Below are 57,671 nucleotides of genomic sequence, written 5' to 3' on the forward strand. Positions count from 1 at the left end.
TAAGGGCTGGCCTCCAAACCCAGCCCAAAGCTTGAATCACATCCAGGCCGCTTTGGGAATCCACCCTCGATTCAAGCTATTCACAGTGCGCTCTAAGGCGCCCAGGATGAGATCCAATCGCGTGCTGCGGCCCCCAGCGTGTCATCGTGAACGGCAGGTTTTTCGAGGTTCAGTCGTTCCCAGATACTGGCTGGAACGGCCGCCTTTGGCTGGCGTCCGCTAAAAGGCGGGGCACTTTAGGAGACGATGCGATCAAGCGCGGCGGCAGGCAAAAACGACGGCTTTCCGCAGATCGCAATCTTCTTTCCCTTATGCGTGCGCGGTATCGAACACTGGCGCAAAGCCGCCGAAAATCGCGGTCGGCCCATTCCACGTCGGCTTGTTGCTGGCCATTCGTGGATCGCTCATCAGTGCGGCCCACGCAGCGTCGCGGGTCGCTTTATCGGGCCATTCGATCCAACCGAACACAACCGTCTCATCTTCCGCCAGGTCGACTGCCCGACGAAAATCCGTCACCTTGCCCGCCGGCACGTCGGCACCCCACCCGTCAACGATACGAAGCGCGCCCTTTTCCTTGAACAGCGCGCCGTGGCCCTCAGCGAAGGCGGCGAAGTCTTCGCGCTTATCGCTCGGCACTGCGGCGACCATGCCGTCCACGAATCCGAATGCGCCGCCGTCGCCACTGTCGTAGACGACTTCGAACCCGCCGAAGACCATCCGCTTTCCGTCGAACGGCATCGGGCTTTCGGGCATCTTCATGCGCTCGTCTTTCATGATCCCTTCATGGGCGCTATCGAATGCCGCCTTGTCGTCGTAGAAGATCCACGAGAACACGACACTCTCACCGTCTTCCAGCGCGACTGCGCGCTTCATGTCGGTGCGCTTGCCGTCGGGCACGTCCACAGCCCAGGTCTCGACGATTCGGCGTGCGCCGTGATCCTGAAAGATCGGCGCAGCTTCTGCCGCCATCTTTGCGTAGCCTGCCTTGTCGTGCGACGGGATCAGAAATCCTTGAACATAGGTCATGCCAATGTTTCCTCCTTTGCGTTCGCGGCTTCGTACGTGCGAGCGGATCGCCCGTGGCATTGTTTTGTACGGAACACGCCCCGACGCGCACGACGCAGCGACAGTGTTTACGACGACAAAGGTCCACCAAAGCAGCACGGGTCGACCAGTTCCATTCAGGACTCAGGATAACCAGTACTGAAGCAGAATGCGATCATATTTCAGCCGAGAACAGCAGGTAAACCGTCCGAATGGGTCAGGAGGGGGGCGTCGCGATTTCTTTGGGCACACGGACCTAAGACCATGCTGAAACAAGCAGCCTCACGCTTCAAATCCCCGCTATCGGGGCCGCCGCGCTCTAACCTGTGCGGCGTTGATGCCGTCCTCTGCCGCCAGTTTGCGCCAGCGATCGAAACGGACGGTGGTCAGCGAGCCCATCGCGATCGCCGCCCGGATCGCGCAACCCGGTTCGACCCCATGTGCACAGTCTGAAAATCGGCAATCTTGCGCCACCAGTGCAAAGTCGTCGAAAACCTCGGCTATGCCGGTAGCTGAGTCGAACAGCTGCAATTCGCGCATGCCGGGCGTATCAAGCAACCAGCCGCCGCCGTCGAGCCGATGCATTTCGCGCACAGTTGTCGTGTGACGCCCCGTGTCGTCACCTGTGCGGATCGCCTGCGTGGCAATGCTGTTCGAACCCCGCAAGGTATTGACAAGTGTCGATTTTCCGACGCCCGAGGAACCGAGAAGGGCGACGGTTTCACCCTTGGCGCACCATCCCGCAAGGCAGGCCACACTGGCGAGATCGCGCCCGTCGATGGCTTCGACGAGCAACCCCGGCTCGATCCCGCGCGCCGCTGCCGCGAAAACCTCCGGGGTGTCCGTCAGGTCGGTCTTTGTAAGAACAACGACCGGATTCACACCCACCTCGCGCGCCAGCACCAGATAGCGCTCCAGCCGCGCTACGCTGAAATCCTGGTTGCAAGAGGCAACGATGAACAACGTGTCGACATTGGCGGCAATCATTTGCTCCTTGCGGCGGTCACCCGGCGCGCGCCGCTTAAACAGATTCATCCGGTGAAGTACGCGCACGGGCTGTAGCGTGCCGTCGACAAGCAGCCAGTCGCCGACCGTCGGATGACTGTCCGCCGAACCGGCGCCGGGAATATTAGGTGCGATGAAGCCCCGCCCGCCCGCCCCTGCCACCGCGATCTTGCCACGATGGACCGCCATCACGCGGAGGGGATGGCATCGCCGGGCTTCGTCCTCCGAGACCTGCTCGCTGAAATAGGTCTTCCAGCCAAGTTCTTCCAAAGTCTCATTGGTAGGTTTCATAAGGCGGCAGCTATCAGCGCCGCGTCGTCCCGTCCACAATGGTTGCAATTGAGGGGCACTGCCTCCGGGGCGGTGTCCGACCGCGTGAGTGGCAGCTTTTCCCACCTTCCGTCACTGGACGGTTCGCACGTAAACGACCGACCTTCGTCGGCAGGCGCGGTTGGCGGAACGTCCGACATGGACGTGCGAGCGATCTGGCCGCCGTTCACCCCCGCGGAGTCATGCATCCCTTTCACACATATCGTGGGATCGGCGTCAACTGGGCCGTCTGGTCGGGCAGGTCGATCATGGCCTCATCCACGTAACACCAGCCCCAACCCTCTGGCGGGTCATAGCCCTCGATGATCGGGTGATGTGTCGCGTGGAAATGGGCGGTGGCGTGGCGCAGGGGTGATTGGTCGCAGCACCCGACATGACCGCAGGTTCGGCACAGGCGCAAATGAACCCATGGGCTGCCGACCTTCAGGCATTCTTCGCAGCCGCGCGCACTGGGCGTGACGTCGTTGATCGTCATGCTATGGCGACAGCCTATCATATTTCCTCCTTTGCCGAGCGTGCGGAAATCATAGCATGAATCTGGGCGACCACCGCTGCGCCCTCGCCGACGGCCGCGGCGACGCGCTTGGTCGATCCCGCACGGACATCGCCAATTGCGAAAACGCCCGGCCGACTCGTTTCCAGCGATAGAGGTCCCGTCCCGGTGATAACGAAACCCCTGGCATCGGTTTGCGCACACCCCTCCAGCCAATCGGCGTTAGGATCGGCGCCGATGAACAGGAACAGGTGGCGGAGCGGGCAGCGATGCTGTGCGCCGTCTTTGAGGTCGCGAAACGTCGCTGCGGTGAGCCCGGTTGCGCGATCGCCTTCCAGCGCGACGACTTCGGAACCGACATGGATTTCGACATTGGGAAGTGCTGTGATGCGGTCGATCAGATAGCGCGACATCGTCTCTGACAGGTCGCGCCGGACGAAGAGGTGCAGGCGCTTCACCTGGGGGGCGAGGAACACGATCGCCTGGCCCGCCGAATTTCCGCCGCCGACGAGCGCTATTTCTTCGCCCGCGCAGAGCCGGGCCTCGATCGGCGATGCCCAGTAAGAAACGCCGGCCCCTTCAAATTCCCCGAGGTTTGGTATGTCGGGCCGACGGTAGCGTGCTCCCGATGCGATTACGAGCGCCTGCGCCTGAATGCGACGATCGCCCGACAGATTCAGTGCGAGCGTGTCCAACTTGCAGTCGAGCCTTTCCACCTTGACCGGAACGACGATTTCCGCCCCAAATTTCAGGGCCTGGCTGAAGGCGCGACCCGCCAGCGCCTGCCCCGAAATGCCGGTCGGAAAGCCCAGATAATTCTCGATCCGCGCGGAGGCCCCCGCCTGACCACCCATTGCGCGTTCATCGAGGACAATCACGGACAGGCCTTCGGAAGCGGCATAGACCGCGGCAGCCAGCCCGGCCGGTCCAGCGCCCACGATGGCAACGTCATATACGGCATCCTGATCCAGAACAGGCGTTATGCCCAGGCAGCCTGCCAGTTCCTCGTCCCTTGGCCGCCTTAACAGTGTCCCGCTCGGGCAGACCACGAGGGGGAGCTCATCGGGCAGAACGCCAATCCGCTCGACCAAAGCCCGTCCTTCATCGTCGGTGGATGCGTCGAGGACGAGGTTGGGATAGCCGTTACGGGTCAGGAAGCCCTGAAGCCGGACAATGTCTGCACTGCCGGGCACGCCGATCAAGATGGTGCCGGCCCCGCCTTCCTCGATCAAACCGACGCGGCGCAGGATCAACGCCCGCATCACGATCTCACCCACGTCCGCCGATCCGACCATCAACGCTCTCAGATGGGCTGGGTCGAAGGGTAGCGCAGTACAGCCTCCGGTACCGGCTCGCCCGGCCGCGAGGGAGGCACGTCCGGCAAGCTGGTTCACTTCGCCGCTCAATTGTCCGGGACCATGGCTCGTAACGGGTGCCTCATGGTTGAGCCCATCGCGCCGTACCACCTCTATCGTGCCTTCCAGCACCAGCCAGGCCGGCGCGCCCTCTTCACCAATGGCATAGAGCGTCTCCCCCGGAGCAAATCGCCGGGCAGTGCCACTGGCGAAGCGGCGCGCCATCTCGATCTGAACTGCGGTGAGAACCGGAAACATCTGATGTGCGCGGGTTCCCAGAGTGCTCATGCGGTGATCCAGTCTTTTGTCCGGCGGAAACAATCCTGGCAGAGTAGCCGACCCCCGTGACCGCGACCACACAAGACGCGAAAGCACGTGGCGGTTCAGCGTGCCGCAAGGCCGCGTCGCAAGCGCCCGCTTGCAGACATTGCGCTCCGCGATGATTCGGCCCAGCTTTTTCTCATCGACGATCTGAGAGAGGAATCCGATGACACATCAGGGCTCTTGTTTCTGCGGGGCGGTGACAATCCAGACGAGCGAGGAGCCCGAAGGCATGGGCTACTGCCATTGCAGCTCGTGTCGATCCTGGTCGGGCGGGCCCATCAACGCTTTTACTTTGTGGAAGCCCGATGCCGTGCGCGTAACGTCAGGAGAAGATGATCTCGCGACGTTCATTAAGAACCCGATGAGCGAGCGCAAATATTGCGCGAGGTGTGGCGGCCATCTGATGACCAACCATCCCGGCCTCGGTTTGATCGATGTGTTTGCTGCGACGCTACCGACTCTCGCATTCGTACCCGGCGTGCACATCAACTATGCCGAGACGGTCCTGCCGATGAAGGACGGCCTCCCCAAGCTGAAGGATTTTCCGGCGGAGTTCGGTGGTTCGGGTGAAGCGGTGGCGGAGTAAGACGACCACCACCCCGGCTCCTTAAACCATAACTATGCGGAAGCAGAGCGTAGTAGCTTGGCCCAAGTCGCCACGGCCGTCCACCAATGATCGCAAGCCGATCCGTCGCGGGAATGCTGATCAGCCGGAGCGGCCGGGATTCTCCGAAGTCGTCATTCGTCACTGGGATGCCGAACGATGTACGTTGGTCGAGCGTCGTCGGCTCAGCGAAAATACAGCATCTCAAAGACACCCCTCCGCGAGCTCCTCCAGCATCTCGATTGTCTATTTCTTCTTGTTCGAACGATTGGCGTACAGCAAGGCTGCTGCGATCGCCGCCGACCCGATGCCGATCGCCGCGCCGACGGTGGCGATCTTGCGCACATTGACCCCGCCGGGTGCTGCATCGGAACCGTCCGCGGGCTTCGTCGCTATGGCCTCCGGTGCGGGCGGCGTGTTCGTCATGTTGTTCTCCATAATCCTGATCTTGTTGAATATGCTGCGGCGAGCAAAATTGTTCCGCGCAGCAATCTATCGCCATATTTCGCAGCTTACCATTATGTTTCAGCCGGCATGAACGTCGCCCGAACGATAATCGGCCCGGCGCTCACTCGGCCGCCAGTAGCCGCTCGGCCGCGCCGAGATCGACCGAGACCAGCCGGCTGATACCGCGCTCGATCATCGTCACCCCGAACAGCCGGTGCATCCGGCTCATCGTTACGGCATTGTGGGTGACGACCAGATAGCGGGTCTCGGTCTCCTGCGTCATCACTTCGAGCAGATCGCAGAAGCGTTCGATGTTGGCGTCATCAAGCGGGGCATCGACCTCGTCGAGCACGCAGATCGGCGCCGGGTTGGTGAGGAACAGGCCGAAGATCAAAGCGACCGCGGTGAGCGCTTGTTCACCGCCCGACAGAAGGGTGAGCGAACCGAGTTTCTTGCCCGGCGGCTGCGCCATGATCTCGAGCCCCGCCTCCAGCGGATCGTCGCTGTCGATCAACGCGAGATGCGCCTCGCCGCCGGCGAACAACGTGGTGAAGAGCCGACGGAAATGGCGATCGACAGCCTCGAACGCGGTCAGCAGCCGCGCACGGCCCTCGCGGTTGAGGCTGCCGATCGATCCGCGCAGCCGGTTGATCGCCTGCTGCAGTTCGTCGCGTTCGGCGACGCTGGTGAGCTGGGTCTTCTCGAGTTCCTGCAATTCGCTCTCGGCGACGAGGTTGACCGGTCCCAGCCGTTCGCGATCAGCGTTCAGCCGTTCGAGCCGCGACGATTCGGCGCCGGCTTCGCCGACATCCTCCTTCGCGAAGCCAACCCGCTCAGGCAGCAGCACAGCGGGGCATTCGAAGCGCTCGCCCGAGATCCGCCCCATCTCGACCCGGCGCAATTCCTGATTTTCGTGGCGCGCCTGCGCGCCGGCACGATGTTCGCGTGCCGCCGCTAGTTTCTCGCCGGCCTGGGCAAGCGCGGCATCGCTGGTGCGTTGATGAGTCTCCGCCGCCAGCTCGGCCGCGCGGGTTTCCGCCGCTTCCGCATCGGCGCGCGCCGCATCGGCGCCGACACTCTCGATCAGCGCGGCCAGTTCGTCGGGAAGCCCGACGATGCGCGCGCTTTCGCTTTCGATCGCCAGGTGGCGCTGATCCATCTCGGCGATACGGCTCGCGGCATCGCCGGCGCGCGCGCGCCAGCTCTTCGCCTCGGCGCGCGCCGCCTGCTGGCGCTGCGCATCGGCGGAGGCCGCCTGGGTGATCGCCATCGCCTGCCCGCGTGCCTCGAACAAGGTCGCCCGTGCCGCTTCGTTGACGTTGCGGAGCCGTTCGACCTCGGCGCGCGCCGCCTCGCCATCGGGAAGTGCCAGCATCGCCGCCATCGCCGCCGACAGGCCATCGCCCGCTTCGCGCGCCTCGGCCGCCGCCCGCGCCTCGCGCTCGACATAGGCATCGCGTTGCGCGGCAAGCCGTTCGATCGCGACCACCGCCTGATCCTCATCACGCATCGCCCCGCGCAACGCCGGCTCGGCCTTGCCCAGCGCCGCCCGCCCGGCATCGACCGCCGCCCGCGCCTGCGCCACCGCCGCATTGGCGGCCGCAAGATCGCGCAAGGCGGTGTCGAGCGTGGCACGGGCGGCGGGCAGCAGCGCCTGCAGTTCGGCCAGCCGGTTGACCCGCACCAGCCGCTCGGCTGCGGCCGCGCCGACATTGGTGGCGACAAATCCGTCCCAGCGCCGCATCTGGCCATCGCGCGTGACGATCCGTTGCCCGGCGCGCAGCGCGGCACCATCGTCGCGATCGACCACGCCGATCTGCACCAGTCGCCGCGCCAGTTCCGGGGGGCCGGCGACATGATCGGCGAGCCGAACGACACCAGGCGGAAGCGGCGGATCGTCGAGCGCTTCCGCCCCGCTCCACCGGAGCGGGCCGCTGCCGCCGATCGCCGCATCAAGATCATCGCCAAGCGCCGCCGCCAGCGCATGTTCATAGCCAGAATCGACGCGAACACGATCGATCGCTTTGGTGGCATCGGTCGCCCGGCGCAGCGCCTTTTCAAGCGATGCCGTCTCGGACTCGAGCGTGGCCAGTGCGGCACGCGCCGTGCCGCCCGCGGCCTCGGCCTCCTCGCGCCGTATGGCGGCGGTCGACCGCATTTCCTCAGCCCGGGCGATCTCGGACTGCGCTTCGGCAATCGCCTTTTCGGCCGTGGCCCTGGCGGCAATAGCGGCCGCGCGGCGCGCCAAAAGCGGCGCATCGTCGCCCAGTCCCGCGCGCTCGCGGGCAACCCGTTCGGTTTCGGCCCGCGCCCGTTCGGCGCGCGCGCGCGTCGCCGAGACATTGGCCTGCGCCACCCGCAGATCGGCCTGTTCGGCCGCGAAAGCCGCCTGCGCCTTCGCGACCGCCAGTTCTGCCTCGCGCAAGGCGGTCTCGGCCTGCCGCACCGTCGTGTCGATTGCGGTCTGCCGCACGCCGGCATCGGCAATCCGCCGGCCAAGCTCGCGTTCCTCTTCGGTCAGTGCCGCCAGCGCCGCGGCGGCATCGACCGCCAGCCGGTCCTCGCGTGCGCGATCGCGCGCCAGCGTGTCGCGCTGCGCACCGAGTTCGGCGATCCGGCGGCGGGCCCCGTCCAGCTCCGCCTTCAGCGTGGCCAGGCGATGGCCGAGCCCCGATGCGCGATCGCGGGCAGACTGGGCCGCCGATCGCGCATCGGCGACCGACTGCGCCGCCTGCATCTGATGCGCGGCGGCCGCGCGCTGCGCCTCTGCCGCCACGTTCACGGCCGCGTCCGCCGCCTCGGCGTCCTTTTTGGCGACCGCGGCGGCGGCGGCGGCATCCCGCCAGCGCGAGAAGATCAGCCGAGCCTCGGCTATCCGGATCTGATCGCTGAGCGCGCGATAGCGTTCGGCCGCACGCGCCTGACGCCGGAGCGACACGGTCCGCGATTCCATATCCGCGAGCAGATCATCGAGCCGGCCGAGATTGACCTCGGTCGCGCGCAATTTCTGCTCGGCATCCTTGCGGCGCACATGCAGCCCGGCGATGCCCGCCGCTTCCTCGAGCATCTGGCGCCGCTCGGCGGGCTTGGCGGCGATGACGGCCGCGATGCGCCCCTGGCTGACGAGCGCGGGCGAATGCGCGCCGGTCGCCGCATCGGCGAACATCAGGCCGACATCCTTGGCGCGGACGTCGCGGCCGTTCATCCGATAAGCGGAGCCGGCGCCGCGTTCGATCCGGCGGGTGACCTCGATCTCGCGATCCTGATCGGGCGGGGCATCGGGGCGTTCGGTGAAGAGCGTGACTTCGGCAAAATCGCGCGCGGCGCGCGTCGTGGTGCCCGCGAAGATCACGTCTTCCATCCCGCCGCCGCGCAGCGACTTGGGCGAGCTTTCGCCCATCACCCAGCGGATCGCCTCGAGCAGGTTCGATTTGCCGCAGCCATTGGGCCCGACGACGCCGGTCAGCCCCGGCTCGATGATCAGTTCCGCCGGTTCGACGAAACTCTTGAAGCCCGACAGGCGCAGTTTGCGGATGCGCATGGGCGGCTCAGCCTGCCGAGCCGCCCGCGATCATATCAGCGCACCCGTTCACGCAGCTTGGCCTCGAGGCCCGACCAATCATAGACTTCCGCCTGCTTGTCCCCGTTCAGGAAGAAGTTGGGCGTGCCATCGACCTTGTCGGTATCGGCGCCATAGGAGCGGAGCTTCAGCAACTGATCGAGCGCGCTCTTGTCGCTCAGGCAGGCATAGATCTTGTCTTCCGGCACGCCATGCGACTTGAAGAAGTCGACAAGGCCGCTGAGCTGGACGAGCTGCTTGAACTGATCGACCTGCGGCAGGGTGCCGATCGCCTGCAGCTTCTTCTCATCGATCGAATTGAACTGGCCGACCCACTTTTCCTGCGAGCCATAGACCGCCTCGACCAGCGGGAAGAACGGCTCCGCCCCCTGGCAGCGCACGACCATCGTCACCGCCACATCGAGCGGGTTGAGCACGAAATTGCGATATTCCCAGCTGATCTTGCCGGTCTTCACATATTTCTCGCGCAGCGTCTCAGCCCCGGTCCGCGTGAAATCGCGGCAGTGCGGGCAGGTGAGCGACGCATATTCGACCAGCTTCACCGGCGCATCGGGATTGCCCATGCGAAAGCCGCCCTCGGACGTTTTGGCAACCGTCTCGGTCCAGTCCTTGCCCGAATAAGCCGGTTCGGTGCTGACCGCGGCGGTTGCGTTGGGAACCGCGTTGGCATCGGACTCGCTCTTCTTGCAAGCAGCCGTCGCAAGCGCGAGGCCGATCACCGCCAAGCCCAGATAGTTGTTCATAATCCAACATTCTCCTGACAGCCGCAAAGGCCGGATTGCGAGACTGATAAGGCTTTGCCCGCGCGCGGCAAAGGGCGATCTTGGGCGGCTCCACCATTCTCATCCTCCCCCGCCAGGGGGAGGATAGAAAAAAATATCCAACTCAAGGTTTTAGATTGGCTTTCAGCTTGGCCTCGAGATCGGCCCAACTGGTGAGGCTGCCGAGCGGCATGCCATTGATTGCGAACGCAGGCGTGCCCGGTATCTTGTCGCGATTCCATGCATTGTCGGCCATCTGACCGAGCTGCTTCTGGGCAGCGTTATCCGCGAGGCAGGCGGCGTAGGCCCGAGGGATCATGCCGCGTTTCGCAAAGAAGCTGTCGAAGCCGGCGGCATGGGCAACGAATGCCATCTTATCCGCGGCGGACTTGGCCTCGAAATCGGGGCTGGCGCTGGCGGCCATCCCCTTCGACTCCCATTCGCTCTGGGTCGCGAACAACGCTTCGATTGCATTGAGATAATCGCTGCGCGGCCCACAGCGGCTGAGCAGCGACGCCACGAAATCATAGCCATCGCGCACCGCGTGCCGCACTTCGAAACTGACCAATCCCCGGGCGATATAATCGCGCTTGAGCGGCTCCATCGATTCACCGGACATCACGGCACAATGCGGGCAGGTCAGCGACAGATATTCGACAAGCTTCACCCTGGCCGCCGGATTGCCGATCACGATCGCGCCTTCCGCAGTCTGGCCTGCTACGTGCAACCAGTCCTGCCGCGCGGCGGGCTTCGCCAGCGGATGCTTCGTCGCGGCAGCGGCCGGCATTGCGGCGGCGGCAATCAAAAATGCCAACCCGCCAGCCCGTATCATGGCCGATATCACTAGTCCTTGTCTCCCTTGGGCAGGATTGGTGCGCCCTGCGTGCCGGACAGCGCGCCGGCGAGCGAGGCCAGGCAGGCCCGCAATTCGGGATCACCGATCGTCCGCAGGCTTTCACCCAGATCGATCGGCGCCATCTTGATCGAGGGTGGAGCGACCCGCGGCGCCGGCGCAGGAGCACGTGCCGCCTCCGCCCGAATCGCGATGCGGGCGACCGCGGGATAGCCGAAGAATCGATTGACCCGTTCGATGATCATCGGGGAAACATGCTGCATCATCGTGCCGTGCGCGCCATCGACCCGCAGCGTGAGCGTGCCTTCGGCCTGCCGCCCCTGCGGGAAGCGAATCGATTCGGGGGAGGAAACGCTCGCATAGCGATCCCCAACGATTTCAGCCCAGCGGCTGACCACCGCGCTCTGGACGAAACCGAAGCGGCGAAAGGCCGCACGGCCGACCTCGGGCACCATATCGGCAACCGCGCGCGCGGCACCGCCGCGCGGCCGTTCGTGCACCGCCGGCTTTTGCTTCTTTGCCGCACGCGGCTTCGTCTTACCCGTTTCGCTCATCGCGCGCTTCATGCCATAGGCGGCCCATGCCCGTCGATAACCCTGCGATGATCCCGCAAATTTTGCTCGGCTGGTATGATCGCCATCGCCGTCATCTGCCGTGGCGCGCAGGGCCAGGCGATCCCGCACCCGATCCTTATGCGGTGTGGATGTCCGAAATCATGCTCCAGCAGACGACCGTCGCGGCGGTTAAGCCCTATTTCGCGGCATTCATGGCACGGTGGCCGACGGTCGAGGCGCTGGCGGCGGCCGACGACGCCGATGTTATGACCGCATGGGCGGGCCTTGGCTATTATGCGCGCGCGCGCAATCTGATCGCCTGCGCGCGGACGGTGGCCCATGACCATGAAGGCCGCTTTCCCGACGACGAGGCGGGCCTGCGCGCCCTGCCCGGCCTGGGCGACTATACCGCCGCCGCGGTTGCGGCGATCGCGTTCGGGCGGCGGGCCGTCGTGGTCGATGCGAATGTCGCGCGGGTGACGGCGCGGCTGTTCGCACTGGAGACGCCATTGCCAGCGGGCAAAGCCGAACTGTACCGTCTCGCCGACAGCATCACGCCCGATGATCGGGCCGGCGATTTCGCACAGGCGATGATGGATCTGGGCTCGGGCGTCTGCACAACGCGATCGCCGCAATGCCTGATCTGCCCGCTGGCCGAGTCCTGCATCGGCCGCAGACTCGGAACGCCCGAATCCTTTCCGTTGAAGGCGCCGAAGACTCCCAAGCCACATCGCTTCGGAACCGCCTTCTGGATCGAACGTGGCGACCATGTCCTGCTGGTTCGGCGCCCCGACAAAGGTCTTCTGGGCGGCATGCGTGCTTTGCCGAGCAACGACTGGGCGACGACCGATCCGGCGCTGTGCGGTGCGCCGATCGCGGCGGTATGGCGCGATCTGGGAACCGTCCCCCATGTCTTCACCCATTTTTCGCTCGACCTTCGCGTGATGGGAACGACCGCGACAGGCGATACGGTGCCGGATGGCGAATGGTGGCCGATCGCCGGAATCGGCGAGGCCGGCTTGCCGACCCTCTTCGCACGCGCGGCGTCACGCGCTATCGCAGCCTCCGGATTGATACAGGAGTCAGGATGACACGCTTCGCTGCCCCAGGGTTCACCGGCTCTCTGCTGATCCGTGTCGATCATGAACGCAACAATCCGGCCTGGTTCGACGAACAGGCGTCGAAGCTCAGCGCGCGCCTGATGCGGCTGGACGGCCTGATCCCGCGTGCCGAGGAAGATGGCACATTGAGCTGGGGATCGCTGGCCGAGGCCCCGCCCGAAGTGGAACTGGCACTGCTCGGGCTGATCGATGACAAACCCCGTTTCGTCGCGCTGACCGATACACGCGAGGATCCGAGCCACCGCAGTTTTGCGGTGAATGTCGTGCTCAACCAGTTGCAACCCGCGGAGGCCGCCACCTATGCGGTCGGACGCGGCCTGGTCGATTGGCACAGCCGCCATCGCTTTTGCGCGCGGTGCGGACGGGCGACACGTGCTCATCTTTCGGGCTGGGCACGATTATGCGATCGCGAGCAGGGCGGCTGCGGCACCGAACATTTTCCGCGTACCGATCCCGTGGTGATCATGCTGGCCGAACATGGCGATCATGTGCTGGTCGGCCGGCAGCATAGCTGGCCGGCGCGGCGTTTCTCGGCGCTTGCCGGTTTCCTCGAGGTCGGCGAATCGATCGAGGAAGCGGTTGCCCGCGAGCTTAACGAGGAAGCCGGCGTGGTGACGCAGGCGGTGCGCTATATCTGCAGCCAGCCCTGGCCCTTCCCGTCACAGCTGATGATCGCCTGTATCGCTTCGGTCGCCAGCAAGGAGATCGTGCTCGACGGCAACGAGCTCGAAGGCGCTCTATGGGTCGATCGCGGCGAAGTGGCGGCGGCGTTGCGCGAGGATGCCGATGCGACCTTCCTCGCCCCGCCGCCCTTTGCCATCGCCCATAGCCTGCTCAGCCGCTGGGCCGAAGGCGCGTAACCCCTGCGATCTTTCCCGAGCAAGCTCGGGAGGTTCTATATCATCCCCGCGCGCGAGCCCGCGGATAGGTACCCAGCAGGCGCACCCATTTGGTGTGAAACTCCAGCTCCTCGAGCGCCCGACGGACGTTCGCATCGTCGGGATGCCCTTCGATATCGGCGTAGAATTCGGTCGCGGCAAAACGCGAACCGCGCTGGTAGCTTTCGAGCTTCGTCATATTGACGCCGTTGGTCGCGAAACCGCCGAGCGCCTTGTACAAGGCTGCAGGGACGTTCTTCACCTCAAAGATGAAGGTCGTCATCATCGGCCCCGCCCCCGGCAACACCGCCCCCGCAGCACGGGCGAGAACGACGAAGCGGGTGATATTGTCTTCCGAATCGGCGAGATCATCCTGCACGATCCGCAGCCCATACAGTTCGGCGGCCATCCTCGGTGCAAGCGCCGCGACCTCGGGCTGCCCCATTTCGGCGACCAAAGCCGCGGCGCCGGCGGTATCGGCATAGGCGATCGGCCGGATGCCTCGTTCGCGCAGCCAGTGCCGGCACTGCCCCAACGCCTGCGGGTGACTCATCGCCTCGCGGATCGGCATATCGCCCGGCAGCGCCATCAGCGCATAGCGGATCGTCAGAAAATGTTCGCCGGTGATCTTCAGCCCCGACTCGGGGAGCAGGAAATGCATGTCGGCGACGCGACCGTTCAGCGAATTTTCGATCGGGATGATCGCACAGTCGGCCAGACCATCGCGCACCGCATCGAGCGCATCTTCGAAACTGAAGCAGGGCAAGGGCAGGCAATCAGGAAAGGCTTCGAGCGCGGCGCGATGCGAATTGGCGCCCGGCGCGCCCTGAAAAGCCACGGCGCGGGCGGGTTCGGCCGCCGCGGCGGCAGCCATTTCGGCGACGAGCGCCTGTGCGGGGACGGGAAAATTCTGCATGATGGGGGCCAGCGCTTAGGCGGATGAGCCAACTATCGCAACCTGCTTCGCCCTTATTCGATCGAGCCGCTTGCGATAGCCGACAACCGATTCTAAAGGGAGCGCGCTTTTCTGCGCGGTGGCGCGCGGCTGAATGGAGTTTCGAGGGGCACATGGACGATCGCGCAAACACGATTGCCGGCTGGGCGCTGGCAGGCGGCATCGCCGCACTTGGCCTTTCGATCCTGAGTGGGGAATATTTCAAAGCCGAGCGGCCCGAAAAAATGGGCTATACGGTTGAAGGCGTCGAGGACGACAGCGCGGCCGGTCCGGCTGCGGCGGAGAAACCGATCGCCTTCTATCTGGCGAGTGCCGATCCGGCCAAGGGCGCCGACGTGTTCAAGAAGTGCGGCGCCTGCCACAATGCCGATAAGGGCGGCCCGAACGCGCTCGGCCCGAATCTCTATGGCGTGCTGGGTGAAGGTGTCGGCCAGGGCGCCGGCGGCTTCGCTTTCTCCGACGCGCTCAAGGCGGTCGGCGGCAAGTGGGACTTCGACAAGCTCAACGCCTGGCTGACCAGCCCGAAGAAGTTCGCACCCGGCACCAAGATGACCTTCGCCGGCCTTTCCAAGCCCGAAGATCGCGCCAATGTGATCGCCTATCTCAACAAGCAGAGCGATTCACCGCAGCCGATGCCGGCGGCGCCCGCCGCGGATGCTGCTCCTGCGGCTCCGGCGGCTGGCAAGGACGCGGCTGAACCTGCAAAGAAGTAAGGCTTCGGCCTTCGGCGATATGAAAAACCCCGGCTGAGCCGGGGTTTTTTTGGCGTTTACGCGACGGCTTGCTTCTGGTGCGAAGCATCGGTTAGCGGATATCACGCCGTTTGGCAGGAAGGACCTGCGAGATTTTCAGAAATGGCCCATCCGAGAAATGGCAATAGCCGAGCACCATCATAGCACCGGGCCACTCAGTCGCGCAGGAAGCGTAGGTCCCGATTATCTTAAACGGCTTCGGCCTGCGAGGTGTCTTAATCAGGGTTCGCTCGTCCGCATAGATGCCAACCCTCCGGCCTGTTAAGCCGGCTGTCACGGTCGCCTTCCGGACATTTGCGTCCGCCGTGCTTACGAAGATGGCTCTGCCCGCCCAATAAGCGGTGATCGACACGCACTCGCCCTTAGCTATTCCATTCCCAAGTGCCGCGTCCATGAAAGCCACTGGCTTGGCATTGCTGGAGTTACACTTTGCAGGATCGCCCCATGCCCCTGTTATAATCTGGTCGCTCAGGTCTTCGCCTTTGCCAGAAGGCGTCTGCGCTGGAAGCGCAGTTCCTGAGCCCAACGCGATTCCTATGAGCAGAAGGCCAACGGTGTTGAGCATCATCAAACGCTATACCTAGTGCGGAACGTCCGCAATCGGTGCGCGAGAGCATCGCGTATTAGGCCAAAAACGGGGCGCAAACGAGCTTGGAGCCTTTGCTAAACGATGCCGCTGAACTCTACCTTGGGGTAGCGGGGGTGTTTGCAAGGTATATAAACGCTTTTTTTGCTCTTGCGCCTGATGGTCACGCCGCCTTTGGCGGCGGATCGCGGTGAAGGTGGACGCGATCGCGCGTCGCATAATAATGGTTGAGCTTGTCCCACGCCTCCTCCGCCGTCTCGACGAAGCGGAACAGGTTGAGGTCGTGCTGCGCGATCACGCCTTCCTCAACCAGCGCGTCGAAATTGACGACCCGTTCCCAGAATTCACGGCCGAACAGGAAGATCGGCAGCTGCGCCATCTTGCCGGTCTGCACGAGCGTCAGCAGCTCGAACAGCTCATCGAACGTGCCGAAGCCGCCGGGGAAGGCCGCGACCGCGCGGGCGCGCAGCAGGAAGTGCATCTTGCGCAGCGCGAAATAATGGAAGTGGAAGCTCAGATGCGGCGTCACAAAAGCATTGGGCGTCTGTTCGAACGGCAGCACGATGTTGAGCCCGATCGACTCCTGGCCGACGTCGGCGGCGCCCCGGTTCGCGGCTTCCATGATCGACGGCCCACCGCCCGAGCAGACGACGAACTGCCTTTTCCCATCCTGATCGAGGCCACACTGGCTGGAGATCCGCGCGAGCTTGCGAGCTTCGTCATAATAACGGCTCTTGACGAGCTGGCGCTCCGCGATCAGCCGCTGGCGATCGGTGCCGGCTGCCGCGACCAAGGCCTCCGCCTTCGTGCGCTCGGGAATCCGGGCCGATCCGTAGAAGACGAAGGTCGAGCCGATATTGGCCTCCTCCAGCATCAGTTCGGCCTTCATCAGCTCAAGCTGAAAGCGCACCGGACGCAGATCGTCGCGCAGAAGGAAATCGGTATCCTGAAAGGCCAGTTTATAACTGGCATCCACCGTTTGCGGTGTTGCGGTGGCCGTCTTGGCGACCGCGGCATCCTCCTTCGCGCGAGGAAACATACGCTTGGGAACTTTCCGGTCAGCCATAGCCGCTTCACTACCTCGAAACTGTTACCGCCGCGTGGACGCACGGCGCAAAAAAACGGTGATATTACTTGCAATATGGACCCATGCCCATGTCAAAGTGCAGGTGATCGGCGTGGAAGGCATTCGCATCGGGCCCAAGCACGACCGAGAAGCGCGCACATGCGGCGCTGTGCAGCGCCCGCAGGAAATTGCGAACCCGCTCGTCATCGCCATTCCACCCGTCCTTAACGGTGATCCGGCGGCCGTTGCGCAACACGAACGCACCGATATCGACCGCATTGGCGCGGCCATGCTCGGACAATTCGTTGCCGGCCTGACCATTTTTGGGCCGACAGGCGAACGTGCCGAAGCTTTCGATCTTCGTAACGTCAGTGCCCAGCCAGCGTGCGGCGGCGCTCCGAACGTCCTGCCGCACCCAGCGCGCGAACGGCACCGCCAGGCCGCATTTGAGCGCCCCCAAATTGGTGACAGGAATGCCGATCGCGACCAGCTTGACCGACGATGTCGCCGAGCAGCCGCCGGGGAATTGCCGATCGGGCAGCGACTCATAGCGCGAGCCTTCGGCACCCAGCGTCGCCAGACAGGCGCGCAACCGCTCGGGTGTTTCTGCCGGCGGCACATAATGCGGACGGGGGCGATGGGCGGTCTTCGACGGGCCGACGCAGCCCGCAAGCGCGATCGACGAAATCAGGACGGCGAGTGCGGCACGACGCATGGCGCCACCCTGATCGCTCGCGAATCCCCGGTCAACCGCGCACGAAAATATGCCCCGGCATGCGCCGAGGCATCTTCATCGCTTCGGCGGTGCGAACCTTAGCTCGCGACGGCGTTACCGCTGCCGCTCGCCTGGCCCTTCGCCTTGCCGCTCGCCTGGCCATTGGCCTGCTGTTTGGCGACCTTCTTGACGTCCGCCTTGCCCATGCCCGACACGAGCGCGTTGCCCGAACCCGAGAAATTGGCGGCCGGCAGGGTTGCGGTCGAATCGCCGACCTTCATCACCACCGACTGGACGGTGCCATTCGCAGTCGTGCGGACATCCTGCACCGTGCCGATCACCTTGCCGCGCGCATCCTGGACAGGCATGCCGGGCGACAGGCCGAAGCTGCCGGCGCCATTGGCCGCCGACGAGCCCGCCAGCGCCAGCGAGGTCAGGCCGCCCGAGCCGTTGGCGGCGGCGTTGCCAGCAAACGAGCCGCCGCCCGAAGCCGTGCCGGATGCGCCATTCACGGCACCGCCTGCAGCCGAACGCGCCGTTCCGGCCGTTCCGGCCACTGTCGAACGCGCTGCGGACGTGGTGCCCTGCACCGTCTGGCGCACCGTATCGGTGCCGACCAGCTGGGCGTTGGCGCTACCGCCAGCCGAACCCGAACCGCTCCCGGCCAGGCTGTTGCCGGCCGCACCGGCCGTCCCGGCGAGATTGCCGGCGGCGTTGCCGCTGGCCGAAGCCTTGCCGCTCTTGCGATCGACGTGATGCGAGGCCGAACCGGAGGCCGCGCCATTTAGCGAGCCGGTGGTCGATCCGATCGAGCTGCCGATATTGCCAGCCCCGCCCATCATCCCGCCCGCACCGCCGGTGATGCCGCCGAGGCCACCACCAATACCGCCGACGAGACCGCCACCCAGGCCGCCACCGCCGCCCAGAAGCTGCGCCGACGCCGGTGACAATGCGATCGCGAGCGCAATCACGGGCGTACCAAAGAGAAACTTTTTCATCGCTCTTATCCTTCCATGCTTACGGCGATCTTTCAGCCGCACATGGGGACAACGAGAGCGGTCAGGATTTCATCCCGATTGTGACGAAAAAATTTCGATAGACTTGGATTAACGAAACAAATGCCGAAAATCCGCCATTGTCGCACGACTTCATTGTGAAGCGATCGCGCAGGTGCCGCAGATGATGCCCCGGCCATAGAGACCGGCCCCGCCACCGCGCGACGGGCGAACCGCCTCTCCGGCGAGTGCCGCGACCGCGGCCGCGCGTGTCCGTCGCGCTTCGGGCGACAACATGGCCAAGCGGGCCGCCACGAACGGCGCGGCGAAGGATGTTCCGCGCACAGTGCCGAGACCGCCACCGGGGCGGGCCGCCATCAGATTCGCGCCGGGCGCGGCGAAATCGAGATGGGACGCGCGGCCGGCCTCGATCAGCGCCCTGCCCTTGCCATCCACCCCGGTCACCGCGATCACCTGGGGGTAAGAGGCCGGAAAGGCCGGCGGCGCGGCCGGGCCGTCATTGCCGACGGCGGCGACCATCAACACGCCCTTCGCAGCAGCAACCGAGACCGCGCGGGCGAGCAACGGATTGTCGGGGCCAGTCAGGCTGACATTGATCACCGCAACGCCGCTCTGGAGCAGCCAGCCCATCGCCTGCGCGATCGCCAGCGCATTGCCGCCACGCGGATCCCTTCCGTAAATGTCGGCCGCATAGAGGCTCGCGCCGGGCGCTACGCCGTGCATCGCACCATGGCCGATCATGATCGACGCAATCGCGGTCGCATGAGCGCTCGCAAAAGGCGCACCTTTGGTGAATCCGCGTTGCGCGACCGGCGGCAGGGTCGGGTGCGGGGCGACGCCCCCGTCGATCAGCCCGATCGCCACCGCTCGACCTTCGCCGGCGGCGGCGCCCGCTTCGACCGTCGCGCGGCTGACACTGCCGCTCGGTTCGTAAAGCGGGTTGGACTGGATGACGGCACCAGGGGCCAGCTTCGCCAACCTGCGCTCGGCCGTCCGCAGCGACATGGAGGCGGGCACCCGCAGACGTACCGTTCGGATATCGAGGCCGTCTAGTCGCACATCGTCGATGATAGCAAAGCCCTCGGACGTCGCCGAAGCGATCGCCTTCGGATCAGGCTCGAGCAGGATCAGCTCGCCGCGCACCGCCACATTGCCGCGACTGTCAAATTCCAGATCGGCGGGATACCGGCGAACCAGATCGACAATCCGCGACAGCCGATCCTGCGCGAGACCTGCCACCGCGCCGACGGCCTGCTCCGTAATGCCACCAACGACACCACCGACATCGCGGCGGAGTTGATCGACCTGGCCCACCACCCCGCCAACCTGTGGCAGCAACTGCGCCGATGCCGCCGCCGCCAGCATCGCCGCCGCCATTGCCAATGCTGATCGCAAGCGCCGCATTCTTCTCCTGTCCTTTGCCATAGCTTGGCGATCAACAATTTTCGTGTCGATCGCTTCATGTGGGATTAAACGAGCAAGGGCATTCGTTTCATCCCTGTCGGCAGAGGATCGCGTGACGTGAAAGGCGAAGATTGAGCCCGTTCGAACGCGATCTGCTGGACCTGTTGCCGCGCCTGCGCCGTTTTGCCCGGTCGCTGGCGCGCGATGCGACCGATGCCGACGATCTGTGCCAGATGGCGCTTGAACGCGCGCTGAAGGCAGAAGGACAATGGCAGCCCGGGACAAGACTGGATTCGTGGATGTACAGGATCATGCGCAATTGCTGGATCGACGAAAGCCGCGCCCGGAAGCGACGCTCCGAAACCTTCGTCGCCGAGGAAGCCGGCGCGACTGTCGGCGATGATGATGCGCGACGGATCGAAGCGCGGGTCGACCTCGGAAATGTCGACAAGGCGATGGCGGCGCTTCCCGACGAACAGCGCGAAGTGATCGCACTGATCCTGGTCGAGGGGCTCGCCTATAAGGAAGCAGCGGAGGTGCTGGACCTGCCGATGGGTACCGTCACCTCACGGTTGGCGCGCGGGCGGCAGGCGCTGATGACGATGCTGGGAGAGGCGGCATGAACGAGCAGGCAACCGAAGAGCGGATCATCGCTTATGTCGATGGCGAACTCGGGCCGATCGAGGCCTTGCGGTTCGAACGGGCGATGGAGGAGGATCCCGGCCTCGCCGAGCAGGTGGCGAAGCACCGCGCCTTGCGCGCGCGGATCGCCGAACATTTCGCCCCGGTGGTGCATGAACCACTGCCCGAGCGGCTGACAGACATGCTCGATCGCCGCCCGAACGTCATCGTCTTTCCCGCGCGCAAGCCGGCGACCCGCCTACCCGCTTATCGGCGCTGGGGCGCGATCGCGGCGACGCTCGCCGTCGGCGTGATCGCCGGCCAGCTGATTCCGCGTGCCGGCGGCCCCGCCGTCACCGAGCGCGACGGCGCCATCGTCGCGCAGGCCGGCCTTGCCCATGCGCTCGATACGCAACTGGCGTCGGCGGGGCCCGGCAGCGGATATGTGATGGGTGTCAGTTTCCGGGAGAAATCCGGTAATTATTGCCGCACATTTGCCGACGAGAAGGCCACCGGCATCGGATGCCGCCAGAATGATCGCTGGCAGCTTCGGCTGTTGATCGCCGACGAATCGCGCGGCGCCAAAACCGACTATCGACAGGCCGGATCGGCAAATCCCGCGATCCTGCAGGTCGTCCAGGACATGGCGGCCGGCGCTCCGCTTGATGCCGCCCAAGAAAAAGATGCGCGCGATCGGGGCTGGAAATAGGCGTTTCGATGCGTTTGTGAGCGTCAGGCCAGCCCCATCACCGGCCCGCCCGCATTGACACGAGCCCGCACATCTTTATGAGCGCCGGCGGGCCACGCCGTCCCAACGCGGCGCGTGCTCTCTGTGAGGAGAGTCTTAAATGACTGAATTTGAACGCCCGGCCTCCAAGCCGGTACGACCCCATTTCTCTTCCGGCCCCTGTGCGAAACCGCCCGGCTGGTCCCCCGAAAAGCTCGCCACCGGTTCGCTCGGACGCTCGCACCGTTCGAAGCTGGGCAAGGCGCGGATCGTCCATGCGGTCGATCTCACCCGCGACATCTTGGGTATTCCCGCGACGCACCGCATCGGCATCGTGCCTGGTTCGGATACCGGCGCGGTGGAGATGGCGTTGTGGAGCCTGCTGGGCGCCCGCAAGGCGACGATGGTCGCGTGGGAGAGCTTCGGCGAAGGCTGGGTCACCGACGTGGTCAAGCAGCTCAAGATCGACGCCGACGTGGTCAAGGCGCCATATGGCGCGCTTCCCGATCTGGCCGCGCTCGATCAGTCGACCGATATCGTCTTCACTTGGAACGGCACCACCTCCGGCGTGCGCGTGCCGAATGGCGACTGGATCCGCGACGACCGCGAGGGCCTGACGATCGCCGATGCCACCTCGGCCTGCTTCGCGCAGGACATTCCGTGGGACAAGCTCGATGTCGTCACCTTCTCCTGGCAGAAGGTGCTGGGCAGCGAAGGCGCGCACGGCATGCTCGTGCTCGGGCCGCGCGCGGTCGAACGGCTCGAAAGCTACAGCCCAGCCTGGCCGCTGCCGAAGATCTTCCGCATGACGAAGGGCGGCAAGCTGATCGAAGGCATCTTCAAGGGCGAAACGATCAACACGCCGTCGCTGCTGGCGATCGAGGACTATATCTATTCGCTCGAATGGGCGAAGTCGCTCGGCGGGCTCAAGGCGCTGGTTGCACGGGCCGATGCCAATGCCGCGGCGGTCGATGCGTGGGTGCAGAAGACGCCGTGGATCGACCATCTCGCAGCCGATCCGGCCTCGCGCTCGAACACCTCGGTGTGCCTGAAATTCGCGGCCGAGGCGGTCCATGGTCTCGATGAGGAAGCGCAGCTCGCGCTCGTCAAGAAGATCGCCGGGCTGCTCGAGGTCGAGGATGCGGCTTACGATGTTGCCGGTTATCGCGATGCGCCCCCGGGTCTGCGGATCTGGTGCGGCGGCACCGTCGAGACCGCCGATATCGAGGCGCTCGGACCGTGGCTCGACTGGGCCTGGTCGCAGGCGCGCGCTTAACCGCCTTTTTTCCAAATTCGACGCCATTCCCGCGAAGGCGGGAACCCATAGCCTCCGAACCGCAAGAGACGCGAGCCTTTGAGGATATGGGTCCCCGCCTTCGCGGGGGTGACGGAATAAATTTCAAGGAATCTCCTTATGCCTAAAGTCCTCATTTCCGATCAGATGGATCCGCTCGCCGCCCAGATCTTCCGCCAGCGCGGGATTCAGGTCGACGAGATCACCGGCAAGACCAAGGAAGAGCTGATCGCGATCATCAGCGATTATGACGGCCTTGCGATCCGCTCCGCGACCAAGGTCACCAAGGACGTGCTCGCCGCCGCGACCAACCTCAAGGTGGTCGGCCGCGCCGGCATCGGCGTCGACAATGTCGATATCCCGGCCGCCAGCGCCAAGGGCGTGGTGGTGATGAACACCCCGTTCGGCAATTCGATCACGACTGCCGAACATGCCATTGCCCTGATGTTCGCCCTCGCCCGCGACCTGCCCGAAGCCGACCGCTCGACCCAGGCCGGCAAGTGGGAGAAGAACCGCTTCATGGGCGTCGAGGTCACCAGCAAGACTTTGGGCCTGATCGGCGCGGGCAATATCGGCTCGATCGTCGCCGATCGCGCCTTGGGCCTGAAGATGAAGGTCGTGGCTTACGATCCGTTCCTGACCCCGGAACGCGCCGTCGAGATGGGTGTCGAGAAGGTGACGCTCGACGAACTGCTGGCGCGCGCCGACTTCATCACGCTTCATACACCGCTGACCGACAGCACGCGCAATATCCTGTCGGCCGAAAATATTGCCAAGTGCAAGAAGGGCGTGCGCATCATCAACTGCGCGCGCGGCGGGCTGGTCGATGAGGCGGCGCTGAAGGCAGCACTCGATTCGGGCCATGTCGCGGGCGCCGCGCTCGACGTGTTCGTCACCGAACCGGCCAAGGAATCGCCATTATTCGGTACCCCGAACTTCATCTCCACGCCGCACCTCGGCGCGTCGACCAACGAAGCGCAGGTCAATGTCGCCATCCAGGTCGCCGAACAGATGTCTGATTTCCTGCTGAGCGGCGGCGTCACCAACGCGCTCAACATGCCGTCCTTGTCGGCCGAGGAAGCGCCGAAGCTGAAGCCCTACATGGCACTCGCCGAACGGCTCGGTGCTCTGGTCGGGCAGCTCGAAGGCGATGCGATCAAGGCGGTCGCGATCGAGGTCGAGGGCGCCGCCGCCGAGCTCAACCAGAAGCCTATCACAGGCGCCGTTCTCGCCGGGCTGATGGGCGTCTATTCGGACACGGTGAACATGGTCAATGCGCCGTTCCTCGCCAAGGAGCGCGGGCTCGATGTCCGCGAGGTGCGCCATGATCGCGAGGGCGATTACAGCACGCTGATACGCGTCACGGTGAAGACGGCAGCCGGTGACAAGTCGGTGGCCGGCACCCTGTTTGCCAATGCCGAACCCCGGCTCGTCGAGATCTTCGGCGTGAAGGTGGAGGCCGATCTGGCGGGAACGATGGTCTATATCGTCAATGTCGACGCCCCCGGCTTCATCGGCCGGCTGGGTTCGACTTTGGGCGAAGCCGGCGTCAACATCGGCACCTTCCATCTCGGCCGCCGTTCGGCGGGCGGTGAGGCCGTGGTGCTGCTGTCGGTCGACACATCGGTGGACGACGCGCTGAAGGCCAAGATCGCGCAGCTGCCCGGCGTGAAGGCGGCGAAGGCGCTGGCGTTCTGAGAATTCGGAACTTCACGTCGCCCCAGCGAAGGCTGGGGCCCATGTCTCTCCTGGCTAGGCGTTGATCTCGTTATAAAGATCGTGCCAGTCGGGATTGGCCTTCTCGATCAGGTTAAGCTTCCATGCTCGCTTCCAGGCCTTCATCGCCTTTTCACGAACAATGGCCTCGTCGATACGATCATGGCACTCAACATAGACAAGGCGCGTCAAGCCATGACGCCGGCAGAAATCGGAACCGGTTCCATTTTTGTGCTGAAAGACACGAGCTGCGATGTCGGCCGTGACACCGATATACAGCGTACCCGAAACGCCGTTCGACATGATGTAGACGTACCCACATTTCATATGGCCATCGTGCGTAAAAATAGACATGGGCACCAGCCTTCGCTGGTGCGACGGGTTCTAAAACGGAAACCCTAAACCCCAAAAGCTGGCACTCCCCGAAAACAACGCTATGAGCCTGTGCGCATGACCATAACTCCCGGCCTGCTCCCCGAAGGACTTCGCGATCGGCTGCCCCCGCAGGCGGAAGCCGGGTCGCGCCTGTTGCATCGGGTGATCGTGGCGATCGGGCGGCATGGCTATGCACGGGTAACGCCGCCGCTCGCCGAGTTCGAAGAAGGGCTCGTCGGCCGACTCAAGACATCGCGCGCGCAGGATCTGCTGCGGTTCGTCGATCCGGTATCGCAGCGCACCCTCGCGCTCCGGCCCGATATCACCGCGCAGGTCGGCCGCATCGCCGTCACCCGCATGGGGCATCGGCCGCGGCCGCTGCGGCTTGCTTATGGCGGGCCGGTGCTCAAGCTGCGCGCCACCCAGCTGCGGCCCGAGCGCGAACTGACCCAGGCGGGCGCCGAGCTCATCGGCACCGACAGCCTTGCGGCGGTGATCGAGATCCTGGCGGTCGCGATCGAGTCTCTGAAAGTTGCAGGCGTCACCGGCATCACCGTCGATCTGACCCTCCCCGATCTGGTCGAAACGCTGGCCGCGGGCGCGATGCCATTGCCGCCGGGACGGCTCGAAGCCGTTCGCGACATGCTCGATGCCAAGGATGCCGGCGGGCTCGCCAGCCTGGGCGCCGAGGCCTATCTCCCGTTCATCGCCGCCGCGGGGCCGGTTGCCCCCGCTCTGGAGCGGCTGCGCGCGATCGATGGCGCCAAGGCGCTCGACGCAAGGCTGGAATCCATCGAGAAGATCGCCGCCGCGATCGGCACCGATGTCGCGCTCACACTCGACCCCACCGAACGGCACGGCTTCGAATATCAGACATGGATCGGCTTTTCGCTGTTCGGCCACGGCCTCTCGGGCGAGATCGGCCGGGGCGGCAGTTACACGATCGTCCATCCCGACGGCCGCGAAGAGACGGCGGTCGGCTTTTCGATCTATATCGACCCGCTTGTTGACGTCGGGCTCGGCGTCGTCGACCGCAAGCATATCTTCTTGCCGCTCGGCACCGATCCCGCCGTCGCAGCGAAGCTGCGCGCCGACGACTGGACGACGATCGCCGCGCTTGCCGCCGATGACGATGCCTCGGCGCTCGGCTGTACTCATATCTTCCGCGGCGATCAGCCGCAGCCTCTTTGAACAACGGATAGACCATGGCCAATGTAACCGTGATCGGCGCCCAATGGGGCGATGAAGGCAAAGGCAAGATCGTCGACTGGCTCGCCGAGCGCGCTGATGTCGTCGTGCGCTTCCAGGGCGGCCACAATGCCGGCCACACCCTCGTCGTCGGCAACCAGACCTACAAACTCAGCCTGCTGCCTTCGGGCATCGTGCGAGGCACGCTCTCGGTGATCGGCAACGGCGTCGTGCTCGATCCGTGGCATTTCCGCGAGGAGGTCGCCAAGCTGGCCGGCCAGGGCGTGACAATTACCCCTGACAATCTGATGATCGCCGAGACCTGCCCGCTGATCCTCCCATTGCACCGCGACCTTGATGGCTTGCGCGAAGATGCCTCGGGATCGGGCAAGATCGGCACGACCCGCCGCGGCATCGGGCCGGCTTATGAAGACAAGGTCGGTCGTCGCGCGATCCGCGTCTGCGATCTCGCGCATCTCGACGATCTCGAGCTGCAACTCGATCGGATCTGCGCGCATCATGATGCCTTGCGCGCGGGGTTCGGCGAGCAGCCGATCGACCGCGACGAATTGAAAGCGCAACTCGCCGAGATAGCCGACTATATCCTGCCCTTTGCCAAGCCCGTGTGGCTGACGCTCAACGAAGCCCACAAGCGCGGCGATCGGATCCTGTTCGAAGGTGCGCAGGGCGTGCTGCTAGACATCGATCACGGCACCTATCCGTTCGTCACCTCGTCGAACACGATCGCGGGTACCGCGGCCGGAGGATCGGGGCTGGGGCCGGCAGCCGCCGGCTTCGTCCTCGGCATCGTCAAGGCTTATACGACTCGCGTCGGACAGGGCCCCTTCCCGTCGGAACTCACCGACGATATAGGCGAGAGGCTGGGCGTACGCGGACATGAGTTCGGGACGGTCACGGGCCGCAAGCGGCGTTGCGGCTGGTTCGATGCGGTGCTGGTGCGTCAATCGGCGGCCGTATCGGGCATCACCGGTATTGCGCTGACCAAACTCGACGTGCTCGACGGCTTCGACGAGCTGAAGATCTGCACCGCCTATGAACTGGACGGCAAGACATATGATTACCTGCCGCCGCATCCGCAGGATCAGGCGCGCGCGACGCCCGTCTATGAGACGATCGAAGGATGGAGCGAATCGACGGCAGGTGCGCGGAGCTGGGCCGATCTTCCGGCGCAGGCGATCAAATATATCCGGCGGGTCGAAGAGCTGATTCAGTGCCCGGTCGCGCTTGTTTCCACGAGCCCCGAGCGCGAAGATACCATCCTGGTCCGCGATCCATTCGCGAATTAGGGTGGATTAGCTGCCCGGATGAGCGGGTTGGGCGGAAGCGGTCGTGTTGTCGACCAGCACGACCGTACGGCCTGCAACGCGAACGGTGCGCGGCTTGATATCGCCGATCAGATGTGGCCGCACCGTATGATCGGCGCTAACGCCATTCGCGGTGTTTACGTTGTACGCCTCGTCTCGATCGACACTCTGCAGATCCGCCGGCAGCATCTGCGCAAAAGCACCCGCTGGTGCGACGACTAGCAACACCGCTACGATTAACTTCTTCATCGTCGGGCTCCTCATTGATCGTCCCTTGTGTTGGTCCCTTATCAACGAGAATCGCCTCAAATAGTTGCGAGCCTTTTACGATGTTGGGTTAATGACGAAGTCATTCGTCAAATCGCCGGAATAGGGCTCGACCTCGACATGATCGACGCGCGCGCCCTGCGGCCCCTGATGGCACCGCGCGATCAGGTCGGTCACGTCCGCTTCCATCCCGGCCACAGCAATTTCGACCGAGCCATCCTGTCGATTGCGCACCCACCCGTCGAGGCCGATCGCCCGCGCCTGCTGCTGGGTCCAGCCGCGATACCAGACACCTTGCACCCGCCCCCGCACCACGATGCGCCGGGCCACACGCACGGTTCAGCCGATCTGCGCGCGATTTAGCAGCTTCTGATCCGCGAGCACGAGCGCCATCATCGCCTCAACCACCGGCGCGGCGCGCACACCGACGCACGGGTCATGACGCCCCTTCGTCCGGATATCGGTAGCCGCGCCATCGCGCCCGATCGTCTCCACCGGCGTCAATATCGACGAGGTCGGCTTCAGCGCCACGCGGACGATCACCGGTTGGCCCGTCGCGATGCCGCCCGCGATTCCGCCGGCATGGTTGGCGAGAAACACCGGTTTTCCGTCGTTGCCCGGCCGCATCGGATCGGCGTTGGTCTCGCCGGTCAGCCGCGCTGCAGCAAAGCCGTCGCCGATCTCAACCCCCTTAACGGCGTTGATGCTCATCATCCCCGAGGCCAGTTCGCTGTCGAGCTTGGCATAAAGCGGAGCACCCCAACCGGCCGGCACGCCTTCGGCAACACACTCGACCACGGCGCCCACCGAAGAGCCGGCTTTGCGGGCCTGATCGATGATAGCCTCCCAGCGCAGGGCGGCGGCACGATCCGGGCAGAAGAACGGATTCTCGTCGATCGCACCATCATCATAGGCGGCTCGGTCGATCGCATCACCGCCAACCTCGACGAGATAGGCGCGGATTCGCACTTCGGGGATAACGAGCCGCGCGACAGCGCCTGCAGCGACACGCGACGCCGTTTCACGTGCGGATGATCGACCGCCACCACGATAGTCGCGAAAGCCATATTTTGCATCATAGGCATAATCGGCATGGCCTGGCCGATAGGCGTTCGCGACGTCCGAATAATCCTTCGACCTCTGATCGACGTTTTCGATCATCAGCGAGATCGGTGTCCCGGTCGTCTGGCCGTCGAACACGCCTGACAGGATGCGGACCTGATCGGGCTCCTGTCGCTGGGTTGTGAAGCGCGATGTTCCCGGGCGCCTTTTGTCGAGCCACGGCTGAACGTCCGCCTCGCTGAGCGCAAGCCCGGGCGGGCAACCGTCGACTATCGCGCCGATCGCCGGGCCATGGCTTTCACCCCATGTGGAAAAGCGAAACACGTGCCCGAAACTGTTGAAACTCATGACACCATCACCGCAGCGACAGTCGGCGTAACACGAAATTCACCGAATAGCCGATCGCCACCGCACCGGCGAACCATTTGAAGCTATGCTCGACACCCCAGAGGTAGAATCCGATGATGAACGAGAAAGCAAACAGGCCGAAACCCAGTATGAGCCCAACCAGGCCCAGACCGGCTCCGGCGGCGTGAAGCTTTTTGCCGGACGCCGAAATTTCCGGGCTTGGCGCCGCAATGTCATCCTGTGGTTCCATCAGGCTAACGCAATGTCCGGAGCATCTTCCGCCTTCATTCCGATCACATTGTAGCCAGCGTCGACATGGTGGATTTCCCCGGTAACGCCCGACGAAAGGTTCGACAGAAGATAGACACCGGCACCGCCGACATCTTCGATCGTCACGTTGCGGCGAAGCGGCGAATTGAGCTGATTCCATTTCAGGATATAATTGAAATCGCCGATGCCGCGCGCGGCAAGCGTCTGGATCGGCCCGGCCGAAATCGCGTTGACCCGAATATTTTCGGGACCAAGGTCCATCGCCAGATATTTGACGCTGGCTTCCAGCGCCGCCTTGGCGACACCCATCACGTTATAATGCGGCACGACCTTTTCCGCGCCATAATAGCTGAGCGTCAGGACCGATCCCCCTTCGGGCATCATCGCGCGCGCGCGCTTCGTCACGGCGACCATGCTATAGGCCGAGATGTTCATCGTCAGCAGGAAATTTTCCAAGCTGGTATCGACGAACAGCCCGCGCAATTCGTTCTTGTCCGAAAAGCCGATGGCATGAACCAGAAAATCGATCGTCGGCCAGCGCGCGGCCAGGGCCGTGAATGTCGTGTCGAGCGCAGCCATATCGCCGACGTCGCACTCCATCAGAAAATCGGATCCGAGTTCGGTCGCCAGCGGTTCGACCCGCTTGCGCTGGGCCTCTCCCTGGTAACTGAACGCCAGTTCCGCTCCATGCGCATGCAACGCCTTGGCGATCCCCCACGCCAATGAGCGATCATTGGCCAGGCCCATGATCAGCCCCCGCTTTCCTTCCATCAAGCCGGCCACGAAACCTCCCTCATGTCTGCGCCGCGGCACTCCTTACAGAAGGTTCGGGGTCTTCGGCTAGAGCCGCATTGAGATGCGCACCGAAAACAAGACCAAGGCCGATCAGCCAGAAAAAAAACAGGGTGACGATCACGCCCGCGAGGCTGCCATAAGTGCGCCCATATCCACCGAAAACCGCCACCGCCGGCGGCAAAGCCATTGTCACCGCGATCCACCAGCAAGCGGTGAACATGGCGCCCGGCCACTTCGGACAGGGCGCTATCCGGTATTTGAGCGGGGTTAACGTCACGAACATTGCGTAAAGCGCTCCGATCAGCATGGCCAGCGGCCCCAGACGCGACACGCTGATCACAGGCTGCAAATCTCGTGAGAAGGGTAAGATCCGCCAGACGAACTGTTCGACTGCGGTGAGCATGACCTGTGCGCTGAACGCCGCCATCGCCAGCACGACCGACCCGATGATGATCGCTATCGCACCAAGCCGATATTGCCAGAAGCTCAACGAGGGTTTTGTCCCATAGGCGCGGTGCAGGATATCGCGAATCGTCTCGACGAAGCTGGCGGTGGTCCACAGGCCGACCAGCGCCCCCAGCCACAGCAGGTTGCCATGCCGCCCCGCCAGCACATCATGGATCGGCTGCGCGACCAGCTCGGTGACCGACGGCGGCATCGTTCCCAGCATGCCCGCCAGAGCGTGCATGACGTCGGGCTGCCGCCCGAGCAACTGGGCAAGAGCCGCCATGACGATGAAGAACGGAAACATCGTCAGCAGGGCGAGATATGCGATATTGCCGGCGTGGATGAAGCCATCGGCATAGACACCCAACGCCGCACGCACGACGACGGTATAGATTCGGCCGCCGGGCCGCATCTGGTTGAGATGCTTTTCGAACGGGCGGAGGCGTCGGGCCTCGGGCGATACATCTTTCATACCGGCCCTAACGCGATTCGAGGCCGGATTGTTGCCCCGCGACGGAGCTTGCTCTGGGAGCTCGCTGGAGGGCGGCAGGAGGCTTGTACGCAGCAAGGAAATTTTGCTGTTCCGCACTCCAATTCAGCAAGCTTCCAGATGCGATCACGATGCCTTCAATCTAGCCCGGAAAGGCTCTCAGCTCCTGCGCACTGCGCGCCGACAGTCAAACGCCCAGATTCGCCCGTGGGTTGCGTGCGCCGACCGACTGCCACTTCTCGACAAATGCCTTGAGTTCGGCGTCGTCGGCGGGGACATCGATCATGACCATGACCAGCTGATCGCCGCGCGTCCCATCCTTGCGGTGGAAGCCCTTGCCCTTCAGCCGCAACGTCTTGCCAGAGGTTGTTCCCGCCGGGATCGTTAGCATTACCGCGCCATCCACCGTCGGGACTTTCACCCGTGCGCCATTCACTGCCTCATCGAGCCCGACCGGTAGATCGAGCCGAACATCATCCTCGTCGCGCTTGAAGAAGCGATGGGGCCGGACGTCAATCGTGATGATGGCGTCGCCGCGCCCACCCGGCCCTTCATCGCCCTGTCCGCCCAACCGCATCTGCGTCCCACTCTCAACGCCGTTGGGGAGTTTCACGTCGACGGTCTTGCCGCTGGACAAGGTGACCCGCTGGGGCTTCATCGCCGCGGCGTCTTCAAACGGCACGGCGAGCCGATAGGCCACGTCCGAGCCTTTAGGCGCTCGACCGCCGCCTTGGCCACCGAACCCGCCAAAGCCGCCCGGCCGCGCGCCGCCGCCACGGCTGCGGCCGAATATGCCTTCGAAAATGTCGCCGAAATCGGCGCCCTCGCCGCCGAATTCGAAGTTCGCCCCGCCGGGGCCCGCCCCCGGATGGAAGCCTCCGCCACCGCCGCCGCGCCCGCCAAAGCCGAACGGGCCGCGCGGATTGCCCTGATCATCGAGTTCACCGCGATCATATTGTGCGCGCTTGTCGCGATCGCTCAATAGGTCATAGGCCGCCGTCACTTCGGCGAAACGCTCGGTGGCCTTGGGGTTATCCTGATTGCGATCGGGATGAAGTTCCTTCGCGAGCTTGCGATAGGCCTTTTTGATCTCGGCCTCGTCCGCGCCGCGCTTGATCCCCAGTTTCGAATAAAGATCGGCCATGTTCGTCGTTTTCGTCCAGAAAGTGATCGCTGCCCACTGTTGCAAAGATGCAACAGATCAGATGTGTACGCCCCTCGCCTCGTGCAAGGGAGAAAATCGTTCATCATGGCGGCACTTGCCACGATCGGCAGCGTTCTTGCGAGCGATTTCCACACAGATGAGCGAGACATCCGATCATGGCGCCCTTCGAGTGCCCAAATTGCCGCCGGTTGAACCATTTCGAGGTGCGGGTCTGCCCCGCCTGCGCGTTCACTTTAGGCTATGATCCCGGTTTGGTCCAATTGCTGTTCCTCGGCGATGGCGCGACCACGTGGCGGGATGCGAACGGCAATCCCCATGAATTGAAAGTCTGCGCGAACAACGATGCCCATGAGATCTGCAACTGGCTGGTATCGATCCATGACGATACCCCGTTCTGCCGAGCCTGCCGCCACAATCGCACGATTCCGGATCTCACGGTCGCGACGGTGCCCGAGCGGTGGGCCATTATCGAAGCCGCCAAGCGCAGAATGTTCCACACGTTGATCCGACTGGGCCTGCCGCTCGAGACCAAGGCGGAAGAGCAACAACACATCCAGGGGCTGGCATTCGATTTCCTGTACGACCCTTCAGCTGAAACGGCCGGCCGAGCCAAGGTCCTCACCGGCCATGACGGCGGCGTGATCACCCTGAACCTGATCGAGGCAGACGATGTCGAACGCGAGCGGATAAGGCGTACCATGGGCGAACCCTATCGCACCGTGCTCGGCCATTTCCGGCACGAAGTGGGCCATCACTACTGGTCGCGCCTGATTGAAAACGACCCTGACGAACTGGAGGCCTGCCGTGCAATTTTTGGCGACGATTCGGTCGATTATGCACAGGCTCTCGCCAACCATTATGCCGGCAGCGGAACAGTTTGGACCAATGAATATGTCAGCGTCTATGCGACGTCGCATCCATGGGAAGATTTCGCCGAAACCTTCGCCCATTATCTGCACATGGTGGACACGCTCGCGACAATCGGCGGGTTCAGCATGCGCATGGCGCCGTTTCCGGGGCCGGAAAGCCATCCGGCCGCGGCGATCGCCTTCGATCCCTACACCGCCTCAACCGACCAGCTCGCCGCCCAGATGGTGCCCTTCTCGTTCGCGCTGAACACCATCAATCGCAGCATGGGCCAGCGCGATCTATATCCGTTTCATCTGTCCCCGGCGATCACAGCCAAGATCGATTATGTGAACGGTTTGATCGCCAAGGCCGCGGGCAGGCGCTGATCAGCGCGCCTTCCTCGGAAGCCGCCCCGACACGGCCGCCTGGAGCGCATGCACGGGATTGACCCCGGCGACGGCTCTTCCCGCGCTGCGTCCGCCATCGGCGAGGCGGAACCGTGCCACTTCACGCTGCAGATCGTCGGCTTCATCGGCGAGCGCCCGCGCCGCAGCAGTCGCTTCCTCCACCATCGCGGCATTTTGCTGGGTGAGGCGGTCGATGTCGACGACAACGGCGCTGACCTGACCAAGGCCCGACGCCTGCTCATCGGCCGCACGCGCGATAGACGCCACAAGTTCGCTGATCTCGTTGACCCGTCCGACGATACGCTTGAGCGATGCCCCGGTCTCGTCAACGAGTGCGACCCCGATGCCGACTTGTTCGGTGCTCGCCTGAATGCGCGTTTTGACGTTCTGGGCCGCCTCGGCCGACCGCAGCGCCAGCGCCCGGACCTCGTTGGCGACGACGGCAAAGCCCTTGCCCGCATCACCCGCCCTTGCAGCTTCGACACCGGCGTTGAGCGCCAGCAGATTGGTCTGGAAGGCAATGCCATCGATCAGGGTTACGATGTCGGAAATTTCGTTCGAGGAGCGTTCGATATCGCCCATCGCGGTCACTGTCTTCTGGACGACCTTGCCGCTGCTCTCCGCATCGGCCTTGGCGCTGCTGACAACGCTGTTTGCCTGCGCGGCGGCCTGCGCGGTCGACCGGACAGTGGCGGTGATTTGCTCCATCGCCGCGGCATTTTCCTGGACGCTCGATGCCTGCTGCTCGGTCCGGCGTGACAGTTCGGTTGAAGCCGCGCTGATCTGATCCGCACCGTTCTTGATGCCAACCGTGGAATTGGAGACCGCCATGATCGTATCCGCAACCGCGTCGAGCGCGGCGTTGAAATCAGTCTTGAGCTTCGCATACGGGCCCGTCATTTCGGCGGTAACCCGGGCGGTAAGATCCCTGCGGGCAAGCCCCTCGATCGCAGCGCCGAGGCTGTTGACGTTCAGGATCGCCTGCTGATCCTTGTCCGCTTCGGCAGATGCAAGTCGCCTGGCATTTTCCAGAAATGCCGCCATGGCCTGCGTCATACGACCGACACAGTCGGTATGATCGGTGTAGAGTATCTCACTATCGAGGTCGCCAGCCGCCAGACCTTCCATGCGCTCAACGGTCTCGACGAACGGGCTACAAATCAGCCGCCCGCTGACGAAGAGGATGACAATGGTGCCGACCGTCGCGAGACTTGCGGAAATGATAAGCGTCGTTCCTCCGACCGCCCCCGGCCAAAGCAGCGCGGCAAGTGTTGCCGCCAATCCGACGACCGACAACATGCTCAGAATGCCCAGCAGAACGTTGAACTTGGTGCGGATGGGCGCGGACTTTTCGAACCAGTGCAGCATATCAGGAGACTCTCCGAGCGGGATATCGAGAGGGCTGGAGCATCAGCGCCCACGACTCTTGATCCATGGCAGTTGAGAGCGTCACTAGGCCAAATTGGTTACCAAGCTCTTATCGCGTCAGCCCCCGATCGGTTCGACATCGACGGAGACATCGATTTTCTGACCGTCACGGCCCGTGAAAATGCCGTCGATCGGCGCGACATCGGAATAATCGCGCCCCATCGCGGTGATGATATGATCCGATCCCACCATACAGGCATTTGTTGGATCGAATCCCAGCCAGCCCCGTGCGGGCCCGCACCAGATAGCGACCCAGGCATGAGTAGCATCCGCGCCCACGAGTCGCTCTTTGCCGGGCGGCGGCACGGTCCGTAAATAGCCCGACACATAAGCGGCCGGCAGTCCGAAGCCGCGCAGGCCGGCAATCATGATCTGGGCAAAATCCTGGCACACGCCATGACGCTTCTCGAACGCTTCGGCCGGGGGTGTATCGGCCGTCGTCGCGCTGCCGTCATAAGCGAAGTCCTTGTAAATTCGCGTCGCCAGCGCGAGTCCGGCCTCGACGATACCACGCGATCCGTCCAAATCTTCGGCGCACCAAGCCGTGATCTCCGGAATCAACGGGATCGATGGCGAAGGATAGACATAATTGGCGGGGCTTTCGGCATCGATACTTGCCGTTGTCCGCGTGAGCGACGCCACCTCGGCGATGGTCAGATCATCAGGCTGCACCTTCGGCGTCTCGCGTTCGACCCTTATGCGAAAATGGCTCTCAATCGTGAGTTCGCGCGCCGGGCGATCCATCACCATGCGCGTCACATTGCCGAGATAGCCGATCGGCTTCGTCGCCGTCGTCCGCGCGAAAGGCATGATCGAAAGTTCATATTCCTCGAGCGTCTGCCCAGCCCATTCGACCGGCTTGAGCCGCAGGTTGCAGCGCGCGAACGCCACGGGATAGGTGTAGCGAAACCGCGACCGATGGCGAATATTGTACAGCATGGCGCCCGTCTATCAGGCCAGCGTCATGCCGGCCATGCGCAGCGTCTCGCTTCCTTGCAGGAAGAATCGGGTGCTGATCGCATTCGAAAGTTCCCCCAGCATGTTTTCGAGGCTCAGAACCGCGGCTGCGGTCAGCGTCTCGGCATTGGCGAGCCGGATGTCCGAAGCGATCTTGAACGAACTCAGCACATGCGCTTCGGATATACCGTCGTCGCGCAGCGAAGGCAGCGCATCGAGATGCGCGCGGATACGATCCATCTGGTAGGCGAGCGACCGCGGATTGAACGGATCAAGCGCGATCAGATCTCGCACGGGTTCGAGCGCGAGCCCGGTCAGGTAGCGCGCGCGATAACTGATCTGGCTGTCGTTGAGATCGAGCAAAGTCGTCAGATCGTCCGCCGAAGCGTCCTTGCGCGCGAAGCTGCGCAGCAGGCGGCACACCGTCTGCGCGCGTTCGATGCGGCGGCCCATATCGTGAAAGCGCCAGCCCGCCGTTCGTCCCATATTTTCCGCCGCCAGGCCCGCCAGCGCCGAAAAACGTTCCTGCAGCGCCACCGCGCGGGCCAGGGTCGCCTCGGCATCTTCCGAGACGGCCGGGGGCAAGGGCATGTCGATCAGTCGCCACACGTCTGCCGACAGGCGATCGCGGATACCGGCGGCGATCGCCCGCGCGCTGCGCATCATGCTGGTGACGCTGGCGGGGCCGTCGCCATCGAGGCCGGCCAAAGCCAGATCCCTCAGATCGTGAGTCTCGCCACCGGCTTCACCGACTTCGTCATCGTCGTCGTCCTCAACATCTGCGGGCGGCTCGACGCTCGCCGCGCCCGAGGAGATCAGCAGCGCCCCAAGCCGATCGAGCGTAAGCGGAAATAAAGCCGCCCCGCCATCGGCGACAATGCTGCCGCCCAGCGTCGCGCGGACCAGCCGCAAGGTCGATTCGCCGCGCTCGAGATAACGCCCTAGCCAATAGAGATTGTCGGCCGCCCGGCTGGGCAACGTGCCGGGGTTACGTCGGATCGGCACCTTCTGCGGCAGCAGCGACACGGGCTCGACCGGCCTGCGATTGACCACGCAGACGTCGGCCGAAAACGCGCCTTCGCCCATCACCGTCGCGCGCGAATCGGATTGATCACCGAGCCGCGCGAACCCGCCCGGCATCACCGTCCACGCGCCGCTGGCATCGCGCGCCGCGAATACGCGGATCGTGAACGGCCGCGGCACCAGCATGCCATCCTGCACCGACGGGGTGGTCGACAGATGGACGACCTCCTGCCCTACATAATCCTGCGGGCGCCGACGCATATCCGCCAGCAATGCAGTTCGTCCTGCGAGCGTCAGCGCAGATCCCATGATCGGCCGTCCGCCCGGCAGGCCAATCGGTGTTTCGCTGAATGCCGGCGCGATCAGCATTTCGTCGAGCCGCGCCTCGACCTCGGCGCGCGGCCGGTCCTGACCGCACCACCAGGTCGCGATATTGGGCATCCTGAGCGGTTCGCCGAGCAGGCGCCGCGACAGCATCGGAAAGAAGGCCGCCATCGCATTGGCTTCTACCACACCGGCGCCCGGCGCATTGGCGATCACCGCCTGCCCGGCGGCCATCACGTCCATCAAGCCAGGAACGCCAATGCCCGATCCGGCATCGAACGCCAGCGGATCGAGAAAGCGCGAATCGATGCGGCGCCACAAGGCGTCGACCCGCTTGAGTCCTTCGATCGTGCGCACGAACAAGCCGTCTTCACGGACCGCGAGGTCACTCCCCTCGACAAGCAGCAGGCCCAGATAGCGCGCGAGATGAGCCTGTTCGGGATAGCTCTGGTTATAGCGCCCCGGCGTCAGCAGCCCGATCCGCGGTTCCGCCCGGCGACACGCCGCCGACAGCCCCTCGCGGAACGAAGAAAAGAAGGGCGCTAGCCGTTCGACATGCAATTTGGTCTGGAGAGAGCCCATCACCCGGCTCGCGGCGAGCCGATTTTCAAGCGCGTACCCCGCCCCCACCGGCGCGCGAACATGGTCGTCGAGAATGCGCCACTCGCCATCGGGATCGCGGCCAAGATCGGCAGCATAGATGTGGAGGCGATGGCCACCCGGCGGCTTGATCCCGATCTGCGATCGCCAATAAGCGCGGCTCCCGGTTACCAACGCCGCCGGCAGGGCCCCACTCGCGACCAACCGTTGCTCCCCGAAAATGTCATCGAGCAGCCGTTCGAGCAGTTCGGCGCGCTGCGCGATCCCGACCGCGATTTCGCTCCATTCGTCCTCGCCGATCAGCACCGGCACCGCCGACAACGGCCAGGGCCGCTCCTGGCTCTCACCAGGAAGACGAAAGGCCGTGCCGAGTTCCTCGACCTGCCGGGCCATCCGCGCCTGCAGGATGTCCAGACGACCGTCAGTAAGCTGTCCAATCCCGTCGAACAGTCGGTGCCACCATCTGGCGCCACGGCCGACATCGCCCCTCAGCGTATCCGCCGCGCCAGCCGCCGCGATATAGGATTGCATCCAGCCTTCACCAAGGCTGGGCATTCCTGGCAGTTCCGCCATCAATTCCCCCGACATGGCGATGCTACAGATTCGGTGGTGCGCGAAGATCTAAGGTCATCGGAAATTCACTGGCCCTCTCCATCAACGGCATATCGACCGGCCCCGGCGTATGGCCATGGCCCTGGAAACGGGCCCGCCGCCGTGCCTCTGCCTCCAGATCATTGACCGGCATCGTATCATAGTTGCGGCCGCCCGGATGCGCGACATGATAGACGCAGCCGCCAAGCGACCGCCCGTTCCATTTGTCGAGCAGATCGAAGGTCAACGGCGCATTGGGCTCCAACTGCGGATGCAGGCAGTTGGCCGGTTTCCAAGCCTTGTAGCGCACGCCGCCAATCGCTTCGCCCGGCACGCCGGTTGGCGTCATCGGCACCGCACGGCCGTTGACGGCCACGATATGCCGGCCGGGCACCAGCCCGGACGCCTTGACCTGGAGCCGCTCGGTCGAACTGTCGACATGGCGGACGGTACCACCGATGGCGCCGGTTTCGCCGAGCACATGCCACGGCTCCAGCGCATGAGCGATTTCCAGCGTGACGCCTCCCGCCGAGACACTGCCATGGATCGGAAAGCGGAACTGCCGTTGCGCCTCGAACCATGCCGGGTCGAATTCATATCCGGCATGGCGCAGATCGCCGAGCACCTCCAGAAAATCCGCCCACACGAAATGCGGCAACAGGAAACGATCGTGAAGCGCCGTGCCCCAGCGCACCAGCCCGCCTCTTTGCGGCTCGCGCCAGAACCAGGCGGTCAGCGCACGCACCAGCAATTGCTGGGCAAGGCTCATCTTCGCTTCGGGGGGCATTTCAAAGCCACGGAATTCGAGCAGGCCAAGCCGCCCGGTGGGCCCGTCAGGCGAGAACATCTTATCGATGCAGATCTCGGTCCGATGGGTGTTGCCGGTCACATCGACCAGCAGGTTGCGAAACAGCCGATCGACCACCCAGGGGGGCGGTGCATCGCCTTCACCGGGGGCCGGCACCTGCGCCATCGCGATTTCGAGTTCGTACAGCCCGTCATGCCGCGCCTCGTCGATCCGCGGCGCCTGACTCGTCGGGCCGATGAAGAGTCCCGAGAACAAATAGCTGAGCGCAGGATGCCGCTGCCAGTAGAGCACGAAGCTCTTGAGCATGTCCGGCCGACGGATGAAGGGCGAATCGTTGACCGACTGACCGCCGAGCACGAGATGATTGCCGCCACCGGTCCCGATCGCGCGGCCATCGACCATGAACTTGTCGGCGGTGAGGCCGGTCTCACGCGCCAGATCGTAAACACCGGTGGTGATGTCGACGGTCTCGGCCCAACTCGATGCGGGATGGACATTGACCTCGATCACACCCGGATCGGGCGTGACCTTGAGCACCTGCAATCGCGGATCGGGCGGCGGGCCATAGCCTTCGATGCGTACCGGGATGCGCGTACGTGCGGCAGTCGTCTCGATTTCGGCGACCAGTTCCAGATAATCTTCGAGCCGTTCGGTCGGCGGCAGGAACACCGCGATATGATCGCCGCGCGCCTCGCTGGTCATCGCGGTGCGCACCGCGCCTTCGATCGCGAACTGCTCCTGCCGGCCCTGCGCCACATGGCCCGACGCGGGCACCGCGATCGGCTCCGGCCGCGCCTGACGCGATTCGGTGGTCTGCTGGTAGAAGTCGGGCAGCGGCTCGCGCGGTTCGGTTGTGTCGCGGGCATGCAGATACGGATAATCCGACGGCGGCACGAACGGCAGCGAGCCGAGCGGCAATCGATAGCCGAGCGCCGAATCACCAGGCACAACGAACAGTTTGCCGCGCCGTACCCGCCAGCGTTCGGACCGCCAGCCACCGCGCCCCACCCGCTGCTGCTGGGCGTTCCAGCGCTGGATCGGCAGCACATAGCCGACGGCCTTGCTCAGACCGCGTTCGAATGCGCGCACCATCCGCTCGCGCTGTTCGGGATCGTCGATCTTGGGATCGGTCGGATCGACATTTTCGGGAAGCTGCGCTTCCTTCACCGCCCATTCGATGCCGTCTTCATAAGCGGCCTGGACCATATCGCCGCCGACACCCAGGGATTCGGCGATTTCGGTCAGGAAGTCGGACGCATCGGTTTCCGTCACCTTAAGCCGGCCATCTCCGCCCGCGATCAGGCTCGCGTCGCGCCATACCGGCACGCCATCGCGCCGCCAGTAGATCGAATAGCCCCAGCGCGGCAGGCTTTCGCCCGGATACCATTTGCCCTGGCCATGGTGGAGCATGCCGCCGGGCGCAAAACGATCGCGCAGCTTGCGGATCAGCCGGTCGGCATAGAGCGCCTTGGTCGGGCCGACGGCGCCGCCATTCCATTCGTCAGCTTCGGGATCGTCGAGCGCCACGAAGGTCGGCTCGCCACCGGTCGTCAGCCGTACATCCTGCGCGCGCAGATCGGCATCGACCTTCTCACCGAGCGCATTCAGCGCTTCCCAGCGGGCGTCGGTGAACGGCTTGGTGATGCGCACCGCCTCGGCGATCCGCTGTACCGTCATCTCGAAGTGAAAATCGACATGGCTCGGCTCGAGCACCGCGCCTTCGATCGGCGTGGCCGATCGATAATGCGGGGTCGCCGCCAGCGGAATATGGCCTTCGCCCGCGAACATGCCCGACGTCGCATCGAGCGCCACCCAGCCCGCGCCGGGGACATAGAGTTCGGCCCAGGCATGGAGATCGCACACATCCTGCGCGACACCCTTCGGCCCGTCGATCGGGACGATATCCGGCGTAAGCTGGATCGAATAGCCCGACACGAAGCGTGCGGCAAAACCCAGCCGACGAGCGACCTGCACCAGCAACCAGGCCGAATCGCGACAGCTGCCGGTACCGACGTCGAGAGTCTGTTCGGGCGTCTGCACACCAGGCTCCATGCGGATGACATAGCCGACGCGCTGGTTGACCGCGACATTGAGGTCGACGAGAAAATCGATCGTCCGGGTGGTGACGCCCTCGAACTGCGCCAGGAACGCCTCGAACAAAGGCCCCTGCGGCTCCAGATCGAAATAGGCCGCCAGATCGGTCTCGAGATCGGGCGCATAAGTGAACGGGAATTGCTCGGCATAGCTTTCGACGAAGAAGTCGAACGGATTGACCACCACCAGATCGGCGATCAGATCGACCGTCACCGAAAATTCGTTGCTCCGCTCCGGAAACACGATCCGCGCCAGCCAGTTGCCGTGCGGATCCTGCTGCCAGTTGATGAAGTGATTTTCGGGCGTGATGCGCAGCGAATAATTGTTCACCGCCGTCCGGCTGTGCGCCGCCGGACGCAAGCGAATGACCTGCGGCCCCAGCAGGACCGGGCGATCATATTTATAGGCGGTCTTATGGTGAAGGGCGGCCTGAATCATAACCGAAAGGAATGCAGCATCCGGTTGTGCGGTGCAATATTATTCGCAGAAACGATTCCGGAACAATGGCCAGTTCTATCCCGCGAACGGAGATACAATTGCGATAGCGCGATCGACATAGTCGGCCTTCTGTCCGACCGGGGCGACATAGTGGATCGCTGCTTCGGCGTCCGCGCGGGAGGCGCCGCGCATCAGCATCCACGCGGCCAGATATTGCGAGGACAGGCAGCCGCCGGCCGTCGCCACATTGCCGTTCGCGACAAAGGGCGCGTCGATGACGTCGACACCGGCCGCAATCATCCAGGGTTTGGTCGTCAGATCGGTGCAGGCCGGCAGCGATCCGATCAGGCCCAGCTTCGCAAGGATCAGCGTCCCCGAACATTGTGCGCCGATCAGTTGCCGCGCGGGATCGAGGCGGATCTGCGCCATCAGGCCGGCATCCTCGACGATCTCGCGCGTCTTTGCGCCGCTGCCAATGATGACGGCATCGGCCTCCGCCGCGAAGGCCAGCGCCATTTGACGCTCGATCGTGACACCGTTCATCGACGTCACCTGTTCGGTCGGACAAGTGATGTGCGCCTGCCAGCCCTTCGCACGCATCCGGTTCAGGATCGCCGAGGCGACAAACGAATCGAGTTCGTTGAAGCCGTCGAACGTCAGGATTGCGATCTGCATGGTCAGCCTTTCACCGTCCCGATCAACCCTGGCAGCAGCGATGCGACAAGCAGCAATGCCATGCCGATGTTGAAGCCGCGCAACAGCGACGGTCGCGCGATCAGATGGCGAACGGCCAGGCCGCCCCCCGCCCACAGCATGATGCAGGGAATGCCGCATATCGCGAGGATGAACGCCACGATCGTCACGTCGGTGATGAGATGCTCGGGCCGCGAGAAACTCGTCGCGGCGCCCAGCGTCATCGCCCAGGCCTTGGGGTTGACCCATTGGAAGGCCGCCGCGTCGAGGAAGGTCAACGGCTTCGCGCGCTCCCCACCGCCACCGACACCGGACGAGGTCGCGATCCGCCACGCCAGATAGAGCAGATAGGCCGACGATACGATGTGCAGCACGGTATAAAGCCACGGCGCCCGCGCGACGATCCCCGCGAGCCCGAGCCCGAACAGCAGCACCATCACCACGCAGCCGATACTGATGCCGAAGATGTGCGGCAGGGTACGCCGGAAGCCGAAGGTCGCGCCCGACGAGAGCAGCATCATGTTATTCGGCCCCGGCGTCACGGTCGACACCACGCAGAACGAGGTCAGGGCCACCAATATGTCCGGCGTCATCGGCCCAGATCCATAGCCAGCGCATATTCAGCTGTGACAATCGCATCTCGACCATGCTGCCGGACCGCCGCCCGATCTTCGCGAATTCCCGCGGCAAGTGCGACACCTGCGAACCCGAGCAGCAGGAAGGTGGCGATAGATATGGACCGAAATTCTCTCATGACCCGACTCATTCGCTATATTGACAATGCCGAAATGTACGGCAATGTGTCACAAGTCAAAACCAATATTGTCACCATGACAATTGATGCGCGCACCGCCGAAGGATCTCGATCGAATGTGGACCCCCGCCTTGCTGGACGATGCCGATACGGTGACGGGCCGGCTGGTCAGCGCATTGCGGCGCGATATTGCCGAAGGTCGATTGAGCCCAGGTACGAAATTGCCACCCCACCGCGAATTGGCACACCGATTGGGTATCGGCATCGGCACGGTGACGGCGAGCTATGCCGAGGCGGCCCGGCAGGGGCTGCTGACCGCGCAGGTCGGGCGCGGCAGTTTCGTGGCCGAAGCGGCCGCCCTGCCGGCCGGCCCGATCCTGATGGGCCAGAATATCCCGCCGCTTGCCCCCAGCGCCCGCCGCTTTTCCGCCACGCTCACCAAGCTGCGCAACCGGGCCGATCTGACCGATCAGCTCACCTATGCGCCCGCCGCGGGCCACGATACGCATCGGCGGCTCGGCGCAATCTGGCTGCGGCAGACGAGCGGGATGGACGCCGCCGATCCGAAGCGGTTGATCGTGACGACCGGCGCCCAGCAGGCGATGACCCTGGCGGTCGACACATTATGCCGGCCCGGCGATACGATCGTCACCGAAGCGGCGACCTATTTCGGCATCCGATCGATCGCGCAGGCCGGCGGCTACAAGGTTCGCGGGCTGGCGATGGATCAGGAAGGGCTGCTGCCCGATGCGCTGGAGCGCGCCGCGGCGCAGGGCGCGCGGGTGCTTTACACCTTGCCGACCCTCCAAAATCCCACCGGCCGGACGATGAGCGCCGCCCGCCGCGCCGATATCGCCGGCATCGCCCGCAAATATGGCCTGTGGATCATCGAGGACGACATCTATTCGGCCTTCGCGCTGGGCAATAGCCCGCCCCCGCTCAGCCTCCATGCGCCCGAGCGAAGCTTCTATATCAACGGCACGTCGAAGGCGCTCGCCCCGGGCCTGCGCACCGGATATCTGCTGGTGCCCGATGCCGATCATCTCGAACGCGTCCTGCGGCTGATCCGGGCGCGCATATATGCTCCGGCGACGATGGGCGCGATGATTGCCAGCCAGTGGATCGAGGACGGATCGGCGGCGGAGATCGTCTCAGAGATGCAGGCGGAAATGCAGCAGCGCGGCGCAATTGCCCGACGCATGCTGGGCGACGTGATGGAATTGCCTGCCGACCCGCGTTGCCCGCATATCTGGCTGCCGATGCCTGAACTGGCCGCCGAACGCATGGCAGCGCGGGCATTGCGCGCGGGCGTCGAGGTTACGCCGCCCTCGGCCCCGGTTGTCGACCCCGATCTGATTTCGGGCGTGCGTGTGTGCGTCGGCGCGATCGCCGATCACCGGCAAGTGGAAAGCGCCCTGCGGATAATCGCAATGTCAATGACCAGCGAAGTATCCGACCGGGTGGAAGCCGTGGTTTAATGTATATATCTGGAATCGGCGGAAACGCCTTTCGGATGTCTCCACTTCTGTGCAGAGCCAAGCCATGACCATGTCCCCCTTCGATCTCTTCACCGGCTGGTTCGCCGAAGCCCGTGATTCCGAAACCAACGATTCGAACGCGATGGCGCTCGCAACCGTGGACGCAGACGGGCGGCCGTCGGTGCGCATGGTGCTGCTGAAGGGGCATGACGCGCGCGGATTCGTCTTCTACACCAATCTGGAAGGCCGAAAGGCGCAGGACATCGCCGCCAATCCCGCCGTAGCCTTGCTATTCCATTGGAAATCGCTGCGCCGTCAGGTGCGGATCGAAGGAAGCGTCTCCCCGGTCACCGATGCGGAGGGCGACGCCTATTTCGCCAGCCGCGCCCGTGACTCGCAGATCGGCGCCTGGGCCTCGGATCAATCCCGCCCGCTGCCCGATCGCGCGACCTTCGAACGACGATTCGAAGCGATGCAGGCGCGATTCGACGGGAAGGATGTGCCCCGACCGCCGCATTGGTCCGGCTTCCGGGTGGTGCCGGATCGGATCGAATTCTGGCAGGATCGCGCGCACCGGCTGCACGAGCGCCGGCTGTTCACCCGAACGGCGGATGGCTGGAACGAAGGGCTGCTCTATCCATGACGTGGCGGCCCGCGTGAACGGCGCATCCAATATCCGCGCGGCTTCGGCGTCGGTCTCCGTCGCCGCGATCCTGTTCGCGTTCAAGACCTATGCCTTCTGGGATACCGGTTCGGCGGCGATGCTGGGATCGCTCGCCGATACCGGGCTCGACATGATGGCATCGGTGGTGACGCTATACAGCGTTCATCTGGCCGCGCGGCCGGCCGATCACCAGCACCGGTTCGGACATGGCAAGGCCGAGGCGATCGCCGCCTTGTTCCAGGTGATCCTGATCAGCCTGGCGGCGTTCGGCATCGCCGTCCATGCGCTTCAGCAGGTTCTGACCGGCGCATCCACCACCGGCGCCGAATCGGGCATCCTTGTCTCGATCCTTGCGCTGCTGCTGACACTCGCGCTGTTATCCTATCAGCGGCGGGTGATCGCGCGGACCGGATCGATCGCGATCCGCACCGATCAGGTCCACTATCAGAGCGACCTCCTGCTCAACATCGCAGTCATCGCCGCGCTTGTGCTCGATCATTTGTTAGGGTTGCGCGGCGCCGACGCACTGTTCGGCATCGGGATCGCCGCCTACCTGCTGTACCGCGCGCTCCAGGCCTCGCACGAGGCGATCGATCAGCTGATGGACAAGGAGTGGCCGGAGGATCGCCGCTGCGCCTTCCTCGAAGTGGCCAACACCCATCCCGAATTGCAGGGCATCCACGACCTGCGCACCCGCACCTCGGGCGACCGCGACTTCGTGCAGTTCCACGCTTGGGTCGATCCGGCGATGACGGTCGGCGCGGCGCATCGCGTGATGGATGAAATCGAAGCCAAATTGGGGATCGTCTTTCCCGGCGTGGAAATCATCATCCACCCCGATCCGGCGGGACATATCGACAAGGATCTGGACCAGAGCATATGAAAATCCCCTTCCAGCAAATCGACGCCTTTGCCGATCGGCCGTTTGCCGGCAACCCCGCCGCGGTGATGCCGCTCGATGCCTGGCTGCCCGACGCCACGCTGCTGGCGATCGCGGCCGAGAATAATCTGGCGGAAACCGCGTTCATCATTCCCTGGGCTGGGCCCGAGGCGGACTATGAATTGCGCTGGTTCACACCCGCTGTCGAGGTCGCGTTGTGCGGCCACGCCACGCTCGCGACCGGCCACTCGCTGTTGTCCGCCGATCCTGCGATCGACACTGTGCGCTTCATGACCCGCAAGGCCGGCATTCTCGAAGTGGCGCGCGACGGCGATGGCTATCGGTTGGCCCTGCCGGCATGGAACACCGATCCGAAGCCCCTGCCTGCCGAGTTATTGGCGGGTGTCGGCGGAAGGCCGATCGAAACCCGCTGGCGCGACGGCGGCTATGCGCTGCTGATCTACGAAACAATGGCGGAAATTCGCGCGCTCGATCCCGACTTTCGCGCACTGAAGCCGCTTGGCGACCTGCTGCTGATCGCAACCGCGCCGGGCGAGGATACCGATATTGCCAGCCGGGTCTTCGCCCCCGGTGCCGGGATCGACGAGGATCCGGTCACCGGATCGGCGCACTGCCTGCTCACCACCTATTGGGCCGAGCGGCTGGGCCGCACCAGCTTCACCGCCTTCCAGGCCTCGGCGCGCGGCGGCTATCTGTCGTGCATGCTCGATGGCGATCGGGCGGTGCTGGGCGGGACATGCGTGACGGTGGTCGAGGGGGTGTTCCGGTTGCCATAAGGCAAAGCGAAATAATTCCAGCAGGGATATCGCTCTGAATAGCAGACGCAACAAGGACGACTGCCTGCCACGATAATCTATCAGCTTGCGGACAATCGGCGCGATTTTTCGCGGGAAGATCCATCCGTCCAGGCCTAGCAGGGCTCACGTTCGGCCGGGGTTCCCCGAGATCGCCAAAAACCTTGGTAGCGGAGGAGGGATAGCAAGCTATCGCATAAATATATGAAAATATTACCTTTATTCCGTTTCGCGCACGTTTCATGTTCCCCGAAACACCCCAATGCGACCAAGTGAGCAGAATTTCGGACAAACCGTTGCCAAACGGAGCCATCGTGACCCTGCATCGCCCCGATCGAACCGCAGGGTTCTCCTCAGCACCGCCTAGCGACCGCGTTGCGCCAGAACTTCCGTTCATCTTTCTCTTGGCGCCGGCCCCCGCTTTCGCGGCGCGAGCGTCAGGCCGGTGCGGGCCTCCATAACGGCGAGCCATTCCTTCGATCCGACCGGACGGCCGACGCTCTCGGCCTTGCGCAAGGTGGCATAGGTCATCGCTTCGTCGAAGGGCTCGCTCAGGAAGGCGGAAAAATCGCCGACCCGGTCCACCGCCGGCGCAACCGTGACGAAGCGGTCGTCCATGCCGGCGATCAGCGCAGCCGTGCTCGACCAGGGCCAATCCTCCGCCTGCTCGACGAGCTTCGCCCGCACAGGATTGAGCGCCACATAGCGCAAGGCGGTCACCAGATGCGGCTCATCCATCGCGACCGAACTGAAGCGCCCCTGCCACAGATGGCCAGTCACCCGCATTCGCGCATTGATATAGCCGGTATAGTGGCGGTGGACGTAGCGAAAGGTTCGGCGCAGCCCATCCTCGTCGCCGGGCACCGCGATGATATGAACATGGTTCGGCATCAGGCAATAGGCCCAGATCGCCACCTGCGCATGTGCCGCCGCGTCGGCCAGCAGATCGAGATACAGCGCATAGTCGCCCTCCTCGAAGAACACCCGCTCGCGGCGATTGCCGCGCTGGGTGATGTGGTGCGGGATGCCGGGGAGGACGATGCGGGGGAGTCGGGCCATAGACGTCAAGATATCGAGATCGGCGAACGAGTAAAGGGGTTATTGCACGTGTCACCGTAACCCCGGTTCGGTGGCGACATATAAAGGCCAGCTATATCCTGCACTTTGTCGACGAACAGCGGATCCGTAGACAGCTTGAATGCCTCTGACCGGTGCGGCTGCAGGCCAAACGCGCCCCAGATCCGGCGGATGGTGGTGTGCGATAGCCCAGACTCGGCTGCCATGGAGCGGATCGACCAATGTGTGGCGTCCTTTGGGGTCGTGCTCAGCGTGCGCTCGATTATCTGGGCCACTTGTGTGTCAGATACTGTTCGTGGCCGACCCGCACGATATTCGTCAGTCAGCCCTTCAATGCCATCCTGCACGAACCGGCGGCGCCATTTGCCAACTGTGTGCTCGTGGACACCGAGACGTTCGGCAACTTCCTTGCTCTGCAGACCCTCTGCACACAGCAGAACCATTCGGCATCGATCCGACAGCGAACGCGGCGCTTTGTGGCGGCGGACCTGAGCTTCAAGAAAACGTCGATCTTCCCCGCTCAAAACAACCACGTCTGCTTGTCTGCCTGCCATCACCTCAGCCCCTGCCTGCATACAAGAGCTTATACAATGAAGCTTACTTCAGTTCCAGATGACTAGCTGCCGCCACATGAGTGATGAATGAAAGTGTGCTGTAGATTATCAGTGGATGTGATGATCACTTCCATCTGACCAGGCTTTATCACCATAGGATAATTTTCAGGAAAACCGCGTTCCTTGGTCACTAGCCGAGCCGGAGAACCGATTATATCGATCCCCGGATCAACAGCCAAATACGGCTGCTGCTTGAAGTACTGCAGATGGGCAGTCGCAATCGGCTTGCCTGCCGTCAGCAGCGATCCGTTCCGGACCTCGAAAGTTGCGTCGCTGGCGCTATAGCAGCCAGATATATCACTCGGTTCGTTATGCTTCCGATACGCTATCTGAATGAACAATATCGTTAGCACAGGAATTGCGCACACGATCGCAAGTTGGACGCGGCCCATGCTCAATGCCCAATATGGCAGTTGAAAAGGCGCGTGCCGGTCGCCGAGACAGAGCCCCCAGCACCAGGAGCTCCCGCCGCAACGGTACCATTCGTCATTGGTGTTGACGCCGTGAGCGTAGCCGACAGACTTACGGCGCCGAACGTCCCGTTCGCGGTGACCGAGAAGCCGGCCAAGTTCTGAATGCTGTCATAATGACCAGCGAATAGGCCGCCACCAATGTCCAGGCCACCGCCGCCGCCGAGCGAGAAAAATTCTCCGTAAGAGCCGGTCGTGTTGTTGTGGAAGTGACCAACACTACCCGTGACGCCGCCCCCTACGATAGCCGTACCTGTCAGGCCAAAGGTCGTTACCGAGCCAGACTCTTGCGCAACTTGCGCACAAGCGTCCGCTGGGGTCTGCTGTTTTTGCGGCGGAGGTGGATCGCCGCCACCGCCGCCACTAAAGTCAGGAACGCGGTAAAGATCTTCGGCCAGCCGATCCAATGCGTCGCCAATTGTAAGTTCCGCAATGAAAATCTTCGTATTCCGAGCATCCACACAAGCTCGATCGCACTCCACGATTATTTCCGGTGGCGGCGGGTTCGGATCAATGGGCTTAACGTTCGGATTTTCCTCTAATCCGGTTGGATCCGTGGCATTCATTGGGTCATTTCGGACATAGGCATACAGGTTCATATTATCGGCATACCCGATCGGATCGGTCTGCAGGAAGCGCCCCAGCGTCGGCGAGTAGATGCGCGCCTTGTAATAATACATCCCTAACTCTGGCAACCAAACCTGGCCAGCATATTGAAACCGTCCAAGATTCGTCGTCGCCGGAATGCCATAAGGATCATAGCTGTTGGTCGCAATCGACGCGCCAGAACTGTTCGTCACCGCGATGATCGATCCTCGCTCGTCAGCATGCAGCCAACGCTTGTCACTCGTGCCCGAGCCTTCATACCAAACGAGCGGTTCGTCGGTGCCGGGACCATGGACGTAGCGGCGCAGCAGATTGCCGCCGTCGTCATATTCGGCCACGAGCATCGAGCCGTCATAATCGAAACGGGTATGGGTGTTGCTGCTGTAGGCCAGTCGATCGAACGCATCATAATCGAAGCGGTCGCTATCCGCACCGGTCAACTCGTTGTCGGTGCTGTAGGCGTAGGTCTTGCTCCCGGCGTTGGTGAGATTCCCGCGCGCATCATAGGTCGGATTGATCGTCCCTGACGAGGCGATCTGCGTGTACTGATTGAGACCGTTCGCCGTGTAGGTGCGGTTCACGTTGTAATTCTGCGTCCAGGCGTAGCTGTCCGTATAGCTCGTGCGCTGGTAGATCTGGCTGGCAGGGCTGTAGGTGAAATTGACGCCGTAGTCTTGCGCCGTCCCTGCCAGATCCTGGGACAGCGCGTTCAGCCGCGACATCGCATCATAGCCGTAATAGGTTGCGGCACCGCTGGGACGACCGATTGCCGTTCTTCGTCCCAGGTCGTCATAGTAGAACGCTACCAAGCTGCTCGATCCGCTTTCGAGGATGCCAGTCATCTCGCCGAGATTGTCGTAGGCATAGGAGAGGGAACCATCAAAGCTCGCCATGGTATCATTATACCACGTCATCGTGGCGCGATGACCATCTGCATAATAACTGTAGTTATGCGATCTGTTGACGCCGTTATAAGCGGTCGTCTCGTAAACCTTACGACCGAGTGCATCGTAGATAGCGGCGCTGTTGATGCCATAGACTCCGTTACCTCGTCCCGTACTCGTCAATCGGCCCAGCAGATCATAGGCGTAGCTGACATTGGCGTTGTTGTTACCCGCGTAGTAAGCCCTGCCGGTCAGACGGTTTAGATCGTCGTACACAAGGAAATATTGAACCCCATCACGTCGGCGCCGCGCAGTGACCCGAGAGCCCGCATCATAGGTCAGTTCCTCATAGTCGGTCGGTGATGCAGCGCAGGTAGCAGCCGTTGCCTGGAAACAGGTCCGCCAAGCCCGGTCGAAGCCGTCATAGGCGTAGCCCGTCATATTACCCTTGGCGTCCGCCGCCGTCGCCGTCTTGCCATTTGCCGTGTACGTGTTCGTTAACTCGTCGCGCACAAGCCCTGTGCCATAGCCACTCTGCACCTTAACCGTCCGGCTATCATTGTCATAGACCGTCTTTGTGATCCGATCCGGCCCGAAGCTGCCGGCCGTAGTCTGCGTGCAGGCTGATGTCGTTGATCCGAATAGGCCGCTATTCATGCGCACGGCGCTGCAATCGGGCCTACCCGCACCATCATAGCTATATTCGGAAAGCGCCTGTGTCACACCGCCGACGACCAGCGCGTCCTTCACCTTGCGGGCCGCGCTGTCATATGTCGTGTTCAGGGTCTGCAAAACCGTCATGCCGGTAAGATCGCTGAGCGCCGTACCGTTCGTAGTGCCCTGTTCGGCCGTAATGACCTGACTGTCGGCGTTGTAGGTCAGTCGCGTCGCGCGGCGCTTCAGCGCGCCTCCGCCATCCGGATCGGGGCTGATGGCGCCCGTCACGCGCCGGTCGGCGTCGTAGAACGTATAGGATACATTGCTCAAGGGATCGGTCGCCGTCACCGTGTTGCCGAAGAGATCATACGTCACGCTTTTGGTCGTCATCGAAGGCGTAATGCCCGACCCCGACGAGGACGAGAGCGCATTGAGGTTGCTGCCCACGCTGCCCGATCCTGCCTCATAGGCGATCGTCGTGCGGGTCTCGTCGGTCGTTCCGGGACATGATGATGCCGCGGTCGTCTGGCAAGCCGAGGTGCTCGTGAGACGATAGACCGGACCCGGTGCTGCCGCCAGCGATCCCGTGCTGTTTTTGTACCAGGCATAGAGCCCGGTGTAGCTATACCGCGTCTGCGGGCGGATGCCGCCCGATGTCGCGGGCGGCGCAGTCACCGTCAGCACGCCGCCGTGGGTGCTGTCGTAAGTGTAATCGGTCGTCTTGCCAAGCGCATCCGTCGTGCTCGTCGGCTTGTTGCAGGTTAGCGGATTGCTGCAGGTTGAAGTGTAGGCGGCGCTTGTCCCGATATTGGCTGGAGTGCCCGGCGTCTTGGACACGGTTGACGTTGCCGTCACGTTGCCGCGCGCGTCAAAGGTGTACGTCGTATAATTGCCCTCCGGCGCCGTAGACCGTGTCGTTCGCCCAAAGCTGTCATAGAGATAGCCGGTGGTGTGGGCATAGGCATCGGTGTCGCTGCGTACCAGCCAATCATAGTTCCACGCATCGGAAATGACGGTGCGCGCAGTGGATAGCGGCCCGGACATCGTCATGGTCCGCGCCGTCCCGGAATCACTCCATGCGTAGTTCCAGGTGATCCCGTCCTTCGTTACCGAAGATACTTTGCCATCGGTCCCGTATGCGATCGTCACATTATCGGTCGATGAACTCGGCCTCTTGATACCGGTAATATGGCCGCTGGTGATCGTGTAGCGTGTGACGTTGCTCAACGCATCGGTGACGGTGAAGGTACCGCTGCCCGCATAGTCATATGGTTGCGAATAGGTGACGGTCGGCCATGCATTGGTGAGCGAGCAGGTGTCGGCGCTGGCGATGCAATATTCGACAGCGTTGTTGATCGCGGTTACCTGAACGATCTGGTGCCACCAGACGAGATTGCTGGGATCGTCGATCGTGTTCGCCGCATAGCTCAGCTTGATCTGATAGCCGAGCGTGTTGGTAACCGATTGCAACCGGATCGAATAGGCTAAAGCTGTGGTGCAATGACCATGATCATCGGTTCCCGTCGTGCAATATCCAAAGACTTTGTACGCATAATTCCATGTGACGCCATTTGGAAACGTAATACTCGAAACTATACCCAAATTGGCTTGATAGCCATCATAGCCAGCACCGGAACCGAATACAGCCACTGTGCCATTGTTAGTCGTGTAGGTATAACTTCCTCCGCTGTAGACGAGCTTCGCGCCATTGCCCTGCCGCGCAACATAGGATGCGGTGCCGCTGTCGTAGTCAAAGTAGTCGGAAGATCCACCCACGCTAACTCTGACGGCGGCGCCGCCGTCCAACGTCGCTTCGAGATTGTCCCGCCAGCCGCTGCCATCCTGCCAATAGCGCGTATAGGACATGCCATCGCCGGCCGGGCCAATCGACACGTCAGTTGCAGTAATATTCAGCGAGCCCCGCGCGATGTCGACACCATTTGCGTCCACCGCCTGCCGCATGGGTGGAGCCGCAACTGGCGTGATCGCACCAGCCTGCGACACGAGCAGGAGCACTCCGAATAGCGCCAGCAACGGCCGGATCGCCAACCAGATCAGCCTGAGTCGCGGACGAAGGCCGACGGACATCTCATCAATCATCATTTATTACCCCTACAGGCCCGTTCCCATGGGCCATCGTCAGGACATCACTCGCCGCGCGTCACTTTCAGATGCGCCGCATCGCTCGTCAGATGCAGTTTCACCGGAGCCACCATGTCGGTGGTCCGTGCTCCCTGGGTCGCACGCGTGACCGATACCCGACCGCTGGCAGCAAACTCCGTCACATCGACTTTGATTGATGTTGGTGGCCGCTCTCCCTGTGATTTGACGGCCATGCCCATGTCCGCGGTCAGATCCTCGATCAACACATCATTCTGGCCGCCCGGCTTCACGAGCAAAACTTGTTCACCGCTGGGCGTTTGGTTTGTCACCAGAAAGCGCCCGAGCTTCGCGTTATAAGCGGCGTTGAAGCTGCTGGATGTTCCCAGCCGGACGCTCACGTCCGGACAGAACAAAAACAGCTCCTTCTGGGTCAGCTTAGGGGGTGACACGGCTTCGATCCGGCAGGGCGTATCCGATGTGGATGCCGGTGTATCAGGTGCTGCCGACGGCGAGGCCGTCAGCAGAAGAAATGCGAGATTTGCTGCCATCATCATGTCACTGCTCCCGCTCGCTCAAAGAACGACCATTGGATCGATGCAAAGGTCCTCGTGGCCGGAATAACTTTCATTAATTGGGCGCGTAAAATGATGTAATATAGCAATTACCGCTGGTCGTTTCGTACCAAACACCCACCAGCTTACCCGTGCTCTTCGCCGATAATACGAGCGACCAAAATCGATTCTTGTCGTCCACGGTGGCGCTAGAATTGAAATTTAGCGAACCAGATGCACAGGGTGATCCTGTGTAATAAGCGACAACATTATTTCCGACGTAATTCTGCAGGAGCCAACCCGTTGGAACGGCCTGCATGCTCGTATCGGCCAAAGCGGGTGCCGATGAGATTATAGCTGCAACGGCCAGCAATATTCTGCGAAGTGACGACATACCAACCCCCAACTTCAAAACAAGCCTATGATAAACCTCGCACACCCACGTCCTATCGGAGCGCGAATACTCGCGCTACTGCACCTGCGACGCCAGCGGGATGATCGTGAAGCCTGCGATCGGAAGGACTACGACCCGCATAGGCGGCCCGGAATTCGCTGATCCCGTCACCACATGTGTCGCCCGATTATCGGCCGCATCGTAGGTGGTCGTCGCCACGAGTCCATTGTTCACGGTGCCGCTGGTCGACGACTGTGTCAGCCGCCCCAGCGCATCATAGCTGTAGGTAACCGTCTCGGTTGCATAGGCGCCGCCCGAGGGAATTATCGCCGCGGCAAGGCGCAAGCCGTAAAGAAACGCCGCCCGCTTGAGGATCATTGCACTCCCCCCGATGATTTACGGATGCCCACCACTCTGCCTGAACCTCGGGCCAATTTGGCAAAAGCGCAATCCGTCTGCAGAAAATATTACATCCGAATCCGATATTTTTGCTGCCGATCGGGATCAACGATGGCCGCGTTATTTGTTGATCTGACTCTGGAGAGGGGGCAGATGTCGCTTCTGTCGTGGGTCGTAACGAAGCCCGCAGCATAAAATTCGGACTTTTCAGGCCCGAAGGGCTGACGAAAGGGAAATCGCAAATGTTGGCGAAATTTGGCAAATTCTGTGCGCTCTTGATCGGGCTTCTGTGCGCGTCGCCATCACTGGCTTTTGATTGGTCCGTGTCAGGCCACGTTATCGCGATCGAAGGCACGTATATGCCGAGCAACCTCCCCTTCCAGATCGACGTCGCCGGTGGCAGTTGCGCCGCTGGCACGTTCCTCCATTGGAACATTGGAGGCTCCGATGCGACAACCCGCAACATTAATGCCCAGTCTGTGCTGTCAATCCTGATGACTGCCAAATCATCTGGACAGAAGGTGACTGTGTTCGGCAACAATAGCGGTTGCACGATCGATTTCATCTATCTGCAATAGCGCCACTCAACACTTCGGCCCTGGCGTCCAACGCATTACATCATAGGTGCGCCCAAGCGTTCCCACGACGCGGATGACGGCGAGCAGCGATGAGCCCTGCGCAGTGCGCAAGCGGACCCGGATCGCCGTGCCAGGCTGCAACACCGTGGGCGCTTCGCCACCACCCTGCGGCACGGCAAGCGCCTGCGCGAGGAGCGCTGGCATCGCAGCTTCGTCGGGCCGGGTCAGTCCCGAATAAAGCGTGACATAACGATCCAGGCAGACATCTGAACTTTTGGCCACGCCTGCCAGCACATGATCCAGCATCGCCTGGCTCGCGATCCGGCGATTCTGGTTCCGAAGTTGCTGCAACCGCCCCTGAAGCAACGTCCGTCTGGCCGCCGCCACGCCCAGCCCCTGCAGCGCGCGATCGATGACGGCAGGATCCCCATCGTTCAGATCGAGCCTGCCGGCTTCGCTGCTCACCTCGGCGGAGATGCTGCGGCCGTCAATATCAACGGTGCCTTGGGCCGGCGCGCGCGCCCACTGGCTCTGATCGCCGCTGAAGAGGATGTCGGCAGCGATAGTCTGCATCGCCGCGTCGAGATCGAGCCGCGCCTGAACCTGCACGGCCGCCGCATGACTCGCCTCAGCCTTGCCGGCCCCGCGCAGCATCATCAACGCCACCACGGCCCCACACAGCAGCAGCAGCCACAAGGCGGTGATCAGGACGAAGCCCTGCTCACCTTCTGGGCGGGATCGGCGCACCGGCCTGCCTCGCTTTCGCGCGATCGATCAAGGGTCTGGTGCGATCCAGACCGCTGATGACATCATCGACGACCGCCCGCACATCATCGGGCGTCCGGATCACCGTCGGCGTAATCAGGATAACCAGTTCGGTCCGTGTCGCCGTCCGGTTCTGATTGCCGAAGGCGGCGCCGAGAACGGGGATCTGGCTGAGCAACGGAATCCCCGATTTCTGGATCGTCGCGCGTTCGCGGATCAGGCCGCCGAGCGCAATCATCTGGCCGGAACGGGTGGACACCGTCGTCGCCAGCCGCCGCTGCTGGATCGTCGGCGAGTTGATGCCCGAAGTGGTAGTCTCGGCAACGTCGCTCACCTCCTGTGCGATATCGAGCGTGACCGCGCCGCTTTCGTTGACTCGAGGCGTGACCTTCAGGATCACGCCGGTATCGTGCAATTCGATATTGTTGACGACAGGTGCCCCCGCCGACGACACGCTTTGCGCCTGCTGCGTGACGATCGGCACCTGATCGCCGACCTGCAGGGTGGCCGTCTGGTTGTTGAGCACGATCAGTCGCGGCGCGGAGAGCACCTTCACGTCGGTCTTCGATTGCAGCGTGTTGAGCACCACCTTGGCGTTGGTGCCGGCAAATGCGTAGGAGAAGCCCGGAAACAGCGCGGCCGGTGCCGCTGTCGCGGCATTGCGCAGATCGAAGGTCGATTTGCCGTTCAGGAAGGTCCAGTCGACCCCCAGTTCGAAACCCTTGGTCAGCGTCACCTCGGCCAGGGTCGCCTCGATCAGCACCTGCGCGACCGGCCGGTCGATCTTTTCGAGCACTTCGCGGACCAGTTCATATTGCTCGCCGGTCGCATAGATCAGCAGCGAATTATTCTCGTCGCTCGGCACGATGCGCGGGCCCTTGCCGCCCCCATATGAGCCATAGTCACTGCTGCTGCTTCCGCGCGCCGATTGCGCTGCCTGAGGGGCGATTGTCTGCCCGGACTCTCCGGCACCTTTGGCGGACGATCCGCCGATCGATGCGCCGGATATCGAGCCGAGACCCGCACCGCCATTCGCCCCGAGCGATGACGAGGAGCGTTTGCCCTGGCCCTCGCTCTCATCACTGCCCCCGCCGCCGCCGAAGACACGCTGCAACGCGTTGGCCAGATCGCGCGCGCGGCCGTTCTGGACCGAGTAGCTGTAAAGTTTGGGCTTACCGCCCGAGCCGGCATCGAGCCGCCTGATCCACGGATCAAGCCGCGCAAAATCAGCCGGATCGGCGCCGATCGCGATGATCGAGCGTAAGCGAGGCAGCGGCACCAGGCGGACCCGCGTGCCGATGATATCGAACGGCGGCTGGAAGATCGATTGCAATTCATCGAGCATCGTATCGGGGTCGACATTTTCCAATCGGTAGGTCTGGAAATTCATGCCCGCGAGCGCATCGACATCGAAGCGGGCGATCATCGCGCGCGCGGCCTCGCGCTCGCTCTGGCTGCCGCTGATCAATATCTGGTTACGGGCCGGGTCGGTGCCGGCAACCGAATCCTTGCCCAGGAACTGTTCGATCAGCCGCGCCATCTCCTTCGCGCTGGCATTTTTGAGCGTGACGATCTCGGTCGCGTATCCCGCCACGGGCGCCGCGTCGCCGCCGCCGCTGGCGAGGGCACCCGCGAGGCGCGCATCGGCGCGCGGTACAACCCGGTAACTACCACCGCTGACGACGATCGCGGCATTGACCGAGCGCAGCGCATTTTCGAGCAACGGCAGCAAGGATTCACGCGTGACGGGCTTGGCGGTGCGCAGCGTCACATTGCCGGTCACCGCCGGATCGACGCTATAATCGACACCGAGCATCGATCCGAGCAGGGCATCGGC

General features: G+C 63.3%; 51 protein-coding genes and 1 pseudogene (1 of these 52 running past the window's edge). 16 read left to right on the forward strand and 36 right to left on the reverse strand.

The window, feature by feature from the left end; genetic code table 11:
• Positions 1-309 precede the first annotated feature (309 nt).
• The 4 genes from BLS13_RS21270 to BLS13_RS18175 all read right to left on the reverse strand — a co-directional run bounded on the left by BLS13_RS21270 (position 310) and on the right by BLS13_RS18175 (position 4,515).
• On the reverse strand, positions 310-1,164 hold the full coding sequence (locus tag BLS13_RS21270; RefSeq protein WP_371128224.1) for a DUF1428 domain-containing protein: 855 nt from the start codon (positions 1,162-1,164) through the stop codon (positions 310-312).
• A gap of 180 nt (positions 1,165-1,344) precedes the next feature.
• Complete coding sequence (rsgA, locus tag BLS13_RS18165; RefSeq protein WP_093454253.1) at positions 1,345-2,340, reverse strand: ribosome small subunit-dependent GTPase A; 996 nt, start codon at positions 2,338-2,340, stop codon at positions 1,345-1,347.
• Positions 2,341-2,572: 232 nt separating this feature from the next.
• On the reverse strand, positions 2,573-2,854 hold the full coding sequence (locus BLS13_RS18170; RefSeq protein WP_256325961.1) for a UBP-type zinc finger domain-containing protein: 282 nt from the start codon (positions 2,852-2,854) through the stop codon (positions 2,573-2,575).
• A gap of 17 nt (positions 2,855-2,871) precedes the next feature.
• Positions 2,872-4,515 carry an FAD-dependent oxidoreductase gene (locus BLS13_RS18175; RefSeq protein ID WP_093454256.1) on the reverse strand — a complete coding sequence of 548 codons (1,644 nt, stop codon included), beginning with the start codon at positions 4,513-4,515 and terminating at the stop codon, positions 2,872-2,874.
• 199 nt (positions 4,516-4,714) lie between these two features.
• Here BLS13_RS18175 and BLS13_RS18180 point away from each other — a divergent pair, with 199 nt between their 5' ends.
• A complete protein-coding gene (locus BLS13_RS18180; RefSeq protein WP_093454257.1) occupies positions 4,715-5,137 on the forward strand; it encodes a GFA family protein in 423 nt (140 codons plus the stop codon).
• 264 nt (positions 5,138-5,401) lie between these two features.
• Here BLS13_RS18180 and BLS13_RS18185 read toward each other — a convergent pair whose 3' ends face one another.
• The 5 genes from BLS13_RS18185 to BLS13_RS18205 form a co-directional block, all read right to left on the reverse strand.
• A complete protein-coding gene (locus tag BLS13_RS18185) occupies positions 5,402-5,581 on the reverse strand; it encodes a hypothetical protein (protein ID WP_143012007.1) in 180 nt (59 codons plus the stop codon).
• Positions 5,582-5,723: 142 nt separating this feature from the next.
• Positions 5,724-9,143 (reverse strand): chromosome segregation SMC family protein, encoded by a 3,420-nt coding sequence (locus BLS13_RS18190; RefSeq protein ID WP_093454260.1) that lies wholly within the window; start codon positions 9,141-9,143, stop codon positions 5,724-5,726.
• A gap of 35 nt (positions 9,144-9,178) precedes the next feature.
• Positions 9,179-9,925, reverse strand: coding sequence for a thioredoxin domain-containing protein (locus BLS13_RS18195; protein WP_093454262.1), 747 nt, complete (start codon positions 9,923-9,925; stop codon positions 9,179-9,181).
• A gap of 142 nt (positions 9,926-10,067) precedes the next feature.
• Complete coding sequence (locus BLS13_RS18200; protein ID WP_176943671.1) at positions 10,068-10,757, reverse strand: thioredoxin domain-containing protein; 690 nt, start codon at positions 10,755-10,757, stop codon at positions 10,068-10,070.
• A gap of 29 nt (positions 10,758-10,786) precedes the next feature.
• Positions 10,787-11,362 carry a DUF721 domain-containing protein gene (locus BLS13_RS18205; RefSeq protein ID WP_093454265.1) on the reverse strand — a complete coding sequence of 192 codons (576 nt, stop codon included), beginning with the start codon at positions 11,360-11,362 and terminating at the stop codon, positions 10,787-10,789.
• Between the two features lie 14 nt (positions 11,363-11,376).
• Between BLS13_RS18205 and BLS13_RS18210 the strand changes: the two genes are divergently transcribed.
• On the forward strand, positions 11,377-12,441 hold the full coding sequence (locus tag BLS13_RS18210) for an A/G-specific adenine glycosylase (RefSeq protein ID WP_093454266.1): 1,065 nt from the start codon (positions 11,377-11,379) through the stop codon (positions 12,439-12,441).
• Positions 12,438-13,331, forward strand: coding sequence for an NAD(+) diphosphatase (gene nudC / locus BLS13_RS18215; protein WP_093454268.1), 894 nt, complete (start codon positions 12,438-12,440; stop codon positions 13,329-13,331). The genes BLS13_RS18210 and nudC overlap by 4 nt, the downstream gene beginning before the upstream one ends.
• Positions 13,332-13,371: 40 nt before the next feature.
• Here the strand turns inward: nudC and BLS13_RS18220 are convergent, their stop codons facing one another.
• Entirely contained in the window at positions 13,372-14,265 is an 894-nt protein-coding gene (locus BLS13_RS18220; RefSeq protein ID WP_093454269.1) for a prephenate dehydratase, read from the reverse strand.
• A gap of 152 nt (positions 14,266-14,417) precedes the next feature.
• Between BLS13_RS18220 and BLS13_RS18225 the strand changes: the two genes are divergently transcribed.
• A complete protein-coding gene (locus BLS13_RS18225; protein ID WP_093454271.1) occupies positions 14,418-15,017 on the forward strand; it encodes a c-type cytochrome in 600 nt (199 codons plus the stop codon).
• 788 nt (positions 15,018-15,805) lie between these two features.
• Here BLS13_RS18225 and BLS13_RS18235 read toward each other — a convergent pair.
• From BLS13_RS18235 to BLS13_RS18250, 4 genes are all read right to left on the reverse strand, one after another.
• Positions 15,806-16,708, reverse strand: coding sequence for an LOG family protein (locus BLS13_RS18235; protein ID WP_093454274.1), 903 nt, complete (start codon positions 16,706-16,708; stop codon positions 15,806-15,808).
• A 64-nt stretch (positions 16,709-16,772) separates the two neighbouring features.
• Positions 16,773-17,423 (reverse strand): extensin-like domain-containing protein, encoded by a 651-nt coding sequence (locus BLS13_RS18240; protein WP_093454275.1) that lies wholly within the window; start codon positions 17,421-17,423, stop codon positions 16,773-16,775.
• Positions 17,424-17,521: 98 nt separating this feature from the next.
• A complete protein-coding gene (locus tag BLS13_RS20475) occupies positions 17,522-18,421 on the reverse strand; it encodes a PRC-barrel domain-containing protein (RefSeq protein ID WP_176943672.1) in 900 nt (299 codons plus the stop codon).
• 150 nt (positions 18,422-18,571) lie between these two features.
• Positions 18,572-19,843 carry a S8 family serine peptidase gene (locus tag BLS13_RS18250; RefSeq protein WP_256325962.1) on the reverse strand — a complete coding sequence of 424 codons (1,272 nt, stop codon included), beginning with the start codon at positions 19,841-19,843 and terminating at the stop codon, positions 18,572-18,574.
• Between the two features lie 131 nt (positions 19,844-19,974).
• Here BLS13_RS18250 and BLS13_RS18255 point away from each other — a divergent pair, with 131 nt between their 5' ends.
• The 4 genes from BLS13_RS18255 (at position 19,975) to serA (ending at position 24,183) form a co-directional block, all read left to right on the forward strand.
• Positions 19,975-20,466 carry an RNA polymerase sigma factor gene (locus BLS13_RS18255; protein ID WP_093454278.1) on the forward strand — a complete coding sequence of 164 codons (492 nt, stop codon included), beginning with the start codon at positions 19,975-19,977 and terminating at the stop codon, positions 20,464-20,466.
• Entirely contained in the window at positions 20,463-21,173 is a 711-nt protein-coding gene (locus tag BLS13_RS18260; protein WP_093454280.1) for an anti-sigma factor family protein, read from the forward strand. Before BLS13_RS18255 ends, BLS13_RS18260 begins: the two co-directional genes overlap by 4 nt.
• Positions 21,174-21,312: 139 nt before the next feature.
• Positions 21,313-22,467, forward strand: coding sequence for a phosphoserine transaminase (locus BLS13_RS18265; RefSeq protein ID WP_093454281.1), 1,155 nt, complete (start codon positions 21,313-21,315; stop codon positions 22,465-22,467).
• Positions 22,468-22,605: 138 nt separating this feature from the next.
• Positions 22,606-24,183, forward strand: a complete 1,578-nt coding sequence (gene serA, locus BLS13_RS18270) for a phosphoglycerate dehydrogenase (protein ID WP_093454283.1) — start codon at positions 22,606-22,608, stop codon at positions 24,181-24,183.
• A gap of 54 nt (positions 24,184-24,237) precedes the next feature.
• Here serA and BLS13_RS18275 read toward each other — a convergent pair whose 3' ends face one another.
• Positions 24,238-24,555 (reverse strand): GIY-YIG nuclease family protein, encoded by a 318-nt coding sequence (locus BLS13_RS18275; RefSeq protein WP_256325963.1) that lies wholly within the window; start codon positions 24,553-24,555, stop codon positions 24,238-24,240.
• A 96-nt stretch (positions 24,556-24,651) separates the two neighbouring features.
• On the opposite strand from BLS13_RS18275, the gene BLS13_RS18280 reads away from it, so the two are divergent.
• Together BLS13_RS18280 and BLS13_RS18285 are read left to right on the forward strand one after the other, a co-directional pair.
• Complete coding sequence (locus BLS13_RS18280) at positions 24,652-25,767, forward strand: ATP phosphoribosyltransferase regulatory subunit (RefSeq protein WP_093454286.1); 1,116 nt, start codon at positions 24,652-24,654, stop codon at positions 25,765-25,767.
• Positions 25,768-25,781: 14 nt separating this feature from the next.
• Positions 25,782-27,071, forward strand: a complete 1,290-nt coding sequence (locus BLS13_RS18285) for an adenylosuccinate synthase (protein ID WP_093454287.1) — start codon at positions 25,782-25,784, stop codon at positions 27,069-27,071.
• A gap of 6 nt (positions 27,072-27,077) precedes the next feature.
• Here BLS13_RS18285 and BLS13_RS18290 read toward each other — a convergent pair whose 3' ends face one another.
• The 7 genes from BLS13_RS18290 to BLS13_RS18320 all read right to left on the reverse strand — a co-directional run bounded on the left by BLS13_RS18290 (position 27,078) and on the right by BLS13_RS18320 (position 31,912).
• Complete coding sequence (locus BLS13_RS18290; RefSeq protein ID WP_093454289.1) at positions 27,078-27,338, reverse strand: hypothetical protein; 261 nt, start codon at positions 27,336-27,338, stop codon at positions 27,078-27,080.
• Between the two features lie 75 nt (positions 27,339-27,413).
• Positions 27,414-27,686 carry an acylphosphatase gene (locus BLS13_RS18295; protein WP_256325964.1) on the reverse strand — a complete coding sequence of 91 codons (273 nt, stop codon included), beginning with the start codon at positions 27,684-27,686 and terminating at the stop codon, positions 27,414-27,416.
• Between the two features lie 9 nt (positions 27,687-27,695).
• Positions 27,696-28,766 (reverse strand): chorismate synthase, encoded by a 1,071-nt coding sequence (gene aroC, locus BLS13_RS18300; protein WP_093454292.1) that lies wholly within the window; start codon positions 28,764-28,766, stop codon positions 27,696-27,698.
• A gap of 7 nt (positions 28,767-28,773) precedes the next feature.
• Complete coding sequence (locus BLS13_RS18305) at positions 28,774-29,016, reverse strand: hypothetical protein (RefSeq protein ID WP_093454293.1); 243 nt, start codon at positions 29,014-29,016, stop codon at positions 28,774-28,776.
• Positions 29,016-29,819 carry an enoyl-ACP reductase FabI gene (fabI, locus tag BLS13_RS18310; RefSeq protein WP_093454295.1) on the reverse strand — a complete coding sequence of 268 codons (804 nt, stop codon included), beginning with the start codon at positions 29,817-29,819 and terminating at the stop codon, positions 29,016-29,018. Before fabI ends, BLS13_RS18305 begins: the two co-directional genes overlap by 1 nt.
• Before the next feature lie 10 nt (positions 29,820-29,829).
• Entirely contained in the window at positions 29,830-30,750 is a 921-nt protein-coding gene (locus BLS13_RS18315; RefSeq protein WP_093454296.1) for a YihY/virulence factor BrkB family protein, read from the reverse strand.
• A gap of 205 nt (positions 30,751-30,955) precedes the next feature.
• Positions 30,956-31,912 carry a DnaJ C-terminal domain-containing protein gene (locus BLS13_RS18320; protein ID WP_093454298.1) on the reverse strand — a complete coding sequence of 319 codons (957 nt, stop codon included), beginning with the start codon at positions 31,910-31,912 and terminating at the stop codon, positions 30,956-30,958.
• 176 nt (positions 31,913-32,088) lie between these two features.
• Between BLS13_RS18320 and BLS13_RS18325 the strand changes: the two genes are divergently transcribed.
• Positions 32,089-33,168: a zinc-binding metallopeptidase family protein gene (locus BLS13_RS18325; RefSeq protein ID WP_093454299.1), complete on the forward strand. Its 1,080-nt coding sequence runs from the start codon at positions 32,089-32,091 to the stop codon at positions 33,166-33,168.
• Here BLS13_RS18325 and BLS13_RS18330 read toward each other — a convergent pair whose 3' ends face one another.
• The 6 genes from BLS13_RS18330 to BLS13_RS18355 form a co-directional block, all read right to left on the reverse strand.
• Positions 33,169-34,557: a methyl-accepting chemotaxis protein gene (locus BLS13_RS18330; RefSeq protein WP_093454301.1), complete on the reverse strand. Its 1,389-nt coding sequence runs from the start codon at positions 34,555-34,557 to the stop codon at positions 33,169-33,171.
• A 117-nt stretch (positions 34,558-34,674) separates the two neighbouring features.
• Entirely contained in the window at positions 34,675-35,556 is an 882-nt protein-coding gene (locus tag BLS13_RS18335; RefSeq protein WP_093454302.1) for a transglutaminase family protein, read from the reverse strand.
• Between the two features lie 12 nt (positions 35,557-35,568).
• The gene (locus BLS13_RS18340) at positions 35,569-38,109 is read right to left on the reverse strand and encodes a circularly permuted type 2 ATP-grasp protein (protein WP_093454304.1); all 2,541 of its coding nucleotides are present in this window, start codon (positions 38,107-38,109) and stop codon (positions 35,569-35,571) included.
• A 7-nt stretch (positions 38,110-38,116) separates the two neighbouring features.
• The gene (locus tag BLS13_RS18345; protein WP_093454305.1) at positions 38,117-41,452 is read right to left on the reverse strand and encodes a transglutaminase family protein; all 3,336 of its coding nucleotides are present in this window, start codon (positions 41,450-41,452) and stop codon (positions 38,117-38,119) included.
• 75 nt (positions 41,453-41,527) lie between these two features.
• Positions 41,528-42,127 carry a DJ-1/PfpI family protein gene (locus BLS13_RS18350; RefSeq protein WP_093454307.1) on the reverse strand — a complete coding sequence of 200 codons (600 nt, stop codon included), beginning with the start codon at positions 42,125-42,127 and terminating at the stop codon, positions 41,528-41,530.
• A gap of 2 nt (positions 42,128-42,129) precedes the next feature.
• The gene (locus tag BLS13_RS18355; RefSeq protein ID WP_093454308.1) at positions 42,130-42,738 is read right to left on the reverse strand and encodes a LysE family translocator; all 609 of its coding nucleotides are present in this window, start codon (positions 42,736-42,738) and stop codon (positions 42,130-42,132) included.
• Positions 42,739-43,015: 277 nt separating this feature from the next.
• On the opposite strand from BLS13_RS18355, the gene BLS13_RS18360 reads away from it, so the two are divergent.
• The 4 genes from BLS13_RS18360 (at position 43,016) to BLS13_RS18375 (ending at position 46,718) form a co-directional block, all read left to right on the forward strand.
• On the forward strand, positions 43,016-44,377 hold the full coding sequence (locus BLS13_RS18360; RefSeq protein ID WP_093454344.1) for an aminotransferase-like domain-containing protein: 1,362 nt from the start codon (positions 43,016-43,018) through the stop codon (positions 44,375-44,377).
• Positions 44,378-44,441: 64 nt separating this feature from the next.
• The gene (gene pdxH / locus BLS13_RS18365; protein WP_093454310.1) at positions 44,442-45,020 is read left to right on the forward strand and encodes a pyridoxamine 5'-phosphate oxidase; all 579 of its coding nucleotides are present in this window, start codon (positions 44,442-44,444) and stop codon (positions 45,018-45,020) included.
• Complete coding sequence (locus tag BLS13_RS18370; RefSeq protein WP_093454311.1) at positions 44,989-45,924, forward strand: cation diffusion facilitator family transporter; 936 nt, start codon at positions 44,989-44,991, stop codon at positions 45,922-45,924. Before pdxH ends, BLS13_RS18370 begins: the two co-directional genes overlap by 32 nt.
• Complete coding sequence (locus BLS13_RS18375; protein ID WP_093454313.1) at positions 45,921-46,718, forward strand: PhzF family phenazine biosynthesis protein; 798 nt, start codon at positions 45,921-45,923, stop codon at positions 46,716-46,718. The genes BLS13_RS18370 and BLS13_RS18375 overlap by 4 nt, the downstream gene beginning before the upstream one ends.
• Positions 46,719-47,129: 411 nt before the next feature.
• On the opposite strand, the gene BLS13_RS18380 is transcribed toward BLS13_RS18375, so the two are convergent.
• The 6 genes and pseudogenes from BLS13_RS18380 to BLS13_RS18405 all read right to left on the reverse strand — a co-directional run bounded on the left by BLS13_RS18380 (position 47,130) and on the right by BLS13_RS18405 (position 54,470).
• Entirely contained in the window at positions 47,130-47,795 is a 666-nt protein-coding gene (locus BLS13_RS18380; protein ID WP_093454314.1) for a transposase, read from the reverse strand.
• A 62-nt stretch (positions 47,796-47,857) separates the two neighbouring features.
• A pseudogene (locus tag BLS13_RS18385) lies at positions 47,858-48,388 on the reverse strand (IS630 family transposase); the annotation flags it as partial.
• Between the two features lie 41 nt (positions 48,389-48,429).
• On the reverse strand, positions 48,430-48,819 hold the full coding sequence (locus tag BLS13_RS20905) for a hypothetical protein (protein WP_093454316.1): 390 nt from the start codon (positions 48,817-48,819) through the stop codon (positions 48,430-48,432).
• 2 nt (positions 48,820-48,821) lie between these two features.
• Positions 48,822-53,147, reverse strand: coding sequence for an RHS repeat domain-containing protein (locus BLS13_RS18395; protein WP_093454317.1), 4,326 nt, complete (start codon positions 53,145-53,147; stop codon positions 48,822-48,824).
• Between the two features lie 44 nt (positions 53,148-53,191).
• Positions 53,192-53,701 carry a hypothetical protein gene (locus BLS13_RS18400; RefSeq protein WP_093454319.1) on the reverse strand — a complete coding sequence of 170 codons (510 nt, stop codon included), beginning with the start codon at positions 53,699-53,701 and terminating at the stop codon, positions 53,192-53,194.
• Positions 53,702-54,167: 466 nt separating this feature from the next.
• Positions 54,168-54,470 (reverse strand): hypothetical protein, encoded by a 303-nt coding sequence (locus BLS13_RS18405; protein ID WP_093454321.1) that lies wholly within the window; start codon positions 54,468-54,470, stop codon positions 54,168-54,170.
• 263 nt (positions 54,471-54,733) lie between these two features.
• Between BLS13_RS18405 and BLS13_RS18410 the strand changes: the two genes are divergently transcribed.
• The gene (locus tag BLS13_RS18410) at positions 54,734-55,069 is read left to right on the forward strand and encodes a hypothetical protein (RefSeq protein WP_093454322.1); all 336 of its coding nucleotides are present in this window, start codon (positions 54,734-54,736) and stop codon (positions 55,067-55,069) included.
• A gap of 6 nt (positions 55,070-55,075) precedes the next feature.
• Here BLS13_RS18410 and BLS13_RS18415 read toward each other — a convergent pair whose 3' ends face one another.
• Together BLS13_RS18415 and gspD are read right to left on the reverse strand one after the other, a co-directional pair.
• The gene (locus BLS13_RS18415) at positions 55,076-55,816 is read right to left on the reverse strand and encodes a hypothetical protein (protein WP_093454324.1); all 741 of its coding nucleotides are present in this window, start codon (positions 55,814-55,816) and stop codon (positions 55,076-55,078) included.
• A protein-coding gene (gene gspD / locus BLS13_RS18420) for a type II secretion system secretin GspD (protein ID WP_093454325.1) crosses the window boundary here: on the reverse strand, positions 55,791-57,671 show its 3' portion. It continues 198 nt past the right edge of the window; only the last 1,881 of its 2,079 coding nucleotides appear in the window; its start codon lies off the right edge, out of view — the gene reads right to left on this strand; the stop codon is at positions 55,791-55,793. Before gspD ends, BLS13_RS18415 begins: the two co-directional genes overlap by 26 nt.

This window comes from Sphingomonas sp. YR710, from assembly GCF_900101455.1.
Lineage (GTDB): Bacteria > Pseudomonadota > Alphaproteobacteria > Sphingomonadales > Sphingomonadaceae > Rhizorhabdus.

Coding starts and splice junctions, on each gene's coding strand:
- rsgA (WP_093454253.1), bottom strand. CDS start 2,340: ATGAAACCTACCAATGAGACTTTGGAAGAACTTGGCTGGAAGACCTAT.
- aroC (WP_093454292.1), bottom strand. CDS start 28,766: ATGAGTTTCAACAGTTTCGGGCACGTGTTTCGCTTTTCCACATGGGGT.
- BLS13_RS18220 (WP_093454269.1), bottom strand. CDS start 14,265: ATGCAGAATTTTCCCGTCCCCGCACAGGCGCTCGTCGCCGAAATGGCT.
- BLS13_RS18380 (WP_093454314.1), bottom strand. CDS start 47,795: ATGGCCCGACTCCCCCGCATCGTCCTCCCCGGCATCCCGCACCACATC.
- BLS13_RS18210 (WP_093454266.1), top strand. CDS start 11,377: ATGCCCGTCGATAACCCTGCGATGATCCCGCAAATTTTGCTCGGCTGG.
- BLS13_RS18265 (WP_093454281.1), top strand. CDS start 21,313: ATGACTGAATTTGAACGCCCGGCCTCCAAGCCGGTACGACCCCATTTC.
- pdxH (WP_093454310.1), top strand. CDS start 44,442: ATGACCATGTCCCCCTTCGATCTCTTCACCGGCTGGTTCGCCGAAGCC.
- nudC (WP_093454268.1), top strand. CDS start 12,438: ATGACACGCTTCGCTGCCCCAGGGTTCACCGGCTCTCTGCTGATCCGT.
- serA (WP_093454283.1), top strand. CDS start 22,606: ATGCCTAAAGTCCTCATTTCCGATCAGATGGATCCGCTCGCCGCCCAG.
- BLS13_RS18405 (WP_093454321.1), bottom strand. CDS start 54,470: ATGATCCTCAAGCGGGCGGCGTTTCTTTACGGCTTGCGCCTTGCCGCG.
- BLS13_RS18355 (WP_093454308.1), bottom strand. CDS start 42,738: ATGACGCCGGACATATTGGTGGCCCTGACCTCGTTCTGCGTGGTGTCG.
- BLS13_RS18240 (WP_093454275.1), bottom strand. CDS start 17,423: ATGCGTCGTGCCGCACTCGCCGTCCTGATTTCGTCGATCGCGCTTGCG.
- BLS13_RS18375 (WP_093454313.1), top strand. CDS start 45,921: ATGAAAATCCCCTTCCAGCAAATCGACGCCTTTGCCGATCGGCCGTTT.
- BLS13_RS18175 (WP_093454256.1), bottom strand. CDS start 4,515: ATGAGCACTCTGGGAACCCGCGCACATCAGATGTTTCCGGTTCTCACC.
- BLS13_RS18225 (WP_093454271.1), top strand. CDS start 14,418: ATGGACGATCGCGCAAACACGATTGCCGGCTGGGCGCTGGCAGGCGGC.
- BLS13_RS18170 (WP_256325961.1), bottom strand. CDS start 2,854: ATGACGATCAACGACGTCACGCCCAGTGCGCGCGGCTGCGAAGAATGC.
- BLS13_RS18330 (WP_093454301.1), bottom strand. CDS start 34,557: ATGCTGCACTGGTTCGAAAAGTCCGCGCCCATCCGCACCAAGTTCAAC.
- BLS13_RS20475 (WP_176943672.1), bottom strand. CDS start 18,421: ATGAAAAAGTTTCTCTTTGGTACGCCCGTGATTGCGCTCGCGATCGCA.
- BLS13_RS18190 (WP_093454260.1), bottom strand. CDS start 9,143: ATGCGCATCCGCAAACTGCGCCTGTCGGGCTTCAAGAGTTTCGTCGAA.
- BLS13_RS18275 (WP_256325963.1), bottom strand. CDS start 24,555: ATGTCTATTTTTACGCACGATGGCCATATGAAATGTGGGTACGTCTAC.
- BLS13_RS18395 (WP_093454317.1), bottom strand. CDS start 53,147: ATGATGATTGATGAGATGTCCGTCGGCCTTCGTCCGCGACTCAGGCTG.
- BLS13_RS20905 (WP_093454316.1), bottom strand. CDS start 48,819: ATGGGCCGCGTCCAACTTGCGATCGTGTGCGCAATTCCTGTGCTAACG.
- BLS13_RS18410 (WP_093454322.1), top strand. CDS start 54,734: ATGTTGGCGAAATTTGGCAAATTCTGTGCGCTCTTGATCGGGCTTCTG.
- BLS13_RS18320 (WP_093454298.1), bottom strand. CDS start 31,912: ATGGCCGATCTTTATTCGAAACTGGGGATCAAGCGCGGCGCGGACGAG.
- BLS13_RS18400 (WP_093454319.1), bottom strand. CDS start 53,701: ATGATGATGGCAGCAAATCTCGCATTTCTTCTGCTGACGGCCTCGCCG.
- BLS13_RS18345 (WP_093454305.1), bottom strand. CDS start 41,452: ATGATTCAGGCCGCCCTTCACCATAAGACCGCCTATAAATATGATCGC.
- BLS13_RS18280 (WP_093454286.1), top strand. CDS start 24,652: ATGACCATAACTCCCGGCCTGCTCCCCGAAGGACTTCGCGATCGGCTG.
- BLS13_RS18350 (WP_093454307.1), bottom strand. CDS start 42,127: ATGCAGATCGCAATCCTGACGTTCGACGGCTTCAACGAACTCGATTCG.
- BLS13_RS18235 (WP_093454274.1), bottom strand. CDS start 16,708: ATGGCTGACCGGAAAGTTCCCAAGCGTATGTTTCCTCGCGCGAAGGAG.
- BLS13_RS18285 (WP_093454287.1), top strand. CDS start 25,782: ATGGCCAATGTAACCGTGATCGGCGCCCAATGGGGCGATGAAGGCAAA.
- BLS13_RS18370 (WP_093454311.1), top strand. CDS start 44,989: ATGGCTGGAACGAAGGGCTGCTCTATCCATGACGTGGCGGCCCGCGTG.
- BLS13_RS18290 (WP_093454289.1), bottom strand. CDS start 27,338: ATGAAGAAGTTAATCGTAGCGGTGTTGCTAGTCGTCGCACCAGCGGGT.
- BLS13_RS18315 (WP_093454296.1), bottom strand. CDS start 30,750: ATGAAAGATGTATCGCCCGAGGCCCGACGCCTCCGCCCGTTCGAAAAG.
- BLS13_RS18195 (WP_093454262.1), bottom strand. CDS start 9,925: ATGAACAACTATCTGGGCTTGGCGGTGATCGGCCTCGCGCTTGCGACG.
- BLS13_RS18205 (WP_093454265.1), bottom strand. CDS start 11,362: ATGAAGCGCGCGATGAGCGAAACGGGTAAGACGAAGCCGCGTGCGGCA.
- BLS13_RS18335 (WP_093454302.1), bottom strand. CDS start 35,556: ATGCTGTACAATATTCGCCATCGGTCGCGGTTTCGCTACACCTATCCC.
- BLS13_RS18180 (WP_093454257.1), top strand. CDS start 4,715: ATGACACATCAGGGCTCTTGTTTCTGCGGGGCGGTGACAATCCAGACG.
- BLS13_RS18250 (WP_256325962.1), bottom strand. CDS start 19,843: ATGCGGCGCTTGCGATCAGCATTGGCAATGGCGGCGGCGATGCTGGCG.
- BLS13_RS18185 (WP_143012007.1), bottom strand. CDS start 5,581: ATGACGAACACGCCGCCCGCACCGGAGGCCATAGCGACGAAGCCCGCG.
- BLS13_RS18340 (WP_093454304.1), bottom strand. CDS start 38,109: ATGTCGGGGGAATTGATGGCGGAACTGCCAGGAATGCCCAGCCTTGGT.
- BLS13_RS18305 (WP_093454293.1), bottom strand. CDS start 29,016: ATGGAACCACAGGATGACATTGCGGCGCCAAGCCCGGAAATTTCGGCG.
- BLS13_RS18260 (WP_093454280.1), top strand. CDS start 20,463: ATGAACGAGCAGGCAACCGAAGAGCGGATCATCGCTTATGTCGATGGC.
- BLS13_RS18360 (WP_093454344.1), top strand. CDS start 43,016: ATGTGGACCCCCGCCTTGCTGGACGATGCCGATACGGTGACGGGCCGG.
- BLS13_RS18325 (WP_093454299.1), top strand. CDS start 32,089: ATGGCGCCCTTCGAGTGCCCAAATTGCCGCCGGTTGAACCATTTCGAG.